The organism is Saccharopolyspora hirsuta (assembly GCF_008630535.1).
GTDB classification, from domain to species: Bacteria; Actinomycetota; Actinomycetes; order Mycobacteriales; family Pseudonocardiaceae; genus Saccharopolyspora; species Saccharopolyspora hirsuta.
Genome location: NZ_VWPH01000020.1, coordinates 57,493 through 114,515 on the forward strand (window position 1 = coordinate 57,493; position 57,023 = coordinate 114,515).

A 57,023-nucleotide genomic window follows, 5' to 3' on the forward strand; every position below is an offset into this window, starting at 1 on the left:
AACACGATCAGGCTGTCCCGGGGCAGATCGAGGTCGATCCCGCGCAGGTTGTGCTCACGGGCGCCGCGGACGACGAGGCGGTCAGCCACAGTGATCCCTTCGGAAGTTCTGGCGTTGGGGCCGACGCGCGCCGCTGCGGGCCGGGTGCGAGAACCCGGTCATCGGCAGGTCGCGACGTCGCGTCGTCCATGCTATTCGGGGCCACCGACAGTCCCGGATCGCCTGCGCCCCGCACCCGGCGCGACCCCCGAACCACACCCGATCGTGTGACATCCGAAGCGGTGGGCCGCCGCCACCCACGACGATACGCAAATTCCCCCGGAATGGGCACTGTTGCCCTTGTGGCCTGCGCAATTAGGCTCGGTGTCTCACATCGCGCACCGCGCACCCCTCCCGTTCCCCCGCGAGGTGGACCATGGCTGACACCACCCTCGGCACCGGCGCGCAGCTCGCGCGCGAGGTCACCACCCAGCTGGCCGCGGTGGACCGCGCCACCGAACGGCTGCTGCGCACGGTCGGCGACCTGGACGAGGTCTCGGTGCGACAGCCCAGCCTGCTGCCCGGCTGGAGCCGCGCGCACGTCATCTCCCACCTGGCGCGCAACGCCGACGGGTTCGCCAACCTGCTGATCTGGGCGCGCACCGGGATCGAGCACGCGATGTACGCCAGCGGCGACGACCGGGACGAGGCCATCGCCGAGGGCGCCCAGCACAGCCACCGGCTGCTGCTGGAGGACCTGACCGCCTCCTGCGACCGCTTCGCGCACTCCGCGCGGGAGCTGCCGGAGAACGCGTGGACCGCCGAGATCGCGGACGCCGTCGGGGACCCGATGCCCGCCCACCACATGCTGCGGCTGCGCCTGCTGGAGGTGTGGGTGCACCTGGTCGACCTGGACCACGACGTGGACTTCGCCGACATCCCGCCGCGCGACGCCGAGCAGCTGCTGGAGGACGTCGTCCAGCAGTTCGGCGGCCGCCCGGACGTCCCGGCGCTGGCGGTGGAGGTCGACTTCGGCGACCACCGCCGCACCTGGGACCTGCGCGGCACGACGGCCCCGCCGAGCCGCGTGCACGGCGAACCGGGCCCGATGCTCGGCTGGCTCCTCGGCCGCACCGACGCCCAGGACCTCCGCGGCACCGCCCCGGACCTCCCCGACTGGCTCTGACCCCCGAAGTCGGTCTCATCCCGCGCGCCGGGACGCACCGTCCTGCCCGGGCGTCCAGGCTCCGGCGAAGCCGCATGCGCTCTGCTCGCGCCGATGTGGACTCTCAGCCGCGCCCATGATGTCCGCATAGCGGACAACTACCCGGCGCGAGGACAAGGGCGTCCGGACCGCGCAATCCGCGAGGAGATCGGCGAACAACTCTTCCACCTGGGCTTATAAGTGCTGCGTCGGCACTGAGACAGAACCCGTATGAGCTTCTGGATCGTTCCCCCGGGTGTTCTTGTTGACAGCCCCCGTGCGCCGGGTCACAGTACCGGTCAACCGCATAGCGGCAAGTATGTACGCATAGCGGACGGGAGAGAGTTCGTGGACATCGACCCGCGAGAACTGCGGAACTGCCTGGGGCACTTCACGACCGGGGTCACCGTCGTGACCTGCGACGTCGACGGATCCCCGCACGGCGCGACGGTCAACGCCTTCAGCGCGGTCTCCCTCGACCCGCCGCTGGTCCTCGTCTCGCTGGACCGGCGGTCCAAGGCGGCCCGGTACCTGGACGGGCGGCCGTTCACCGTGAACGTGCTGCGGTCCCAGCAGGACGCGCTCGCCCTGCACTTCGCCGGGCGGCCGATGCCCGACGCCGTGCCGTGGGCGGAACCGGCGCACGGCTCGCCCCGGCTCGCGGACTGCCTCGCACACCTCTCGTGCCGACCGTGGGCGTCCTACGACGGCGGCGACCACGTCCTGCACCTCGGCCACGTCGAAGAGCTCACCTACGGCGGAGGCGCACCGCTGGTGTTCTTCCGCGGCCAGTTCCGCCACCTCGGCCCGGCGTTCGAGGCCGCCCCGTGGCTGGAGTCGGGCGACTGCCCGGGGAGCCTCAGCCGCCTCATCGGCGGCCTCACCGAAGCCGCGCACTGATCGGAAAGCAGAGGAGAAGTCGCAGTGACAGCACAGGACCAGCAGGCGAACCCGGTGATCGCACCGGGCGCCGAGCAGCGACCGATGACCGGCGACGAGTACGTCGAGAGCCTCCGCGACGGGCGGGAGCTGTGGCTCTACGGCGACAAGGTCGACGACGTCACCACGCACCCGGCGTTCCGGAACTCGGTGCGGATGACCGCGCGGCTCTACGACGCGCTGCACGACCCGGACAAGCAGGGCGTGCTGACCGTGCCGACCGACACCGGCAGCGGCGGGTTCACGCACCCGTTCTTCCGGACCCCGCGGTCGCGCGAGGACCTGGTCGCCGACCGGGACGCGATCGCCGAGTGGGCGCGCATGACCTACGGGTGGATGGGCCGCAGCCCCGACTACAAGGCCTCGTTCCTGTCCACGCTCGGCGCCAACCCGGACTTCTACGAACCGTTCGGGGACAACGCGCGCCGCTGGTACGCCGAGTCGCAGGAGAAGGTCCTGTACTGGAACCACGCGATCATCAACCCGCCGGTGGACCGCGACCGCCAGCCCGACGAGGTCAAGGACATCTTCATCCACGTCGACGAGGAGCGCGACGACGGCCTGATCGTCTCCGGCGCCAAGGTGGTGGCCACCGGGTCGGCGATCACCCACTACAACTTCATCGCGCACTACGGCCTGCCCATCAAGAAGCGGGAGTTCGCGCTGGTGTGCACGGTGCCGATGGGCGCTCCGGGGATGAAGCTGATCTGCCGGCACTCCTACTCGATGCAGGCCGACGTGATGGGCAGCCCGTTCGACTACCCGCTGTCGAGCCGGTTCGACGAGAACGACACGATCTTCATCCTGGACCGGGTGAAGATCCCGTGGGAGAACGTCTTCATCTACGGCGACGCGGACAAGGCCAGCACCTTCTTCCCCAAGACCGGCTTCCTGAACAGGTTCACCTTCCACGGCTGCACCCGGCTGGCGGTCAAGCTCGACTTCCTGGCCGGTCTGCTGATGAAGGGCGTGGAGGCCACCGGCACCAAGGACTTCCGCGGCATCCAGACCCGGGTCGGCGAGGTCCTGGCCTGGCGCAACCTGTTCTGGGGCCTGACCGACGCGATGGCCGCCAACCCCGACGCGTGGGAGGGCGACGCGCTGCTGCCCAAGCTCGACTACGGCCTGGCCTACCGCTGGTTCATGACCCAGGGCTACCCGAAGATCAAGGAGATCTTCGAGAAGGACCTCGGCGCGGCGCTGATCTACCTCAACTCCAACGCCAAGGACTTCAAGACCCCGGAGATCCGGCCCTACCTGGACCAGTACGTGCGCGGCTCCAACGGCTACGACGCCGTCGAGCGGGTCAAGCTGATGAAGCTGATCTGGGACTCCCTCGGCTCCGAGTTCGGCGGTCGCCACGAGCTCTACGAGCGCAACTACTCCGGCAACCACGAGAACGTGCGCGCCGAGATGCTCTTCGCCGCGCAGAACTCCGGCACCGCCGACGCGATGAAGGGCTTCGCGGAGCAGTGCATGGCCGAGTACGACCTCGACGGCTGGACCGCACCCGACCTGATCAACCCCGACGACGTCAGCCTGCACCGCTGACGACCGGTGCGGCCGGGCCCGCCCGGCCGCACCCCTTCGGGCAGGAGGCCCGCATGACCGAGCAGCACGCAGCGCCGCCCAGCTGGTGCGCGCTGCCCGACCTCCCGATCCAGCTGTCCCGGCACGGCTTGCACGCGGTCGTGGTCGTGTGCCGCGCGCCGGACGTGCCCGGGCTGGGACCGCTGCTCGGGCTCCTCGGCGGGAGGGCGGTCGCGGTCTTCGACGAGGTGCGCGGAATCCCCACGCCCGCAGCCGTTTTCGCGCTGGCCGACGTCGTGGGCAGCAGCGGCGCCGACGGCGTGCTGTCCGTCGGCGCCGCTGCGCACGAGATGGCCAAGGCGCTCGTCAGGGTGCTCCCAGTGCCAACGGCGGTGGTGGCGCCGGAACGGTCCTATTTGGACGACAGGTGGTCGCTCTTCGAGCACGGTCGGCTGACCACCGGTACCGACGCGAGGGCCCGGCCCGCGGTGCTCTGCTGCTCACCGCGGATGCCGCACCGGGAACCAGCTCACCTCGGGGCGTGAAAGAAGCCCGCGTGGGCCTGCAGGAACCGGTCGTCCTCGGCACGGCCCCGGCCCCTGCGGCGCTGCTCCTCGTCGGCGGCGATCTGCGCACCCAGCTGCTCGCTGATCCGGGCCGCCGCCCGCACCAGCACCGGCAGGTGCTCGGCGTGGATGGTGTCGAGGTCCACGTCGCGGGCCGAGCACGACATGCTCAGCGAGGCGATGACGTGCCCGGTCGCGTCCTTGACCGGCGCGGAGAAGGACCGGACGCCGACCTCGAACTCCTGGTCCACCACGGCCCACCCGCGCTCCCGGGCGCGTTCGACGGCCTCCCGCAGGCGTTCGCGATCGGTGATCGTGTGCGCGGTCAGGGGGTGCAGTTCCACCGCGTTCAGGAACGCCTCCAGCTCCGACTCCGGGAGACCGGAGAGCAGCACCCGCCCCATCGAGGTCGCGTAGGCGGGCAGCCGGGTGCCCGTGGTGAGCGTGATGCTCATGACCTTCCGCGCCGGAACCCGCGCGAGGTACACCGCGTCCTCGCCGTCGAGCGCGGCCAGCGAGCAGGTCTGCCCGGTCTCCCGGGTGACCTCCTCCATGAACGGCTGCGCCACCTCGGTCAGGTTCAACGACGACAGGTAGGCGTTGCCGAGCGCGAGCACGTGGGGTGTCAGCGAGAACAGCCGCCCCTCGGAGCGGACGTAGCCGAGCTCCTCCAGCGTGAGCACGATCCGGCGCACGGTCGGCCGGCTCAGCCCGGTGGCGGCGCTCAGGTCCGCCAGGCTGAGCCGCGGGCTGTTGTGCGAGAACGCGAGGATCACCGACAAGCCGCGTTCCAGCGACTGCAGGTAGTCCCGCCGCTCGGGGGGCTTGACCACGCCACCTCCTCCTGCCGCATTGCGACCAGATCTGCCGCATATCGTACACCCGTTCGGTACCTCGCCCGCAGACCGGACACCCACCCGCCCCCTGCCGACACCACCCGTCCGGGTGACGTTGATCAGCGGCGGCGGGTGGGGCGGCTTAGGTTGCCGGGCGGCCCAGGTGGTTGACCCGGTGGAGGACCGATGCCGCAGACGACGCTGTCGAGCTTCGCCGTCGTCGTGGCCGCCACCGCGGTCGCCCCGCTGATCACCGACCGCGTCAAGCACTGGGTCGCGATTCCCTCGGTGGTGCTGGAGATCCTGCTCGGCATCCTGATCGGCCCGCAGGTGCTCGGCTGGGCCGGTGAGGACGACGTGATGGGCTTCATCGCCGACTTCGGCCTGGCGATGCTGATGTTCCTGGCCGGGTACGAGCTCAAGATCGACGAGGTGCGCGGCAAGCCGATGCGGCTGGCCGTCGTCGGCTGGCTGATCTCGCTGGCGCTGGGCCTGGGCTTCGGCGCGCTGGTGCACGGGTGGGCGTTCTCGTCGCTGATCATCGGCCTGGCGCTGACCACCACCGCGCTGGGCACCACGCTGCCGATGGTCCGCGACGCCGGGCTGCTGCCGACGCCGCTGGGCGCCCGGGTGCTGGCCGTGGGCGCGGCCGGTGAGTTCGGCCCGATCATCGCGGTCGCGCTGGTGGTCAACGACCAGAACCCGGCGCGCACGGTGCTGTTCCTGCTGGCGTTCGCCGTGGTGGCGGCGCGGCTGCTGTGGGCGGCGGCGAACCGCCGGTCGGGGCGGATCAGCCGGTTGGTGCGCACCACGCTGGGCACCAGCGTCCAGTTCGCGGTGCGGCTGTGCATGGTCGTCGTGGTGTTCATGCTGTGGCTCGCCGGGAGCTTGGGGCTGGACCTGCTGCTCGGCGCGTTCGTGGCGGGCCTGGTGGTGCGCCTGTTCCTGGACGCCGGTGATCCGGAGGAGGGCGCGGTGGTGGAGAGCAAGATCGAGGCGATCGGCTTCGGCCTGCTCATCCCGTTCTTCTTCGTGGTCAGCGGGATGCGCTACGACCTGGACGCGCTGCTGGCCACGCCGAGCGCGATCGCCCTGCTGCCGCTGTTCCTGGTGCTGTTCCTGGTGATCCGCGGGCTGCCGGTGCTCGGCCTGCACCACCGCGACCTGCCGGTCCGGCCGCGCTGGACGCTGGCGCTGCTGGCCTCGGCGGCGCTGCCGCTGGTCGTGGTGATCACCACCATCGGCACCGAGGCCGGGCTGCTGCCGACCAGCACGGCCTCGGCGATGGTCGGCGCGGGCATGCTCAGCGTGCTGATCTTCCCGCTGATCGCGCTGCGCCTGGTCCGCACCGAGGCGCCGGACCCCCGCGCTCCCGAACTCCCCTGAACCCGCGCTTCCGGCATGCGGAACCGCACCGGTCCGGGCTGCGCCGTTCGCCCGATCGCGCGACGCTGGCAGCGGAAGTCGTCGAGTTCGCAGGGGGGCGCACGATGTCCAGTCCGCAGACCGGCCCCGGATCCGAGCAGCAGCGGGGCGAGACCCAGCAGGCCGAGCAGCAGGCGCAGGCACCGGAGCAGCAGAAGCAGTGGGCCATGACGTCCGCTCCGGAGACCGCCGCGCTGTCCGGGTGGACGGCGTTCGCCGGTTCGCTGATCCTGCTGGTCGGGATCTTCAACGTCATCGACGGGCTGACCGCGATGTTCCGCGCCGACTACTACATCGTCGGCGCTGGTCAGCTGCTCGTCTTCAACTTCGCCGCGTGGGGCGTGATCTGGCTGGTGCTGGGCGTGCTGCAGGTGGCCACCGGGGTGGGGTGCATGTACGACAAGACGTGGGCCCGCACCACCGGCATCGTGCTGGCCGCGCTGGGCGCGATCGGGCACCTGGCCTTCCTGGCCGCGTTCCCGCTGTGGTCGCTGCTGGTGATCGCGCTGTCGGTGCTGGTGATCTACGGGCTGGTGGTCCCGTCCAGGCCCACCGCGGCCTGACCGCCGCGCGGAACGCTCTAAGCTCGGTGCGTGGAGTTCGAAGCTGAGTACACGGGACACGTCGAGCCCGGTGGGAACCCGGCTCGCCGGGAGCTGGCCGCGCTGACCATCACGAAGATCTCCGTCGGCCCGATGGACAACAACGCGTACCTGCTGGTGTGCCGCAACACCGGGGACGCGCTGCTGATCGACGCCGCCAACGACTCCGAGCGGCTGGCCGACCTGCTCGGCCACGACGACCAGCGCCCCCGGCTGCGCACCATCGTCACCACCCACCAGCACGCCGACCACTGGCAGGCGCTGGGCCCGGTGGCGGGCCAGACGGGGTGCTTCACGCTGGCGCACCCGGCCGACGCCGAGGCGCTGCCGGTGCCGCCGGACCGCCTGGTCGAGCACGGCGACACCATCGCCGTCGGCGACTCCGAGCTGTCGGTGATCCACCTGCGCGGCCACACGCCCGGCTCGATCGCCCTGCTGTACCGCGACCCGGCGGGCCACCCGCACCTGTTCACCGGCGACTCGCTGTTCCCGGGCGGGGTGGGCAAGACGACCTCCCCGGAGAACTTCCGGTCGCTGATCGACGACGTGGAGAACCGCATCTTCGCCGAGCTCCCGGACGACACCTGGTTCTACCCGGGCCACGGCGACGACTCGACGCTCGGCGAGCAGCGCCCGCACCTCGCCGAGTGGCGCGAGCGCGGCTGGTGACCGACGTCCACACCGAGGTCCGGCGGCTGCACCGGCTGCTGGCGCACTGGCTCGGCCAGCACTGCGACCCCGCGGTCCTGGCCGAGCTCCGGGCCGCGCACGCGGACGACTTCGCGCTGATCACCACCGACGGCGCGGTGCTGACCGCGGACCAGCTCTTCGACGCCCTGTCCGGTGCGAACGACTCCGCGCCGGGCCTGGCGATCGAGGTGGACGAGGTCACGACGGTCGCGGAGACCACCGACCTCGCGGTGGTCCGCTTCCGCGAGACCCACCACCACGGCGGAGCCACCACAGCCCGCCGCACCACCGCGGTCCTCCGCCGCACCCCCGACGGCTTCCGCTGGCAGCACGTCCACGAAACCGCGGCCTGAGCCGTCCGCAGAGCATCCCCGTCGAGCTCGCTGCGTGCGGGCCTGTCGGGTTCTAGGCTGGCTCGTGGAGCTGCGGGTGGAGGTCGGTCGTGGGCGAATCGGTGGTGCTGGAGCTCGACGGGACCGAGGTTCCGGTCTCGCACCCGGACAAGGTGTTCTTCAGCCGGCGCGGGGAGACCAAGCTCGACCTGATCCGGTACTACCAGGCCGTGGCCGGGCCGCTGCTGAGCACCTTGCAGGGGCGGCCGCTGCTGCTGGAGCGGTATCCGGACGGGGCCGGTGGGAAGTCGTTCTTCCAGAAGCGGGTGCCCAAGTCCGCTCCGGCCTGGTTGCGGACCACCGTGGTGTCCACGCCCAACGGGACCACCAGCGATGCGCTGGTCGCCGCCGACCTGGCGCACATCGCCTGGGCGGTCAACCTCGGGTGCCTGGGCTTCCACGTCTGGCCGTACCACGCCGACACCCCGGAGGTCGCCGACGAGCTTCGCATCGACCTCGACCCCTCCCCCGGCGTGACGTTCGCGCAGGTCGTCGAGGCAGCCCGGCTGACCGGGCAGCTGCTCGGCGAGCACGGCATCGAGGCGCAGGTGAAGACGTCCGGCTCGCGGGGCCTGCACATCTACGCCGCGCTGCTGCCGCGGTGGAACAGCTACGAGGTGCGGGCCGCCGCGGTGGCGCTGGCCCGCGAGCTGGAGCGCCGCCACCCCGACCTGATCACCGCCAAGTGGTGGAAGGAGGAGCGGGGTTCGCGGGTGTTCGTCGACTACAACCAGAACGCGCCGCACAAGACCGTTTTCGGCGCGTGGTGCGTGCGGCCGCGGGTGGGCGCTCAGGTGTCCGCGCCGATCTCGTGGGACGAGCTGGCCGCCGTCGATCCGGATTCGCTGACCATCGCCACGGTTCCCGGTCGGCTGGCCGAGCTCGGCGACCCGTGGGCCGACCGGCGGCCGCAGTCGATCGAGCCGCTGCTGGAGCGGTCCGCGCGGGACATGGCGGCCGGGCTGCAGGACGCGCCGTGGCCGCCGGTCTACCCGAAGCAGCCCAACGAACCACCGCGCGTCGCACCCAGCCGGGCCAAGCGGGACTAGCCCACCTCGGCCCGCTGCCCGGGCAGCACCTTGCGCAGCGCGAGGAACAGGTGCACCAGGCCGAGGGTGATCAGGATGTGGCCGAGCCCGGCGATGCCCGAGATCGCCGCCGAGCTCTCCGCGCCGAACACCGTCATCGTGCCGTGCACCAGCATCATCGCCGCGGTGAGCGCCAGACCTGCGTTGTAGAACCAGAAGAACAGCGTGAACAGCCGGTTGCCGGACAGCCCGAACGCCTTGTCCAGCGCCAGCACCACCAGGAAGAACAGCATGCCCAGCGCGAGCAGGTGGGTGTGCGCCACCGCCAGCTGGGTGTCGCCGGTGAACTCGTGGGCCTTGGTCAGCTCGCGGTAGTACAACCCGGCCGCCAGCCCGAGGACCATGTAGCTCAACGCCGCCCAGTAGAGCTTCTTCATCGCCGATGCGCTTCCTTCCCTGCGGTCACCGTCTCCGGTTTCCACTGTCGTCAGTGCCGCAGCCGCGCACATCGCACCGGGGATCGGTTGCCGCGCGCCGAAAGCCGCACCGCGGAATCAACCGTTCGATCGATGCGCGTCAGCCCACGAGCTTGGCCAGCTGGACCCGGGAGCGGACGCCGAGCTTGGTGAAGATGTTGCGCAGGTGGTGGTCGACGGTGCGGTGGCTGATGAAGAGGCGCTCCGCGATCTCCCGGTTCGTCGCGCCTTCCGCGACCAGTCGGCAGATCTCCGCCTGCTGCGGGGTCAGGTCCTCGCCGGGGGCGAGTGCGCGCCGGGGCGTGCTGACCCCGGCCGCGCGCAGTTCTGCGCCCGCCTGCTCCGCCCAGCTGTTCGCGCCGAACTGCTCGAAGATCGCGTGCGCCTCGCTGAGCAGTTCGCGGGCCAACCGGGGTTTGCGCTGGCGGCGCAGCCGTCTTGCGTAGAGCAGCTCGGTCCGGGCCAGTTCCACCGCTGCGCCGCTGCTGCGGTGCAGCTCGATCGCGGTGCGGAAGCGCTCGTCCGCGTCCGCCCCGGTTTCCGCGATCAGCGCGTGGCAGCGGTGCGACAGCGCCAGCCGGGTCCGGCTGCCGGTCGTGCTGGCCCAGTCGTCGAAAGCGTCCAAGGTGCGGCGGACCCGGGCCCCTTCGCCGCAGTCGACCGCGGATTCCACCAGGTGCGGCGCGGCCATGACGCGCACGACCGGGTTGATCCGCCCCGATCCCGGTGCGGCCGAGCACAGCCTGCGCACCGCGTCGGCCGACCGGCCCGACGCCAGCTCCGCGCAGCCCAGCGCCCACATGCCGAACGCCCCCGGTCGCCCCAGCCCGCGGCTGGCGACGCCGTCGCCGAATGCCGCGTCCAGGCGGCCGCGCGCCGTCTCGTGGTCGCCGCGCAGCGCTGCTGCCAGCGCCAGCAGGGCGAGGTGGTCGATGGCGATGTTGCGCTGATCGGTGGCGCGTGCCAGCCGCAGCCCTTCGAGCGCGCCGGTCTCGGCGTCGTCGTACCGGTCGAGCAGCAGCGCGGAAAGCACCCGGTACACCAGCGCCCACGGCAGGTGGGCCGTCTCGCCGCGATCCTTGGCCGCAGCCGCGGCGCGGTGCGCCAGGTGGTGCGCGCGCGCCGGGTCGCCGAGCGCGAAAGCCGCTTGGCTGGCCAGGATGCGGCCGACCACGGCCTCGTGCTCGTCGACCAGCGCCAGCACCCGCCGCAGCGCCGGGACGGCCGCCGCGTGCTGGCCCCGGAACGTCGCGGCCATGCCGCGCACGTGCTCGAAGATCAGCGTTTCGGCCGGGCCGTCGTCCGGGCTCCGCAGTCGCTCGGCCCGCGCTGCGAGGGCGAAGAGGCGCTCGTGGTCACCGGAGACGCAGTTCGCCTCCGCAGCCAGGGCCAGCGCGGTCACCGCCAGACTGCGGTCGGTGCCGATCAGCCGGTCCGCGGCGCGGAGCAGGTCGTGGTGCGCCGCGTCGGGCATGCCGTCGCGCAGCGCCACCTCGCCGAACACGAAATCGGCCACCCCGCGCCACCGGTCCGAGGCCGTCAGCGGGCGTGCTCGGTCGATCAGCGCCAGCGCGCGCCGCGGCTGACCGGCCAGCTGCGCGTCGCGGCCCGCCGACACCAGGTGCTGCGCCTGCTGCTGCGGGTCCACCGCCAGCTCGGCCGCCTTCGCCGCAGCGTCCGCGGCGACGGCGTGGTGGCCCGCGCGGCGCGCGGACCGCGCAGCCCGGGCGAGGTGCGCGGGCAGATCGCCGATGTCGCGATCACCCGCCCCGTGCTCGTGCCAGGCGATCTGCAGCGGGTCGGTGGTCGTCCGGGCGAGGTGGCGGTGCGCTTCGCGCAGCACCTCCGGCGGGAGGTCCGCGCGCAGGCAGGACTTCGCGAACTCGTTGGGGATCCGCACGCGGTCACCCACCACCACGACCAGGCCGGAGCGCTCCGCCTCCGCCAACCCGTCCGCGGGGAACCCGGCCGCCGCCAGGTCGTGCTCGGCCGCTGCGGCTCGGGCGACCACAGCCAGGGCGGGATCCGGTAGATCACGGGCGGCGCGGCGCAACCCAGCGCGCAAAGCGCTGCTGTGCGGTAGCAGCTGCGGAACGGGTGCCAGTCCTGCGCGCTGCTCCGGCGAAAGCGCGGTTGCCGCCTCGACCAGTGCTCGCGGGTTGCCGCCCGCGCGCCGCGCGATCTCGGCCACCACCACCGGATCCAGCGCGGAACCGAACCGGTCGGCGAGCAGTTGGCGGCTGGTTCCGACGTCGAGTTCGGCGAGCCGCAGCTGAGGAATGCCGCTCAATTCGCCATCGGCGGTCGCCGGATCGGCGGCGAACACCAGCAGGACCCCGTCCGCGCCCGCCCGCCGCCCGGCGAAGGCCAGCGCCCGCAGCGACGCGGAGTCCAATTCGGACACATCGTCCACGCAGCAGAGCAGCGGCGCGCGGACGAACAGGGCTTCCTCGGCCCGCTCGTGCGCGGCGAGCCGGTGGCCCGCGCTGCGCAGCAAGCGGTCCAGGGCCGCCAGCGGGATCTCGCGCTCGGGCCGAACCCCGTCGACGTGCGCGGTCCGGAACCCGGACGCGGTGCGGCGAACGTGATCCAGCAACGCCGACTTGCCGGTCCCCGGGGTTCCGGTGATCACGAGCGCACCCCCGCGCTGCGCCACGAAGTCGCGCAGGACGGCCGATTCCCGCTCCCTGCCCCGCAGCACGGGGTCGACTGCGCTGTCCGACATGGGGTCAGTGTGCGGGTGCGATCGCCGCCGGAAAACACGCCCAACGTCGTAACCGCGGTCCCCCGGTGCGCGCGGACTGGTGATTTCGCCGATGCCCGGAGCCCGCTGCGGGCGCGAAGCTCTCCGCCATCCGCTTCCGCTCAACGAGGAGGGCCGCATGCGTCGGCTGATCGGTGTTCTCCTGGCGTGCCTGGCGTTCGTCGCCGTTGCGCCAGCTGCCTCTGCCAGTGCGGCGGGTCCGCACCCCGTCGTCCTCGTCCACGGCTACACCGGCAGCGCGTCCAACTGGACCGCTGCCGAAGCGTACTTCCGCGCCAACGGTTACGACCGGTCGGACCTGCACGCGTTCGAGTACGACTGGGCCCAGTCCAACGAGCGCAGCGCCGCCGAGCTGGGCGCGTTCGTCGACCGGGTGCTGGCCGAGACCGGGGCCGAGCAGGTCGACATCGTCAACCACTCGATGGGCGGGCTCGTCAGCCGCTGGTACCTGAAGGAGCTCGGCGGCCACGCCAAGGTGGCGCACTGGGCGTCGCTGGCGGGCGCCAACCACGGCACCACGGCCGCGAGCGCGTGCCTGGTCAACGCCTCGTGCCGGGAGATGGTGCCCGGGTCCGCTTTCGAGCAGCAGCTCAACTCCGGTGACGAGACGCCCGGCGACACCGCGTACGCGACCTGGTACTCGCCGTGCGACGGTGTGATCCTCCCGTACGAGAGCACGGCCGTGGACGGTGCCGACAACAACGTGGTCGCCTGCCAGACGCACCTCGGGTTCCTCACCGATACCAGCGTGTTCGGCGAGGTGGTCGGCTTCTTCAAGTCCTGAGCCGAAGGTGCAGCGCGAAACCGCGGATGCCCGTCGGGCATCCGCGGTCTCCGCGGTCAGGCCAGGTGCGCGGCGACCGCGCGGGCGGTGTCGGCGAGCAGCGCGTCGCGGCGCTCGTCGTCCTGCTTCGGCCTGCTGGTCAGGATCGCGATGACGATCGGGGTGCCGTCCTCGGTCCAGGTGACGCCGACGTCGTTGCGCGTGCCGTAGTCACCCGAGCCGGTCTTCTCCCCGGTGCGCCAGGTCGGCGGCAGCCCGGCGCGGATGGTCTTGTCGCCGGTGGTGTTGGCGATGAGCCAGTTGGTCAGCTGGTCGCGCTCCGGGGCCGCGAGCGCGTCGCCGAGCACCAGCGCCCGGTAGCCCGCGGCGATCCCGGCCGGGGTCGAGGTGTCCCGCTCGTCGCCGGGGATCGCGGTGCCCAGGTCGGTTTCCCACCGGTCCAGCCGGGTGGTCGCATCGCCGATCGAGCGGGCGAACGGGGCGATCGACCCCGGCCCGCCGCGTTCGCGCAGCAGCAGGTTGGCCGCGGTGTTGTCGCTGACCGTCATGGTCGCCTCGCAGAGCTCGCGGACCGTCATGCCGGTGTCCACGTGCTTCTCGGTGACGGGCGAGTGGCTCACCAGGTCGTCCCGCGTGTAGCGGATGACCTTGTCGAAGTAGCCGCTGGACAGGCCGTGGTCGCGCAGCAGGGCCGCGACCGCGTAGGTCTTGAAGGTGGAGCACAGCGCGAACCGCTCGTCGGGGCGGTTCACCAGCATCCGGCCGGTGCGGACGTTGGTCGCGTGCAGCCCCAGGCGGGCGTCGTAGCGGCGCTCCAGCTCGGCCAGGTCGGGGCCGGGCGGGGCGGGAGCGGGCGGCGGAGCCCCCTTGTCGGTGCCGCACGCCACCAACGCGGGAACGGCCAGCAGCGCCCCCAGGACAGCGCGTCGCCCGAGTCGAATTTCGTTGTGCCGCAAGTACTTCTCCGTTCAGTCCGACGACCGGAGGTCCGGTCGGGACCAATCAAGCAGCCCTCGTGCGATCGCGCCAATCCGCGGTCGGCGGCACGGCGATAGCGGTTCGCTATGGTCGCAGCGCCCGGCCGGTCGCAACTGTCCGGTTCGGGCCGGAAAAAAAATTCCTCACAGCCGTCCGGAGCGCAGGTCGTTGACGGCGAGCCAGGCGCACTCCCCGATCGCCGAGTCGACGCGCGGCAGCGCGGAATCGGCTCGCGCGGCGAGGGTGAACACCGCCACCGCGACCGGCTCCTCGCCCTCGAACTGCACCACCGACACCTCGTTGCGCACCGCACCGACGGTGCCGGTCTTGCCCGCCACCTGCACGCCCTGGAACGGGAACCCGGACCGCACCCGGTGCATCCAGATCTGGTTGCCCATCAGCCGCCGGATGAACGCGCACTGCTGCGGCGAGGCGACGGCGTCGGTCCAGATCAGCTCCAGCAGCCGGGTCATCTCGCGCGGGGTGGTGGCGCTCGCGTACGCCGGGTCGTAGGCGCTGACGGTGCGCGCGGCGTCGTTGTTGCCGAGCAGCTCGAAGGCTTCCGCCGCCGTGGTGGTGCCCAGGTCGCGGACCAGCGAGGCGTGCTGGTCGGCGGTGCCCCCGACGATCCGGGTGCGGGAGAGCCCCAGGTCGTCGAGCACCTCGGCGACGGCGTCCAGGCCGACGGCGCCGAGGATGACGTCCGCGGCGGAGTTGTCCGACACCGCCATCATCGAGGCGGCCAGATCGCGCCAGGACACCGTCACCGGGTCGAGGAACGTCGAGAAACCGCTCGGCCCCGGGGTGCAGGACGTCGGGTCGATCCGCACCGCGGCGCGCGGGTCGAGCCGACCGGCGTCGAACGCCCGGCACAGCGCCACCAGCAGCGGCAGCTTGTAGACCGAGGCGGTGACCACCAGCTCGTCCGCACCGGCGCAGATCTCCCGCCCGCCGCCGAACTGCGTCGCGTGCACCCAGCCCTCCGCACCGGCGTCGGCGAGCACCTCGCGGATCCGCCGCTCCACCGGGCTCATCGGGTTCCCCGCAGGGACGCCTCGAACGCGCCCACCACGTCGTCGGCCGCCGATTCCTGCCAGACCAGCCGGACCCGCAGCGCGAGGTCGTCCCCGGCCGGGGCCCGGACCGCGCCCGGGCCGTCCAGCTCCGGGTCGGTGGTCAGGGCGAACGCCCGCCCGGCGGCGACCGCGGTGATGGCGTCGCGGTCCCCGGGCGCGGGCAGGAAGTCGGGGTCCAGGCCCTTGGCCCGCAAGGTGTCCACGAGCAGGTCGAACGCGGCCGTGCCGTGGCTGCGGGGAGCCGTCGCGCAGGCCAGGCCGCGCAGCGCCCGGAGCGACGGCCTGCGGTCGGCCGCCGGGTGCTCGGCCGGGATCAGCAGCCAGCGCGGGATCTTCAGGACCGGGCCGGGCGTCAGCGCGCCGATGAGCGCGGGGTGGTGCACCGCCGCGCAGTCGAGCCGACCGGCGGCGACCGCCTCGACCAGGTCGGTGGTCGGCGCGGTCGTGGTGATCACGGTGCGGGCGGCCGGGTCCGGCGCCGCCGCGCGCACCGCGGCCGTGCACGCCGCGACCTGCCGGTCGCTGAGCGCCGGGATGACGCCGATGCGCACCGCGCCGCGGTTCTCCCGCTGCCGCCGGGCCTCCTCCTCGAACTGCTCGGCGCCGTCGAGCAGCGCCCGCGCCCGGGGCAGCAGCTCGGCCCCGGCGGTGGTCAGCTGCACCCCGCGCGAGCCCCGGGTGAGCAGGGTGATCCCGAGCCGGGTCTCCAGCCGCTGCACGCCCTGCGAGACCGGCGGCTGGGTCATGCCGAGCCGGTCGGCGGCGTGCCCGAAGTGCCCTTCCTCGGCGACCGCCACGAAGAACCGGAGATGGCGAAGCAAGTCCACGCGCCGATCCAACCACCGCCGGTGGGCGCCGACCTCGCCGACGCCCACCGGCCGGTTCACCGCGCGGGGACGACCGCGTCCGCCGTCCTGGTGGAGGTCCAGTGCAGGACACGCTCCAGCGGCCCGCGGCCGAGGAGCGGCCGCCACAACCCGCAGAGCACCAGCGAACCCAGCGCCAGGACGAGCAGCGGCAGCCACGGCTGCTCGCCGAGCCCCTGCATCAGCGGCTCCAGCAGCAGCCCCTGCACCGTGTACACGGTCAGGGCCAGTGCGCCGACCGCCGCCAGCGGGGCCAGCGGGGTGCGCAGGTGGTCACCGGCGAACAGGCAGAGCGCCAGGACCGCGAGGGCGGCACCGGTCGAGGCGACGATCTCGAACGGCGTCCCGGTGTGCGGGCCGTTGATCAGCAGGAACGCCGGGGTGGTCGTGGGCACGACGCCGAAGCCGAACATCTGCAGCAGTTCGAGCGGTTCCTTGCCGATCTCCGCGGCGATCGGCTGCAGGTTGTCCAGCGTCGGCTGCAGGGCCCGGACACCGCCGAAGACGTGCAGGGCGAGCCAGGAGCCGCCCGTGCCGACCACGGCCAGGACGACACCGCTGATCAGCAGCTTCAGCCGCACCGCGGTCGACCGCAGGTCCAACCGGCCGACGGCCAGCCCGGCGAGCACGAACGGCATCCAGGTCAGCACCGGGTAGGCACCGTCGAGCAGCAGCCGCTGGAAACCGGCGACGGCCGCGTCCCACGAGGTCAAGTCGCTGAACGCCAGCGCACCACCGGCCGTGTCGCCGCTGCCGATCGCGCCGCGGAGGAAGAAGGAGGCGACCGGCCCGGCGATCGCCCACACCGCGGCGAGCACCAGCAGCGCCGCGGGCCGCAGGCGCAGGAACGGCAGGGTCAGCAGGAAGTAGAGCGCGTAGAACGAAAGGATCACCATCATCGGGGTGCCCAGTTGCGTCAGCGCCATGCCGAGTGCGAAGAGGACGACCGCGCGCACCGCGATCCGCACCCGGTCCCGGCGCAGCGCCAGGCCCTCGTGCGGTCGGCTGCCCCCGGTCAGCAGCGCCAGCGACACCCCGGCCAGGGTGGCGAACAGGATCGAGGCGTGCCCGTTGCCGAGCGCCGCCAGGAACTCCGCCGCGCCCCCGGCTGCCGGGTTGAGCGCCGCCGGACCGGCGTGCGCGACGAACATCCCGAGGACCGCCAGTCCCCTGGCGATGTCGACGCCGTGGAGGCGGGTGCGGACGGGAACCCGCGTCGCAGGCGGACTTTCGTTCGTGAAAACCATGCCGCGACGGTATGGCGAGCGGCGCTGCGCGGTCGTCGCACTGCGGGCCCATTCGCCGATCATCCGCCAGGCGCACGGAGATCGCGCGCCGCGCGACCACGTCATACCCCAGGCGTACGACCCGGGGTCAATCCGGCGCGACGCCGGTTGCCATAGGCTCGCGGCGTGGCAACCGAGAAGCTGAGCGCGCCCTCGTCGAGCACTCCCGAACCGGAGGAAGAGCCCTTCGTCGGTACGCGGCCGTCCTGGCTCGCGGGCGTGCCGCGGTGGGTGCTGCTGGTGACCGTCAGCGCCGTCACCTTCGGGCTCTCGACCTGGAGCATCGTGCAGAACAACCCGGACTTCGGCGACGCGCTGCCGAAGCTGGTCGGAGCGCTGGCCGCCGCGCTCGCGCTGCTCGGCATGCGCCGGTTCCCGGTGACCGTGCTCCTCGCCACCACGGTCGTGCACGTGCTGGTCCCGCTGTCCATGGGCCAGCTCCCCGCGCTGTACTCGCTGGGCGCCTACGGGCGGAAGAGCTGGCAGGTCTGGAGCGTCGCGGCGCTGGTCGTCCTGGTGGAGGTCACCTGGACGTTCTGGCCGTTCGACGTGAACCCCGACGTGCTCGTCACCGGCCTCGTGATGCGGGCGCTCGTGCTGCTCTTCCCCGTCGTCGTCGGCCGCTACATGGCCGGTCGCCGCGCCAGGCTGGTGCACTGGGTGGAGCGGGCCGAACGCGCCGAGCGCGAGCGCGCCCTGATCGCCGAGCGCACGCGCAGCGAGGAGCGGGCCCGCATCGCCCGCGAGATGCACGACTCCGTCGCGCACCAGGTGAGCCTGGTCGTCGTGCACGCCGGTGCGCTGGAGATGGTGGCGAAGGCCGATCCGGAGAAGGCGGCCAGCGCGGCGGCGACCATCCAGCAGGTGGGGCGCGGCGCGCTGGACGAGCTGCGGCAGATGATCGGCGTGCTGCGCGCCAACCCCGGCGACGAGACCCCGGAACCGCCGCAGCCGAAGCTCAAGGACCTCGAAGCGCTCGTGTCGGCCTCCCGCGAGGCCGGGCTCGACGTCGAGCTGGAGATCACCGGCGACCGCCGCGACCTGTCCGACCAGGTGGAGCGCGCTGCCTACCGGGTCGTGCAGGAAGCCCTGACCAACGTCCACAAGCACGCCGGTGGCGCGCGGGCCACCGTCTCGCTGGACTACGGGCCGAAGCAGCTCGCGGTCTCGATCCGCAACGGCCGCCCGGCCGCGGGCTTCCAGCGCAGCCTGCCCAGCGGCGGTCAGGGCCTGATCGGGCTGGCCGAGCGGGTGCAGCTGGCCGGTGGCGAGATCCGCTCCGGCCAGCTGCCCGACGGTGGTTTCGAGATCGCGGCCGCGCTCCCGGCCCAGCCGCGCGACCTCAGCTGAGGACTTCGACCCGATCGACGGCGCGGGAGTCGGTCAGCCGCAACCCGGTCAGCACGTAGGACAGCCCGCGGTGCCCGGCCGTGGTGAACAGGGCGATGAGCGACGCGAGGCCGAGGATGAGCGAGAGCGTCGACAGCACGCCCAACCCGGGCAGCGCGCCCAGCTGTGTCAGGAGCACGTAGCCGCCGACGCCGAGGAGGCTGCGGAGCAGGCGCATGCCGGGTCCGGCCGGGCGCCCGTCACTACGCACGGCCTGCAGCCGCACGATGCGCTGCCCGAGGCTGGGCGCCTTGCCCGCCAGCGGGACGACTACCGCCAGCAGGAACCACGGGACCAACGGTGCCGCTGCGTTGACCTCGGCGTACCCGGCCAGCTCGGCAGGCGCGGTGGTACCCATGATCAGCTCGCCGTGCACCACGAGCAGGAGCACGTTGCCGAGGGTGACGAAGATCGCGCCCAGGAACTGGAACGCCATCAGGTCGCAGATCATCGCGAGCAGCCGCCGAGACCTGGTGACCGGCCGCGGCTCGCCGGGATCGGTGTCGAGGCGCTGGCCCGGCACGGCGCGCAGCACCGGTGCCGCGAGCGCGCCCAGCAGCGCACCCAAGCCGTTGGCGATCAGGTCGTCGACGTCGAACAGCCGGTACGCGCACGGGTACAGGAACCAGATGCCGGTGCCCTGCGTCACCTCGATCAGCAGCGACACACCCGCGCCGATCGCCGTGGTGGCCAGCACCCCGCGCCGGAACATGTACCGCACGAACATGCCCAGCGGCACGAACAGCGCGACGTTCAGCAGCACCTGGGTCAGCGCCGGGTTGCGCAGCGTGGCGGCGACCCCGGTGCCGATCGCCTCCTTCTGCATGTCGTCGAGGAAGCCGAACGGGGTCCACTGTGGACCGCTCGTGCCGTGGACAGCGCAGAAGTCCGGGCGCAGCTCGGGCATCGGGAGGAGCACGTAGGCGACCAGCGCGAGGCTGTAGACGAGCCCGGCGAGGGCCAGCGCGGCGTTGCCGATGCCGAGTTCGCCACGTCTGCGGTACTGCCTCGCGACGTACGGGACGAACAGGGCGATCGCCAGGAGGCCCCCGACGGCGACCGCCACCACAGCCGGAATCAACCGCGTGCTCAAAACTCCACTATCCCATCGAAGAAGGACGGATCAGCGCAGGAGGCGGCAGCTCCGCACACCCCCGCGAACGGACCCGGCGATCCTAACCGGCGCGGTGCGGACCCGCGCTCCGGCGCTGCCGCTCCCCCTTCAGAGGGTCACCGCCTCCGTGTTCTGGATGCCGCCGAGGATCAGCAGCAGGCAGATGACGCCGTTGATCACCTTGTGCGACAGGAAGATCGCCACGAACTCGCGGATCGTCGCGCTCGGCCAGTAGTACCGGGCGGTGGGCGAACCGATCACCTGGCCGTTGACCTTCTCCGCGCGGGCGGTGCGCGCGGCGCGCATCACGTGGAAGTTGTTGGTGACCACCAGGCAGCGGAAGTCCGGCTTCAGCTGCGCCATGATCGCCTTGCTGAACCGCAGGTTCTGCTCGGTGGTGCGGGACTGGTCCTCGACCAGGACCTGGTCGGCGGGCACGCCCTTCTCGATCAGGTAGTCGGCCATCGCCCGCGCCTCGGGCAGGTCCTCGCCCGGCCCCTGCCCGCCGGAGGTCACCAGCAGCGGCTGCCGCCCCTTCGCGCGCTCGGCCTCGAACACCTCGCGCCCCCGGTCGAGGCGGCTGGCCAGCAGCGGCGGAACGCGCGAGCCGATCAGCCCCGAACCGAGCACCACGATGAAGTCGACGTTGGTCCGGTGCGGGAACTTGCCGTAGACGAAGGAGTAGAGCAGGAAGCACACGAACAGGAACGACACGTAGAACAGCACGCTGTTCACCGCGCCGGTGAACATCAGGAGCGGCTTCCACCGGAAGTACCCGGCCACGCCGGTCAGCACGATCATCCCGATGATCCCGAGCCCGGCGGCCAGCGACAGCAGGTTGGCCACCCGCCTGCCCTCGCGGCGCAGCATGGTGATCCCGTTGGCGATCAGGAACCCGGCGAGCACCAGCACGGTGATCGGCACCAGGATCACCAGCACCACGAGGATCATCGAAGCGGCGAGCTCCGAGACCATCGCGAGCTGGAACAGCAGCCCGGCGACCAGGAACATCAGGCAGAAGAACAGGTAGACGCCGTTGCGCACCCGTCGGCGGTCGCGGAGGAAACCGATCGCGAAGACGACGAACAGCGCAGCGGCGATCACGAGGAAGAGCACGGCCAGAAGGCTAACCGACCGGTGATCACCCCGGCACCAGCACGCGCGGTCTACGCCTCCTCCGGAGGTCGCGGCGGCTTGCCCCGCAGCGCCTCGGCCTCCCAGTCGCCGAACACCGGCGGAGCGACCTTGGGGATCTCCAGGTCCTCCCACGCATCCCGGCCGCCCTTGACGAACTTGCGCCCGTGCTCCTTCTCCTCCTCCTTCTGCCGCCCACCACCAGCAGGACCACCGGCAACACCGGCGCCGGACGTCGAGCCGCGCGCGGGCGTGCTGGCGGGGTTGGTGGGGCTCTGAGCCGGGGCGCCCGAGCCTGTGCCGGTGCGCCCGCCACCGCCCGGAACGCCTGGGGTGCCGCGGCCGGTCCCGGAACCACCGCCACGCCCGGTCCCCGGCCCGCCGGGAGGCGTCGAACCCGAACGACCACCGGTCCCACCCGGCGGGGCAACCACCCCGCCGACGACCCCGCCGCCCGTGCCGCCAGACGTCGGAGCGGGCGCAGTTCCGCCTACTGCCGATGTCCCGCTCGCAGCAGGCGCCACCCACGCCGACCCGGACTCGGCCGGAGCCTCCGGCGCCACGTCCGTCGGAGATGACGTCGGCACCGCCGGAGAAGACGTCGGCACCGGATCGGCCGGGGTGTGCGGTGCCACGGGTCGTGGAACGTGGTCTGCGGTGCTGGTGCCCCGGGTACTCGTGCTGGTGATCGGCTCGACCTTGTTCACGGGAGTCGTCTCGGCCGGAGCGACGTCCGCGGTGAACTTCGGCGGCGGTGAGAACTGCTGGATGCTGTTCACCCGCTCGTTGGTGCTCCGGGTGTAAGCCTCGTACTGCTCCCGGGCCTGGGCTTCGACCTGATCGCGGATGTCCTCGTGCGCCGCCCGAACTCCGGACTTCAGGGCGAACGTGTAGGGGTTGACGTAGTCACCCCAACCGATGTTGTCCGGCGGAACCTCGTGCGGTCGCAGAAAAACGTTCTTGAAATCGGCCGACCCCTGCGCCTGCTGCTCCACCACGACCGCTGTCTGAGCAGCGACGTCGATCGCCTCCTGCGTCGCCTGCGAGAGCGGCCGCACCGCCTCCCGAGCCTGATCGGCGGCAGCACCCTCCATCAGAACCTCGGAATCCTTCAACACCCTGTTCAGCGCCTCATCAGCGTCCCGAAAGGCCTTGCTGACCTCAGCTGACCAGATCCCCGCAGCCTCCGACAGGCCGTGAACCCCCGGCCCCTGATCCACCTCTCCGTAGATCTTCGGGTGATCGAACGCAGCCTGCGCACGTCCGGGTACTTCCTGCTTTCCGAACAACCAGTCGAACGCCCCCATCACGTCCACCTCCGTTCAGCCCGAAAAGTCCTCACCCAGGCGGAAGATTCGCCAGCACCATGCTGGCGATCCTGTCCGCGACAGCGCACGGATCGGAGAACGCGGGATTGTGCCGCCCCTCGCTGCCCGCCGTGAACTGGACGTTGAACATCTCCGTTTCCGACACACCCACCGCCGTCGTGCACGCGAGGTCGTTGACCCCGGCGTGGACTGCGGGGTAGCCCTCGATCTCCGCAGTCGGGTTTCCCCGCTCGTCGCCGAAGATCTTGGCCGTGTACTTCAGCCCTTGGCGCTGAACGGTGTCCGGTGCGATGTTCAGCGAGAGCTGATCGTTGTTCCAACGGCAGGACTGCTGGCCCCAGGGAGTGCGTCCAGGCGCGGGAGAGGACGCTCCCAACTCGCTGAGCTGTTCGGGCGCCAGGAGTTGACACGGGTCGCTGATCGCGTTGAGCCGCTTGGGCTTGTCGATCCGGAAAGGATCGTCCTGCACCGAAGTCGTCTGCCCCACCGAGGAAGGCACGGGCTGCCCGGGTGTAGCGCTGACGCACCCGGCTAGCAGGAAGAGCAAGCCGGATGCTGCCACGAGAGCGGAGCGAGGGGTGTGCACACGATCACCCCGCCTTGTTCTCTTCGTCGATCCGCTGGTGATCGGCGATCGCCGCGCGAACGGCTTCCTTGAAGTTGTCCACCCAGTTCAGCAGGCCTTCGGCGGTGTCGTAGAGACTTCCCTCCCCGCCCCGAGCCCGTTCGCGGATCCGGCTGACCGCGTTCACCGTCACTTCATCCGCAAATGGCGGCACCACTTGCGCGAGCAGCGTTACCCGGTCCTGCGCGGCGACGTACGCCGCGCGAACTTCGTCCAGCCCAGCGAGAACCTTCGGCAGCTGGTCGGGCTGGATGTGGAAGGTCCGGTTGCCGAAGGACGTCCCGGCTTCGATAAGCGCAGCGCCGGTAACGGGATGAAAGGAGGAGCGCCCCACGTCTGGAGCAGCTGCAGCAACCGTTCGTTCCGGCGGTATCGGGTCGTTCACCTCTGATCGCCTCCCCGGACACGGGATTTCGCCAGCGCCCCGATGCTTCCACACGAAATGTCAGCTGCGGGCCGGTTTCGCCGACATCCGCCCGATGGGCTTATCAATTTCGCAGGACAACGCACCGACTGGGTTTCGCATTCACATTTAACCGTTAACGCGCAGCCAGATCCCCGGTAAGCTGCGCGCGAAATCCACGCAGAGCACCGAGAATTACTCCATCGGAGCCAGGCGCGACCAAGGTGGTCTCCCCGTTCGGCGGTTGCCGAACCTGAGCCACTCTGCCAGCAGGACTGTGGTGAACGGTGATCGACAAGGGCGACACCCGGTTCCACCCCGAGGAATCCCTGATCGCGACGTTGAACTGGCCGATCACGCGGTCCGCCAGCTTCGCGAGTCGACCCAGCTCTCGGGCGTCGTCCGGGTCGATGTCCGCCTGGCCCAGTTCGTAGGCGATCCAATCTCCTTGGTCCGCCTTGTGGTTCTCCGCTTCCAGGGCCGCCGCCGACAGGGTTTCCGTTGGTACCAGGACGCTTCGGCCGTTTGCCGGGTTGACGTCCGGGAGGCATTCCACCACCGAGCGCTCCGCCGCGCTCGCCGCTACTTCATCGATCCACACCTTCTCGCCTCGCAGGACGATGCGGAAGGCCAGGTTGCTCACCGCTGCCATGGCTCGGGTTTCCGGTTGGCCCGGCTCCGTCAGGTACAGGTACGTCAGGGAATGGCCGTGGGCCAGGGCGGAGACGATCTCGTACCACTCGTCGTTCAAGCGGCCGTGGTCGATCCAGCCCTTGGCCCGCACGCTGTCCTCGGCCGCTTCCAGCACCGCCCTCGGGTCCGCCGGTTGGGCGAGCCCGCTGTCGCGGGAGGTGAGGAACGCCGGGATGTCGAACCGGCGCCGGGCTTCCGCCGCCGTGGTCCCCCCTGCGTCGTGGCGGGCCTTCTCGTGCCGCACGATCGCGCCGAATTCCCAGAAGCTGCACTCCACCCCAGACCTCGCAATGCCGCACGCACGGAACTTTCGAGGACCTTCGAGATTAGCCGGGCAGCGCGGCCGGAACAGGCCGCGCGAGCGCAATCACCGGAACAGACCAGCTCGGTCCACACCGGACCAGATCAATTACCGGAAACGGCGGGGCACCAGGCGTTCCTACCCCGTTCGGCCGATGCGACGTGTTCTCGCGAATTCTCCCGGAATATTCCGAAAATTGCGACCAGCGACGTGAAAGCGCTGGTCACTCCTTCTTCTTGTCGTCCTCGTCCACGACCTCGGCGTCGACCACTTCCTCCTCCGCCGAGCCCGTCTCCTCCGGTCCGGCCTGCGACGGCGCCTCCCTGCTGTACATCGCTTGGCCGATGGCCTGCGACGCGGTCGCCAGGTGGTCGACCGCCGATCGGATGCGTTCCACGTCTTCGCCCTTGAGCGCCTCGTTGACGTCCTTGATCGCGTCCTGCACCTGGTTGCGCGTGTCGGCCGGGATCTTGTCCGCGTTGTCGGTGAGCACCTTCTCCGTCTGGTACACCAGGGTCTCGGCCTGGTTGCGGGTCTCGGCCTCCTCGCGGCGCTTGCGGTCCTCCTCGGCGTGCGCCTCGGCGTCCTTGACCATGCGGTCGATGTCGTCCTTCGGCAGCGCCGACCCGCCGCTGATCTTGATGGACTGGTGGCGGCCGGTGCCCAGGTCCTTGGCGGAGACGTGCACGATGCCGTTGGCGTCGATGTCGAAGGTGACCTCGATCTGCGGCAACCCGCGCGGCGCCGGCGGCAGGCCGGTCAGCTCGAACATGCCGAGCTTCTTGTTGTGCGCGGCGATCTCGCGCTCGCCCTGGAAGACCTGGATCATCACCGACGGCTGGTTGTCCTCGGCGGTGGTGAAGGTCTCGGAGCGCTTGGTCGGGATCGTGGTGTTGCGCTCGATCAGCTTGGTCATGATGCCGCCCTTGGTCTCGATGCCCAGGGACAGCGGGGTGACGTCGAGCAGCAGGACGTCCTTGACCTCACCGCGCAGCACACCGGCCTGCAGGCTCGCGCCGACCGCGACGACCTCGTCCGGGTTCACGCCCTTGTTCGGCTCCTTGCCGTCGGTCAGCTCGCGCACCAGGTCGGTCACCGCGGGCATCCGCGTCGCGCCGCCCACCAGCACGACGTGGTTGATGTCGCCCACCTTGATCCCGGCGTCCCGGATCGCGTTGCCGAACGGCTTGCGGCAGCGCTCCAGGAGGTCGGAGGTGATCCGCTGGAACTCGGCGCGGGACAGCGTCTCGTCCAGGAACAGCGGGTTCTTGTCCGCGTCGACCGTGATGTACGGCAGGTTGATGTTCGCGCTGGAGGAGCTGGACAGCTCGATCTTGGCCTTCTCCGCGGCTTCCTTGATCCGCTGCATGGCCATCCGGTCCTTGGTCAGGTCGATGCCCGACGAGGACCGGAACTTCTCCACCAGCCACTCGACGATGCGCTCGTCCCAGTCGTCACCGCCCAGGTGCGTGTCGCCCGAGGTTGCCTTGACCTCGACCAGCCCTTCGCCGACGTCGAGCAGGGACACGTCGAAGGTGCCGCCGCCCAGGTCGAAGACCAGGATGGTCTGCTCCTTCTCGCCCTTCTCCAGGCCGTAGGCCAGCGCCGCCGCGGTCGGCTCGTTGATGATCCGCAGCACGTTCAGACCGGCGATCTGGCCCGCTTCCTTCGTGGTCTGCCGCTGCGAGTCGTCGAAGTAGGCGGGCACCGTGATCACCGCGTCGGTGACCTCCTCGCCCAAGTACGACTCCGCGTCCCGCTTGAGCTTCATCAGCACGCGGGCGCTGATCTCCTGCGGGGTGTAGTCCTTGTCGTCGATGCGCACCGACCAGTCGGTGCCCATGTGCCGCTTCACCGACCGGATGGTGCGGTCCACGTTGGTGACCGCCTGGTTCTTCGCCGGTTGCCCGGTCAGCAGGTCGCCGTTCTTCGCGAAGGCCACCACCGAGGGCGTGGTCCGCGAGCCCTCGGAGTTGGCGATCACGGTGGGTTCGCCGCCCTCCAGCACGGCCACCACGGAGTTCGTCGTCCCCAGGTCGATACCTACCGCGCGCCCCATCACCCACTCCTCTCCGACTCGCCGCCGTCGAGTCCCGCGAGGTCGACACCCCCAGTATGGGAATGCCCCACCCGTCCAGCTGGGCAAACGGGTGCGGGAGTGGCAGGAGTGGGTGGTGCGCGCTCACGAGGAGCGCGGCTTGGCCCGGACGTGCATCCTCTCGCCCTGGGGGCCGAAGAGGCTGAGGACCTCCACCGGCGCCTCGCCGGTGCTGCCGAACCAGTGCGGGAGGCGGGTGTCGAACTCGGCGGCCTCCCCGACCTTGAGCACCACGTCGTGCTGGGCCAGCACCAGCCGCAGCTTCCCGCTCAGCACGTACAGCCACTCGTAGCCCTCGTGGGTGCGCGGGTCGGGTTCGCTGCGCTCCGGGCCGATGATCATCTTGAACGCCTGCAACCCGCCGGGCTGCTGGGTCAGCGGCACCACCGTGGTGGCGTCGCCGCGCTTGATCGGCTTCATCCGCACCCGCGGGTCGCCGACCGGCGGCGCGCCGACCAGCTCGTCCAGCGGCACCTGGTGCGCGTGGGCGATCGGCAGCAGCAGCTCCAGGCTCGGCTTGCGCTGCCCCGACTCCAGGCGCGACAGCGTGCTGACCGAGATCCCGGTCTTCTCCGACAGCGCCGCCAGGGTGCACTTGCGCTGCTGGCGGATGGATCTGAGGCGCGGTCCCACCGCGGCGAGCACTTCGTCCACCGGTTCATTGCAGGAACGGCAACAGGATTTGTCAAGCCGTCGGGCGCGGGCGCACGGTGGGGCCAGGACATCCCGGATTGGAGTGCAGATGACCGACCTCGACTGGGCCGCGATGGCCGACGTGCTCGAGCTCGAAGGGGAGGCGCACCAGCCCTACGTGCAGCAGGCGCTGGCCGAGCTGGCGCAGCTGGAGCCGCAGCGGATCATGGACGTCGGCAGCGGTCCCGGCGTGGCCGCCTGCCAGCTGGCGGCGGCGTTCCCGGAGGCCGAGGTGACCGCGGTCGACGGCTCCCCGGAGCTGCTGGCGCGCGCCGAGCAGCGGGCGGAGCGGCTCGGCGTCGAGCTGCGCACCCGGGTCGCCGAGTTCCCGGACGGGCTGGGCGAGCTGGGCACCGCGGACCTGATCTGGACGGCGCAGGCCGTGCACCACGTCGGCGACCAGCAGGACGCGCTGAACCGGCTGGCGCGGCTGCTGACGCCGGGCGGCGTGCTGGCGGTCGTCGAGGGCGGGCTGCCCGCCCGCTGGCTGCCGCACGACCTCGGCTTCGGCCGCCCCGGGCTGCAGACCCGCATCGACGCGGCGATGTCCGAGCGGTTCAACCAGATGCGCGCCGAGCTGCCCGGCTCGGTCGCAACCGTGGAGACCTGGGCGGACATGCTGCGCACCGCCGGTCTCGACGGAACCCGGAGCAGGACCTTCCTGGTCGACCGCCCGGCCCCGCTGGCCGACGGCGCCCGGCGGTGGCTGCGGGGAACGGTCGAGCGCTACCGCCACGGCCTCCAGGACCACCTCGACGCCGAGGACCTGGCGACGCTGGACCGGCTGCTGGACCCGGCCGACCCGCTGGGCCTCGACCAGCGCCCGGACGTGTTCCTGCTCACCGCCAAGACGGTCCACTTCGGACGCAAGCCCTCCTGATCGGTCCGCCCCGTGAGCGCTTTCCGGAGCTATGACGCCACGAAGTGCTCACGGGCCAACACCTCCCAGCCCCGGTGTCACGGGGTGGCGGAGCCGCCCGGGGAGACGTCGTTGCCGCCCCGGTTGACCACCTGCGGGTGGCCGGTGGCGTAGTGCACGGTGCCGCCGGTGCCGACCGCGATGATCTTCTGCGCGGAGCCCACCTCGACGGTGGAGTTGCTGCCCTGGACCTTCACCAGCGAGCAGGGGCCGTGCAGGGTCAGGTCGGCGTCGCTGGCCAGCACGATGACCTTCCGGGACCGGCAGTCCTCGGTGAGCGCGGCGCCGTTGTCCTTGACGATCAGCGGCGCCCCGCCGCCCTGGAAGCCGCCCTCGTCGGAGCCGCCGCCCTGCCCGCTGTCGTCGGCGGCCTGCCCGGCCTCGTCGACGGCCTCGTCGGCGGGCTCCACGACCGGCAGCGGCGCGGCCTGCGCATCGGCGGACGCCGGGGTCTCGCCGGACTCGGGAGCCGCCTGGCCACCCGAGCCGCACCCGGCGACCAGCAGCGCGGTCAGCCCGGCAACGGCCAGCAGCAGCGCGGCCCGCCGGGCACCACCCGTCGCGCGCACCCCGGATGAGCCGTTCACCAGTCGATCTACCTGCATGTTCAACAAATTATCAACTTGTCGCCGGGAGCGCCCCACCAGGTGCGCGCGATCACGGGTTGAACGGCGGCGGGGCGGGTACCGGGTCCGGGATCGGCTGGCGCGGGGCGTTCTGGGACCCGCGGACGCTGATCACGCTGCCCGGGGGCTCGGCGCAGTGCAGGTCCGGGTTGATCGGGCCGGGTGCCGTCTCGCTGCCCGGGCGGCGGGGCGTGCCCTCGTAGCCCCGGGTGCAGGCGATCGGGTTGAAGAAGTTCAGGACCAGGCCGAGGTGGCCGGTGCCGTCCGGGGACAGGCTGTGCGAGAACGCCGAGATCACCGGCAGGGCCACCAGCATCTGCTCCATGCCCTCGGTGCGCACCTCGGTGATCTTCATCGTGGTCAGCAGGTTCGCCGCGACCACCCCGAAGTCGGTGCCCGCGCTGTCCAGCAGCGCCTGGACCTCGTGCCCGGCGGCGGGCGCGTCGCGGATGATCCCGCGCAGGTCCGGGTCGGACTCCTTGAGCCGCCCGGAGATCTCGCGCAGCCCGCTGCTGAACGACTTGATCTCGTCGGCCTGCTCCTGCTGGGTGCGCAGCACGACGTCGCTGCTGGCCAGCAGGCCGGTGGTCTGCGGGAGGTGCTGGTCGGCCGCGGCGGTGACCGAGCTGGTCGCGTCCAGCAGCCGCTGCAGGTGCGCGCCGGAGCCCTCGAAGGCGGTGCCGACCTCGTCGACGACCGTGCGCAGGTCCTCGACCGGGACGCTGCCGACCAGCCGGTCCAGGTCGACCAGCAGCGACTCCGGCGGCAGCGGCACGTCGGTGCGGCCCTGCGCGATCACCGCCCCGCCCGCCAGGTGCGGGCCGCCGTCGCGCTCCGGCCGCAGGTCCAGGTACTGCTCGCCGACCGCCGACCGGTTGGCCACCACCGCGCGGGTGTCGGCGGGGATCGGCGGGGCGGAGTCGTCGATGTGCAGCTCGGCTTCCAGCCCGGACCCGGTCAGCCGCATCGCGGTGACCCGGCCCACCGCCACGCCCCGGTAGGTGACCTCGGAGTTGGTGAACAGCCCGCCGGAGTCGGCCAGCTGCACGGTCACCGAGTAGCCGTTGCCGCCGAAGAGCCGGTCCAGCCCGGCGTACCGGCCGCCGGTGTAGCCGATGCCGACGACGGCCAGGACCAGGAACAGCGCCAGGTGCACCTTGGTCTTGCGGCTGAACATCACTGGCCTCCCGGCAGCGGTGGGACGGGGAGCTGCGGCTCCGGCGAGGGCAGCGGCAGCGGTGGGAGCGGCGGGGCCGGAGGCGGCGGGCGCAGCCCCGACTGCCCGGCGTCGGTCAGGCCGGGGATCGGGATCAGCGGACCGGAGGAGCGCGTGAGGTTCTCCACGATGCTGCTCAGGTCCAGGTCGAAGCGGACGTCGGCGTTGACGAAGTCGCCCTTGAGCGGCTTCATCGCGTACTCCGGGAACGGGTAGGTCGCCAGGAAGCCGATCGCGTCCGGCAGCGCGTCGCCGGTGTCGGCGAGCTTCTGCAGGGTGGGGGCGAGCGCGTTCAGGTCGGCGAGCATGTCGTCCTTGCTGCGGTTGACGGTGTCGACCGCGACGCCGGAAAGCCGGTCCAGCGACTGCAGCATCGCCACCAGCTGGTCGCGCTGCTCGTTGAGCACCCGCAGGCCCGGGCCGATCTCGTCCAGCGCCTTCTCGACGGTGCCGGTCTGCTCGCGCAGCGTCGCCGACAACCGGCCGAGCCCGTCGATGGCCCGGGTGATGTCCTCCCGCTGACCGTCCAATCTGGACACAGTTTCGTCCAGGTTGGACAGCAACGATCGGATCTCCGCCTCGTTGCCGGTGAAGGCCTTGTTCAGCTCCCGCACGATGTCCCGCAGCTGCGTCACCCCGCCGCCGTTGAGCAGCATCGACAGCGCGCCGAGCACCTCCTCGATCTGCGGGTTGCGGTTGGTGCGCTCCAGCGGGATCACCGCGCCGTCGGCGAGCTCGGCGGGCGCGGGTTGCGCGGGCTCGGCGAGCTCGACGAACTTCTCCCCCAGCAGGCTGGACTGCCGCAGGCGGGCGTCGGCGTTGGCGGGCAGCCGGACGTCGCCGTTGACCGACATGGTCACCAGCGCCGTGGTGTTGTCCGGGCCGAGCTCGATGCGCTCCACCCGGCCGACGGGCACGTCGTTGACCTTCACGCTGGACTGCGGCACCAGGTCCAGCACGTCGGCGAACTGCGCGCTGACCCGGTACGGCCGGTCGCCCAGCTCGGCGCCGCCGGGCAGCGGCGCGTTGTAGAGGCCGGTGAACCCGCCCGCCGAGCAGCCGGACACCAGCAGCAGGACCGCGACCAGCGCGCACCGCTTCATTGCCCGCCTCCCCGTCGGCTGGCGTCGACCAGCGGCAGCGGCAGCGGCGGCAGCTCGCCCTGCTGGAGGTAGTGCATGGCCTCGCCGATCGACGGCAGGCCGAGCTTGCCGTCGAGCACCGGGGCCAGCTCGTCGCAGGCCTTCTTGAGGTCCTCGGGCACCGGTTCCGGGAGGCTGTGCTGGATCAGCTTGCACACCATCAGGATCGGCGGGTGGGTGAGCTCGTTGAGGTGCCCGCGCACGGTCACGGTGCCGGAGGCCGCGTCGTAGGCGTTGATGAAGTTCGTCGCGCCCAGCGGCGCCACGTCGAGCACCTCGCCCAGCGCCTCGCGCTGGTCCACCAGCGCCTGCGTCACCCCGGTCAGGTTGTCCACGTTGGACGCGATCTGCTCGCGGTTGTCCCGGATGAACGTGGAGACCTCGCCCAGCGCCGTCGACAGCGAGCCCAGCGCGGCGCCCATCTGGTCCTGCTCGCTGGCCAGGAACCCGGCGACGTCGGCGAGGCGGCCGTTGAACTCCCGGATCTGCCCGTCGCTGGCGGCCAGCGCGGCGGTGAACTCGTTCAGGTTGTCCACCGTGGCGAACAGGTCGTCCTGGTTGTCCTGCAGGGTTCCGGCGAGGTCGCCGAGCCGCTTGACGGTGGCGTTGAGGTCCGCGCCGTTGCCCTCCAGCGCCGCGGCCGAGGTGTTGAGCACGTCCGTCAGCGCGCCCGTGCTGTTCGCCCCGTCGGGCCCGAGCGCCTCGGCGAGGGTCTTGGCGCTGCGGTAGAGCTCGTCGAGCTCGGCCGGGGTCGCCGTGCGGTCCTTGTCCAGCACCGCTCCGGCGGCGAGCTCCGGGCCCCCGGAGTAGGCCGGGGTGAGCTGCACGTACCGGTCGCTGACCAGGCTCGGCGCCACCACCACGGCCTTGACGTCGGCCGGGACCTGCACGTCGTCGGCCACGTGCAGGTCCACCCGGACCACCTCGCCCTGCGGCACCACGGCGTCGATCTTGCCGACCTCGACGCCGAGCACCCGCACGCTCGACCCGGCGTAGACGCCGACGGCCTTGTCGAAGTAGGCGGTGAGCTGCTTGCCCGGGTCGTTGAACACCCACCACAGCCCCGCGCTGACCAGCAGCACCAGCGCGCACCCGAGGGTGATCAGCGATCTCGCGGGGAACCGCCGCTCCGGTTGAGGTGCGGACATCAGTCACCTCCGACGGGTCGGGTCGGCACCGGGAGCTCGCAGGAGGTCGTGTTCGTCTGCAGCGGCCCGGCGTTGATCGGGGGCGGGAACAGCCCGCAGATGTAGCCGTCGAACCAGCGCCCGTTGCCGACGGTGTTGTTGAACCCGCGCACGTACGGCGCCATCGCCTCGATGGTGCGGCCCAGGTTGTCCTGGTTGCGCTGCAGCATCTCGGTCAGCTGGGTGAGCTGGTCCAGCGTCGGCCGCAGCTGCGCCTGGTTGTCGGCGACCAGGCCGCGCAGCTCGTCGGCGAGCTTCTGGGTCCCGCTCAGCAGCGAGGAGATGGCGTTGCGGCGCTGCTGGAGCTCGGTCAGCAGGAGGTTTCCGTCGGCGATCAGCCGTTGCACCTGCTCGTCGCGGTTGGCGACGATCTCGCTGACGCCGCTGGTGTTGCGCAGCAGTTCGGCGAGCTGCTGGTCGCGCGAGGAGATGCTCTGCGACAGCGCGGAAAGCCCGTCCACCGCCTCGCCGAAGTGCTCCGGTGCCCCGCGGAAGGTGTCGGCCAGCACCCGGAAGCTCTGCGCGAGCTGCTGGCTGTCGACCTGGTCGGCGGTGCGGGTGAGCTGGTCCAGCGCGTCGGGGATGTCGAACGGCGCGGCGGTGCGCTGCACCGGGATCGGCTCGGACAGCTCCTGCTCGCCCTCCGGTTGCAGCGCCAGGAACTTCTCGCCGAGCAGCGTCTTGATCTCGATGCCGGCCCGGCTGCGGTCGCCGATCTCCGCGTCGTCGACGCGGAAGGACACCAGCACCCGGTTCCCCTCCAGCGACACGTCGGTGACCTCGCCGCTGCGGATGCCCGCGATCCGCACGTCGTTGCCCGCGGCCAGCCCGGCCGACTCGGTGAAGTAGGCCTGGTAGGTGCGCCCGCCGAGCACCGGCAGGTCCTTGGCGAAGAACGCACCCCCGGTGACCAGCACCAGCAGCACGACCGTCAGCAACCCGACGACCGCCTGGTTCCGCTCCCGCAACGGTTTCACGACTGGCACCTCTCCGGCATCTCCGACGGCGGCGCGGGCAGGATCGGGATCTTGACGTTGAGGTCGGAGATCCCGACGGTGCCCGACATCCGGCACAGGTAGAAGTTGAACCAGCTCCCGTAGCTCACCGTGCGGGTCAGCGCGTTCAGCCGCTCCGGCACGGTCTGCAGGTCGTGCTCCAACTTGGGCATGTCGGCGTTGAGCAGGGTGGTGAACCGCTGGAGCTCGGCGATGTTGCGCTGCAGCGGTTCCCTCCCCTCCGCGAGCAGGTCGCCGGTGGTCCCGGCCAGCTCGTCCAGCGCGGCGATGGCCTCGCCGACCGGTTTGCGCTGCTCGGCCAGCCCGCTGGTCAGCTGCTGCAGCGAGCCGATCAGCTCGCCCAGCTGCGGGCCGCGCGCGTTGACCGAGCCGACGGCGGTGTTGAGGTTGTCGATCACCTGGCCGATCACCTCGTCCTTGCGGGCGAGGGTCGTGGTCAGCGACGCGGTGTGCGCGAGCAGGCTGTCCACGGTGCCCGCTTCGCCCTGCAGCACCTGGACGATCTCGCCGGAGAGCTGGTTGACGTCCTCCGGCGAGAGCGCCTGGAACAGCGGCTTGAACCCGTTGAACAGGGCGGTGAGGTTCAGCGCCGGGTGGGTGCGCTCCAGCGGGATCTCACCGCCCGGCGGCAGGATGCCACCGCCCTCGCGCAGCGCCGCGTCCAGCGACAGGTACCGCTGCCCGGCGAGGTTGCGGTACTTCACCGTCGCCGAGGCGTCCCCGGGCAGCTGGCGGTTCGCGTCGACGTCGAAGCTCACCAGCGCGTGCTTGCCGTCGACCACCTCCAGCCCGGTGACCCGCCCTACCTTCACCCCGGCCATCCGCACGTCGTCGCCGAGGTTGAGCCCGGAGGCGTCGGCGAACCGCGCGGTGTAGGTGTTCGAGGAGCTGGACGTGGACGCCGCGATGGTCATCGCCAGCACCCCGGTGAGCACCACCGTGACCAGCGCGAACAGCAGCAGCTTGAGCAGCGGCGCGGTGATCGACCTCATCTGACCTCCACCTCGGCCCCGCGGTAGACCGGCCCGACCAGCAGCCCGCTCCACCCGGGCACGTCCTCCCGGGCGACGCCGAGCTGCGGGGCGAGCAGCGTCGAGAGCAGTTCGCGCTCGGCGGGCGCGTTCACCACCGACTGCGGCGCGGTCGACGCCGGTTCGGCCCACGGGAACACCTCGTCGCGGTCGCGCGGCGGTTCCGGGAACGTCGACCCGTCCTGCACCGGACCGCCCGGCGGGTACTGCGGGAAGGTGTCCGGCGGTTCGACCCACGGGTAGCAGCGCGGTCCCCGCTGGTCCAGGTACTTCGGATCGTCCACCCCGGGCAGGTACTTGCCGCGGCTGCCGGTGATCTCGATGGTGAACTTGGCGATCTCCGGGTTCTCGGTGCCCTTGCCGAAGGACGCCTCGGCGGTCGGGATGGAGTCGGCGAACTGCTTGAGCATGCACGGGTACTGCGGCGAGTACTCGGCCAGCAGCTCCAAAGTGGACCGCGACGTGCTGGTCAGGTTGATCAGGTTGTTCTTGTTCAGCGCCAGGAAGCGGTCGAGGCTCTCCGCGCTGCTGGTGACACCGCCGATCATCTGCTGCAGCTGCGTGCGCTGCTCGGCGAGGGTACGGCTGGTGGTCGTCAGGTCGCCCAGCGCCTGCGCCAGGTCCGGGACCGCCTCGCTGTAGGTGTCGGCCACGTCGTCGATGCGCTTGATGACCGACTCCAGCTTCGGCAGCGACGGGTTGAGCCGCTCCAGGTAGCTGTCCAGCTGCACCAGCGTGTCGCCCAGCTGCTCGCCGCGGCCGTCGAGCGCCTGCGACACCGCGGTCAGCGTCGTGGACAGCTTCTCCGGCTGCACCGCCTGCAGCACCGGCATCAGGTCGTCGAGGACCTTCTCGACCTCGATGGCCGAGCTGCTGCGGTCCTGCGGGATCACGTCGCCCTCGGCCAGCACCCGCGACCCGGGGTTCTCGGGGATCTGCAAGGAGACGTAGCGCTCGCCGAACAGCGTCTTCGGCAGCAGCCGCGCCGAAGCACCGGCCGGGATGAGCTCGGCCTGGTCCGGCTTGAGCGCCAGCTCCAGCACCGCGTGGTCGCCGACCGCGCGCACGTCGCTGACCTCGCCGACCACCACCCCGCGGGCCTTCACGTCGGCGCCGACGCGCATCTGGTTGCCGATCCGGTCGGTCTCCAGGCTCACCGCCACCACCGGCGTGAACGCCTTGCGGTAGACCGCGATGGTGCCCGCGAAGAACATCCCGACCGCGATCAGGAACGCCACCCCGAGCGCCTGGTAGCGGCGCCGCTTCCCGTCGCCCCTCATCCGGAGATCCGCACGGTCGTGGTGGAGCCCCAGATGGCCAGGCTGAGGAAGAAGTCCAGCACCGAGATCAGCACGATCGAGGTGCGCACCGCCCGGCCCACGGCCATCCCGACCCCGGCGGGCCCGCCGCGCGCGGTGTAGCCGTAGTAGCAGTGCGTCAGGATCACCGCGATGCTGAACACGATCACCTTCCCGAAGGACCACAGCACGTCCTCCGGCGGCAGGAACAGGTGGAAGTAGTGGTCGTAGGTGCCCGCGGACTGGCCGTAGAACCACACGGTGATCTGCCGGGAGGCGAAGTAGGAGCCGAGCAGCCCCACCACGTACAGCGGGATCACCGCGGTCACCCCGGCCAGCACCCGGCTGGTCACCAGGTACGGCACGGTCCGCACGCCCATCACCTCCAGCGCGTCGATCTCGTCGGAGATCCGCATCGCCCCCAGCTGCGCGGTGAACCCGCAGCCCACGGTCGCCGACAGCGCCAGGCCCGCGGCCAGCGGCGCCACCTCGCGGGTGTCGAAGTAGGCGGCGATGAACCCGGTCAGCGCGGAGGTGCCCAGCTGGTCCAGCGAGGAGTAGCCCTGCAGGCCCACCACCGCGCCGGTGGCCACGGTCATGCCGATCATCACGCCGAGGGTGCCGCCGATGACGGCCAGCGCCCCGCTGCCGAACACCACCTCGGTCAGCAGCCGCGCGGTCTCCCGCGAGTAGCGGCGCAGCGTGACCGGGGCCAGCGCGAGGGCGCGCAGGTAGAACGACAGCTGCCAGCCCAGGCCCGCGAGCGCGTCACCGGGCCCGCGCAGGAAGCGGTTCCGCGCCGGGGAAGCGACCGGATCGAGGACGGCCATCGGCTCACAACCCCTTCGGTGGCACGAGTTGCAGGTAGATCCCGGTGAGCACCAGGTTGATCAGGAACAGCAGCAGGAAGGTGATCACCACCGCCTGGTTGACCGCGTCGCCCACGCCCTTGGGCCCGCCAGCGGGGTTGAGCCCCCGGTAGGCGGCGACCACACCGGCCACGAACCCGTACAGCAGCGCCTTGAACTCGCTGATCCACAGGTCCGGCAGCTGCGCGAGGGCGTTGAAGCTGGCCAGGTAGGCGCCGGGCGTGCCGCCCTGCAGGATCACGTTGAAGAAGTAGCCGCCCATCACCCCGACGACGCTGACCATCCCGTTGAGCAGCAGCGCGACCAGCATCGCGCCGACCACCCTGGGCACGATCAACCGGTGGATCGGCGAGACGCCCAGCACCTCCATGGCGTCGATCTCCTCGCGGATGGTGCGCGCCCCGATGTCCGCGCACACCGCGGACCCACCGGCCCCGGCCACCAGCAGCGCGGTGATCAGCGGGCTGGCCTGCTGCAGGATGGCCAGCGCGCTGGCGGCGCCGGTGAACGACTGGGCCCCGATCTGCTGGGTCAGCGACCCGAGCTGCATCGCGATGACCGCGCCGAACGGGATCGCGACCAGCGCGGTCGGCAGGATCGTCACGCTGGCGAAGAACCAGGCCTGCTGGATGCACTCGCGGACCTGGAAGGGCCGCCGCGGCATGGCCCGCAGCACCTCCCACGCCAACGTGGCCATCCGTCCGACCTGGACGAACGCACCAGCACCGGCGCTGCGCACCGCCATCTGGTCACCTCCCGATCCGCGTTGATCCGCAGGCCCTGCGCACCACCCCGAGGTGGTGGGGTTCGGGCGATTTCAAGGGAAATCGGAGGTCCGATTTCCCTTGAAATCGCGCCGTCCTCGCTCAGGCGAGCGAGTGCGTCGCCGTGGCACCGCCGTCGGCGACGAACTCCGCGCCGGTGCAGTAGGAGCTCTCGTCGCTGGCCAGGAACACCACCAGGTCCGCGATCTCCGAGGGTTGCCCGACCCGGCCGAGCGCGACCCGCTTGCCGACGTGCTCCATCGGCACCTCGCCGCCCACCGCGTCGGGGATCATCCGGGTGTCGATGGCCCCGGGGTGCACCGAGTTGACCCGGATGCCGTGCTTGCCGAGCTCCATCGCGGCCACCTTGGTCATGCCGCGGATGGCGAACTTGCTCGCCGAGTACGCCACCAGCAGCGGCATCCCGCCCAGACCCTCCACGGAGGACACGTTGATGATCGAGCCGCCGCCGTCGGACATCGCCGGGATCACCTCCCGCATGCCCAGGAAGGTGCCGATCTGGTTGACCCGGATCACCCGCTCGTAGTCGGCCAGGCTGGTGTCGGCCAGCTCCGAGAAGTGCAGCACCCCGGCGTTGTTCACCAGCACGTCGATCCGGCCCAGCTCGCCCGCCGCGCGCACCGCGTCCACCCAGTCGTCCTCGGACGAGACGTCCAGGTGCTGGTAGACGGCGTCCGGGCCGAGCTCGTCGGCCAGCGCCTTGCCCGCCTCGTCGGCCACGTCGCCGATCAGCACCCGAGCGCCCTCGGCGACGAACCGCCGCGCGGCCGCCGCACCCTGCCCGCGCGCCGCGCCGGTGATGATCGCGACCTTGCCCGCCAACCGCACGTCACATCAACTCCTCGGTCAGCGGCAGCAGGACGGTCTTGAGCTCGGTGTAGGCCTCGAAGGACGAACGCCCGCCCTCCCGTCCGAGCCCGGACTGCTTGTACCCGCCGAAGGGCAGGTGCGGCTCCACCTGGAACCCGTTGATGCCGACCGTTCCGGCGCGCAGCCGCTTGGCCACCCGGAACGCCCGCTGCACGTCCTTGGTGTACACCCCGGCGCCCAGGCCGTACTCGGTGTCGTTGGCCAGCCGCACCGCCTCGTCCTCGTCGTCGAAGGGCACCACGGTCAGGACCGGGCCGAAGATCTCCTGCTGGGCGACGGTCATCGAGTTGGCCGCGTCGGCGAAGATGGTCGGCTGCACGAAGTTCCCGGCGGCCAGGTCGCCGTCGGCGCGCGCACCGCCGGTGACCAGCCGGGCGCCCTCCTGCTGGCCCTGCTCGATGAAGCCGAGCACCCGGTCCAGCTGCCGCTGGTTGATCAGCGGGCTGGACAGCACGCCGGGGTCGAACGGATCGCCGTAGGTCACCGAACCGGCGATCATCTCGGCGGCGCCGACGAACTCGTCGTAGGCGTCGCGGTGCACCAGCGCCCGGGTGGTCGCCACGCACGCCTGCCCGGACAGCCCGAGGGTCACCATGCCCATCGCGGTCATCCCGGCCAGCCCCACGTCGGCGTCCGGGAACACGATCGCCGGGCTCTTGCCGCCGAGCTCCAGCGACACCCGCTTCATGGTGCCCGCCGAGGCCTGGACGACCCGGCGGCCGACCTCGCGGCTGCCGGTGAAGCTGACCTTGTCCACCAGCGGGTGGGTGATCAGCGCTTCGCCGGTCGGATCGCCGGGCCCGGTGACGACGTTGACCACGCCGTCCGGAATCCCGGCCTCCTGCAGCAGTTCCACCATGCGCAGCACGCTGAACGTCGCGTATTCGGAGGGCTTGACCACCACCGTGCACCCGGCGGCCAGCGCGGGCGCGACCTTCTGCGCGAACAGCAGGAACGGCGCGTTCCACGGCAGCACCGCGGCCACCACGCCGACCGGTTCGCGCAGGGTCATCGCCAGGTGGTCGCCGCCCTGGTACGGCGGGAACGTCTCGCCACCGGCCTTGTCGATCCACCCGGCGTGGTGGTCGAAGACGTCGGCGGCCACGTCGACCGAGCCCGCGTAGACGGTGGCGAACGACAGCGGCACGCTGTTGTCCAGCGCCTGCCGCGCCCGCAGGTCGTCGGCGTTCTCCCGGAGCAGGTCGGAGCACCGGCGCAGCAGCCGGGAGCGCTCCCCCACCCGCAGCGTCGGCCACGGGCCCTCGTCGAAGGCGCGCCGCGCGGCCCGCACCGCTTCGTCGACGTCCTCGGCGTCGGCGACGGCGATGTCCCCGACGACTTCGCCGGTGGCCGGGTGGTAGTGGGTCCAGGTCCGGCCCGCGCGGGCCTGCCGCCACTGGCCGTCGACCAGCAGCAATCCGTCCTTGAGCCCAGCAGCGTCGCGGTGCTGCTGCACGGTGAGCACCATCGGAAGTCCTTCCTGCACGGCGGTTCTGGCGAGTTGCGCTGCGTTCGGGAGCCGTCGGGCTCCCGCGGTCCTGCTAGGGGAGGGAGATCAGTTCTGCGGCGGCGAAGTTCCGCTCCGGGTCGCGGTCGGCGAAGTAGGCCCCGACGGTGTCGGCCAGCTCGTCCTCCGTCCACAGCGGACCGCTGGTGTCGAACCGCTGCTCGACCGCGGGTGCGGCCATGAGCGCGATCATGCCGCTGTGCACGACGAAGACCTGCCCGCTGATCCGCTCCGCGGCGGGCGAGGCCAGGTAGGCGACCAGCGGCGCGACGTGGTCGGTGGACAGCGGGTCGACGCCTTCCTCCGGTGCCGGGCCGAACACCTCCTCGGTCATCGCGGTGCGGGCCCGCGGGCAGATCGCGTTGGCGCGCACGCCCATGCGCGCGAGAGCACGTGCGGTCGAGACGGTGAGCGCGGCGATCCCGGCCTTGGCCGCGGCGTAGTTCGGTTGCGCCGCTGCACCGAGCAGGAACGCTTCCGAAGCCGTGTTGATCACGCTGCCGTAGGTCGACCCGGTCTGCTTGTACTGGTCGCGCCAGTGCGCGGCGGCGTTGCGGGACAGCAGGAAGTGGCCGCGCAGGTGGACGCGGATCACGTCGTCCCACTCCTGGTCGGTCATCTTGAACAGCATCCGGTCCCGCAGCACCCCGGCGTTGTTGACCACCACGTGCAGCCCGCCGAACCGCTGCACCGCGGTGGACACCAGCTCCTCCGCCGTCGCGCTGGACGAGACGTCGCCGAGCACCGCGACCGCCTTGCCGCCGAGCTCCTCGATCTCGGCCACCACGTCCGCTGCGCGCTCGCTGACGTCGTTGACCACCACCTCGGCCCCGGCTCGGGCCAGCGCGAGCGCTTCCGCCCGCCCCAACCCGGCGCCCGCCCCGGTGACGACTGCGACCTTGCCCTCCAGGCTCCGCACCACCGCTCCTCCGTCGTGTGTCCCAGTGCTCGTTCTGCCGGTGGCCGACCGAGAACCGGTCGGCCACCGGGCAGAACCGCCGCTGACCCGCAGCGTCCTCGGCCGGAGATCACGAGCGCCGCCCGGCTCGTGCGGCACGGCCAGACCGTCGTTGATCTCCTGCAGCTGTGGCCGCCCCGGCCCTGGTGCGCACTGCCGCCTCCACCGGTTGGTCACCTCACCGAGCTGGCCGGGGACTGTAACTCGCAACACAGTAGAACGTGTTCTTTCACAGAGGCAAGACTCCCGGGAAAAACCCGAAGAAAATCGGATCAACGCACGTCGCGAGCAGTGAAACTCGTTCTAATCGATCCAGTTCGGACCCGGCACTCAGCTGCTCAACGAGCCATTCGAGCGAATGTCACTGCTCCGTTCGGTGCGATTTCGCTCCTCCACCCCTCCGTAGAACCCGTTCCGGATTTGAACCGGGACGACTTCTCCCCACCCGACAAGCGACTTGTCGACCTGGGCGCCCGGTCGGGATTATGGTTGTTGAAACATGTTTCACACGCTTCCGATCGCAGGAGGGGTGCATGCGCATCGCCTACACGTCCGAGCAGGAGGAGCTGCGGGAGGAGCTGCGGCGCTACTTCGACAAGCTCATGACACCCGAGATCCGCGAGGAGCTGGCCGCGCACGGCGACTACGGCGACGGCGAGGCCTACCGGCAGGTGGTGCGGCAGATGGGCGCCGACGGGTGGCTCGCGCTGGGCTGGCCCACCGAGTACGGCGGGCAGAACCGAAGCATGCTCGACCAGCTGATCTTCACCGACGAAGCGGCCATCGCCGGTGCGCCGGTGCCCTTCCTGACGCTCAACAGCATCGCCCCGACCATCATGCGCTTCGGCACCCCGGAGCAGAAGGCGCACTACCTGCCGAAGATCGCCGCCGGGGAGATCCACTTCGCAATCGGCTACTCCGAGCCGGAGGCCGGTACCGACCTGGCGTCGCTGCGCACCACCGCCGACCGCGATGGCGACGAGTACGTGGTCAACGGGCAGAAGATGTGGACCAGCCTGATCCAGTACGCCGACTACGTGTGGCTGGCCTGCCGCACCGACCGCGAGGCCAAGAAGCACCGCGGGCTGAGCATCCTGATCGTGCCCACCGACTCCCCCGGCTTCTCCTGGACGCCGGTGCGCACGGTGGCCGGGCCGACCACCAGCGCGACCTACTACCAGGACGTGCGGGTGCCCGCGTCGTCGCTGGTGGGCGGGGAGAACGAGGGCTGGCCGCTGATCACCAACCAGCTCAACCACGAGCGCGTGGCGCTCACCTCCGCCGCCCCGCTGCGCTCCGCGCTGGACGAGGTCGTGGCGTGGGCGCGGGCAACCCGGCTCACCGACGGGCGGCGCGTGATCGACCAGGAGTGGGTGCGCCACCACCTGGCCCGCGTGCACGCCGGTGCCGAGTTCCTCAAGCTGGTCAACTGGAAGATCGCCACCACCGTCGAGCAGCAGCCCGCCCCGGCCACCGCGTCGGCGACGAAGGTCTTCGGCACCGAGTTCGCCACCGAGGCCTACCGCCTGCTGATGGAGGTGCTCGGCAGCGCGGCCCACATCCGCCGGGGCTCGCCCGGTGCGGCCCTGCGCGGCCGGATCGAGCGCATGCACCGCTCCTCGCTGATCCTCACCTTCGGCGGCGGGACCAACGAGGTCCAGCGCGACATCATCGCCGCCGTCGGCCTGGGCCTGCCCCCGGCCAAGCGCTGACCGCAGGACGACCGGACTTCGAAGGAGAGCCCGTGGACTTCACCTTGACCGAGGCGCAGGACGACCTGGCCGAGCTCACCCGCAAGATCCTCGACGACCGCGTGACCAACGAGCGGCTGCGCGAGGTGGAGCGCGGCGAGGACCGGTTCGACCGTGCACTGTGGACGCAGCTGGCGGCGGCCGACGTGCTGTCCGCCGCACTCCCGGAATCCGTCGGAGGTGGCGGTTTCGGGCTGCTGGAGCAGTGCAGCGTGCTGGTCGAGCTCGGCCGCGCCGTCGCGCCGGTGCCCTACCTGAGCTCGATCACCGCAGCCGCCGCCGCGATCGCCCGCTTCGGCACCGACCAGCAGCGGCGCCGCTGGGCCGCCCCCGCCGCGCGCGGCGAGCTGGTGCTCACCGCCGCGCTGACCGAGGAGCACAACCCGACCCCGCGCGTCCCGTCCTGCCGCGCCGAGCACCGGGACGGCGAGTGGGTGCTCACCGGCAGCAAGACGGGCGTCCCGGCCGGTGCGATGGCCGACCTGGTCCTGGTTCCGGCGTCCACATCGGACGGACCTCGGGTGTTCGCGGTGGAACCGGACCGGATGTCGGTGCAGCGCCAGCGCGTCGTCGACTCCGACAGCGAGGCCTGGCTGGATCTGGACGGCGTCCGGGTCGGCGACGACCGGGTGCTCGGCGGCGACCCGGTGCTGGACTGGCTGCTGACCCGCGCCACCGTCGGGACGTGCGCGCACCAGGTCGGCGTCGTCTCGCGCGCCCTGGAGCTGACCAGCGAGTACGCCCGGGAGCGGGTGCAGTTCGGGCGGCCCATCGGCAGCTTCCAGGCGGTCGCCCAGCGGCTCGCCGACGCGTTCATCGACGTCGAAGCGGCGCGGCTGACGCTGTGGCAGGCCGCGTGGCGGCTGGCGGAGGGCCTGCCGTGCGAGGCCGAGGTCGCCACCGCGAAGTTCTGGGCCGCCGACGCCGGGCACCGCGTCGCGCACACCGCGGTCCACGTGCACGGCGGGGTCGGCATCGACCTGGACCACCCGCTGCACCGCTACTTCGTGGCGGCCAAGCGCAACGAGTTCGCGCTCGGCGGCGCGGAGGTGCAGCTCGGTCGGCTCGGCGACGCCCTGGCGGGCTGACATGACGCCGACCGTGACCGAGTTCCTGCTGGCGCGCGCCGACGACGAGCGCTGCGGCCTGCGCTTCGAAGACCGCTCGTGGTCGTGGCGCGAGGTGGTGCGCACCTGCGCGCAGTACGCATCGCTGCTGCGCTCGCTTCGCCGCCCCGGCCCGTTCCACGTCGGGGTGCTGCTCGGCAACGTCCCGGAGTTCACCTTCCTGCTCGGCGGTGCGGCCTTCTCCGGTGCGGTGCTGGTCGGGTTGAACCCGACGCGGCGGGGCGAGGCGCTGGCCCGCGACGTGCGGTTGACCGACTGCCAGCTGATCGTCACCGACATCGCGCACGCCGACCTGCTCGCGGGCCTGGACCTGGGTGTTCCGGTGCTGCTGGTGGACACCCCGCCGTGGTCGGCGCTGCTGGCCGAGCACGCCGGGGCCGAACTCGCCCCCGTCGCGGCCGGTCCCGACGACCTGCTGGTGCTGGTGTTCACCTCCGGCACCGGCGGCGATCCCAAAGCGGTCCGCTGCACGCACGGCAAGATCGCCTTCCCCGGCCGGATGCTGGCCGAGCGCTTCGGGCTCACCGGCGAGGACGTCACCTACGTGGCGATGCCGCTGTTCCACTCCAACGCCCTGATGGCGGGGTGGGCGGTCGGCGCCGCCGCCGGTGCGACCATCGCGCTGCGCCGCCGCTTCTCCGCGTCCGGATTCCTCCCGGACGTGCGGCGGTTCGGCGTCACCTACGCCAACTACGTGGGCAAACCCCTCGCGCACGTGCTGGCCACCCCGCCGCGGCCGGACGACGCGGACAACCCGCTGCGCCTGGTGTACGGCAACGAGGCCAACGAGCAGGACGTGCGGCGGTTCGCCGAGCGGTTCGGCTGCCGGGTGGTGGACGGGTTCGGCTCCACCGAGGGCGGCATCGCGATCGCCCGCACCCCGGACACCCCGCCGGGCGCGCTCGGCCGCCTGCCCGACGGCGTGGCCGTGCTGGACCCGGACACCGGGAAGCCCTGCGCCACCGCGCGGTTCTCGCCCGACGGGCAGCTGCTCAACCCCGACGAGGCCATCGGCGAGCTGGTCAACACCACCGGCTCGGGCTGGTTCGCCGGGTACTACAACGCCCCGGACGCCGACGCGGAGCGGATGCGCGACGGCATGTACTGGAGCGGTGACCTCGCCTACCTGGACGCCGACGGCTTCTGCCACTTCGCCGGGCGCACCGCCGACTGGCTGCGGGTGGACGGCGAGAACCTGGCGACCGCGCCGATCGAGCGGATCCTGCTGCGCCACCCGGAGATCCGCGAGGCGGCGGTCTACGCGGTCCCGGACCCGGCGGTGGGCGACCAGGTGATGGCCGCGCTGGTCACCACGGCCGACTTCCGCCCCGAGACCGTCGCGGACTTCCTGGCCGCCCAGCCGGATCTGGGCCCGAAGCAGTGGCCGCGCTACCTCCGGCTGGCCGCCGACCTGCCCCGCACGGCGACCCACAAGATCCTCAAGCGCCATCTGATGACCGAAGCCCTGGACACCACCGATCCCGTCTACCACCGCGAAGGCTCCAACTACGCGCGCCACCCGGGGTGATCAGAGGTTCTCGGCGAAGAAGCCCAGCACGTGGTGGCGGATCGCGCGGACCGAGTCCGCCGGATCGATCGCGCCGACCAGCCGGATGCGGTCCTCCTCGCTCATCAGGCCCGCTGCCTGGAGCTGCGGTGCCACGACTCCGTGGTCGGTGAACACCCAGTGGTTCGCGTCGGTGAGCTGCTCCCAGCTGGCGCTGCCGCGGTCGAGGACTGCGCGCCAGGTGCGCTCGAACCGCTCGTCGCGGAAGCCGTCGGTCCCGAGCAGCAGCAGCGGGCGGTCCACCCCGTGCTCGGCGACCGGCAGCAGCGCACCGTCCTCGCCGGGCCGCTCCGGGAGGAGGTCCAAGTAGCCCTCCAGGTTGATCGCCGCCTTGAGCCTCGAGTCCTCGTACAGCGCTTCGGCCGCGGTCGCCCCGCCCGCCGAGTGCCCGTACATCCCGATCCGGGTCACGTCCAGCGCGCGGGCGAGATCTTCGGGCACGGCGTCCGAGCCGGGCAGCTCGGTCACCGCGTCCAGCACGAACCGGGTGTCGGCAACTCGGGTGGCGAGCATCCTGCGGAACAGCTGCGGGTCCGCGCGCGGATCGCCCGGCATGGAGATCGTGCGCAGCCGACCGCCGGGGAACTCCACCTCGGTGGTCTCCCCCGGGTGGTCGAAGGACAGCACCACGTGACCGCGGCTGGCCAGCTCCTCGGCGAGCCCGGTGCCGAACGTCCGCGGATCGGCACCGCCCGGGCTGTGCAGCAGCACCGGCCACCTGCCCGGCAGCACCGGCGCACCGACGTGCGAGTGGGACCTGGTGGCCGCCCAGTCCACCCCCTCGGTCGGCAGCTCCGGGTGGGCCACCGGATCGATCACCGCGAACGCCTCCGCGGCCGCCGGGGTGAGGTGCGGCGCCACCGGGCAACCGCGGACGTCCCCGGCCGGGTAGAACGCCGAGACCATCAGCTCGCGGCCCTCGATCCCGCTGTCCCACGGGTCGTTCCGGGACGGGTCGACCAGGTGCAGCGCGATGACCCCGACGGCGTGCGGACCGCTGGGCTCGGGCAGCCGCAGCGTCACCCCTCCAGCACGGTGCGCCGGACCTGAGCAGTCGTGCGCCGGAAACGGCGCGGGAACCACGATTCCGCTGAACATGTGCACTTCCGTTCCGAGCCCCGCGACGGGGATCGCTGAGTTCCTGCGTCCCGCTCAGCAGCAGCGGCAGCTCGCGTCGCCGCGCAGGACGAGATCGGCCGACCTCACTGCGCGGACAGCAGTTCGCGCGCCTTGTCCACGTAGTCCATCAATTCGGTGCCAGCGACGTCCGCGTACTCAGCGCCGAAGCCGCGCTCGCGGATGAGCCCGACCATCGCCTCCGACAGCCCGGGGTCCCGCGCCGTGAACACCTCCACCAGCCCGAAGAACCACCGCGCCGCGGCGAGCACTTCGGGCGCGTCCACCGGATCCCCGGCCAGGCAGTGCCGCGCCAGCCTCGCCGTGACCAGCGGCCATTCGGTGTTCAGCAGCTCCCGACCGCGCGAGCCCAGCTCGTCGGCCCGTGCTTCCAGCGCGGCCCGCTGCTCCGCCGGGATGTGGTTGCCGAAGACGTTCACCGACCCGAAGAGGCCGAGCAGAGCACCGGTGTCCGGTCCGCTGGCGCCGTTGAGCTGGTCGAGCAGGAACTGGGTCCGGTCGCGCAGCGCGGTCAGCCGGGCGATCTGCTCGTCCAGCCCGTCGAGGTGGTCGGCCAGCTCCTCGCGCAGCGCACCGGATTCGACCAGCAGTCCCCCGATCTCCTCCAACGACATCCCCAGCTCGCGCAGCAGCCGGATCTGGCACAGCCGCTGCAGGTCGCCGTCGGTGTACCTGCGGTGCCCGGACCCGGTCCGGGCGCTCGGCCGCAGCAGGCCGAGCTCGTCGTAGTGGTGCAGCGCGCGCACGGTGGTGCCAGTGGCCTTGGCCAGCGCGCCGATGCTCCACCGCGGCTCGTCCGCGCAGTCGGTTCCGCTCATGGCACCGACACTAGGACCTCCCGCGACGTGAGGTTCAAGCCGAGCAGCCGCTCTCCGCCGCCCGGTCCGCAGGCTGCCGGGCGCTCAGCGGAGACCGTCGAGGCGGTTGATCGTCGCGTCCAGCTCGGCGAGCAGGTCGGCCATCACGTCGGCGACCGGGCGGACCTGGTTCATCCGGCCCACGATCTGGCCCACCGGCATCGACACCACGGACGGGTCCGCGGCGCGCATGATCCGCTGGTGCGCCTCGCTGACCAGGATGTTCTGCAGCGGCATCGGCAGCGGGTCCGGCGCGCCGGGCTCCGCCCAGGCGTCGGTCCACCGGGTTTTGAGCAGCCGCGCGGGTTTCCCGGTGTAGATCCGGGAGCGCACCGTGTCGCTGGAGCCCGCCGCCAGCAGCGCCTGCTGCGTCACCGCGTTGCCCGGGAGCTGCTGGTACTCGGTGGTGGCCAGCCAGTACGAGCCCATCCACGCACCGCTGGCCCCGAGCGCGAGCGCCGCCGCGACCTGCCGACCGGAGCCGATCCCACCGGCCGCCAGCACCGGTGCCCGGTCGCCGACCGCGTCGACGACCTCCGGCACCAGCACCATGCTGGCGATCTCCCCGGTGTGCCCACCGGCCTCGTGGCCCTGCGCCACGACGATGTCCACCCCGTTGTCGACGTGCCGCACCGCGTGCTCCGCCTTGCCCGCCAGCGCCGCCACCAGCACGTCGTGCCCGTGCGCCTGCTCGATGACGTCCACCGGCGGCGAGCCCAGCGCGTTGGCGATCAGCCGCACCGGGTGGCGCAGCGCGACGTCCACGTGCGACCGGGCCACCGAGTGCAGCCAGCCCAGCACCCCCTCCCGCTGCTGCTCGTCGGCGGGCAGCTCCGGCACGCCCAGCGCGTCGAGCGTGCGGTGGACGAACTCCCGGTGCTCGGGCGGGATGAGCTCCGCCAGGTCGACCGCGGCGCCCTCGGTGGGGATCTTCGCGGGCATCACCACGTCCACCCCGTAGGGCTTGCCGCCGGTGTTGGCGTCCATCCAGTCCAGCACCGCGTCCAGGTCGTCGGCGTCGTTGAACCGCACGCAGCCCAGCACCCCGAGCCCGCCGGCCCTGCTGATCGCCGCCGCGACGTGCTCGGACGGGGTGAACCCGACGATCGGGTGCTCGATGCCCAAGGTGTCGCACAGTGGTGTTCGCATTGGTTCCTCATCTGTCCTTTCCGGATGCGGCGCGAGCCGAGCTGCGGAGTTCCGCCCCGCGGGACCGCAGTTTCAGCTGAAACTGCGCGCCAGGACCTCCGGTCGCACGTCAGCCCGGTTCCGGCGCGGTCGCGCGCTTGGCGGGTTCGCGCACCTCGGTCGGCGGGTGCGCCCCGGTGTGCCGCTTGGCCCAGGTGTAGTCGGGTTTTCCGCTGGGCGAGCGGGTGATCTGGTCCACCAGCCACAGGCTGCGCGGCACCTTGTACCCGGCGATCCACTCCCGGACGTGCGCGTCGAGGTCGGCCAGCCGCGGCTCCGCGCCGGGTCTCGGCTGCACCACCGCCGCGACGCGCTGGCCCAGGCGCTCGTCCGGCACGCCGACCACCAGCACGTCGAAGACGTCCGGGTGGGACTTCAGCGCGGCCTCCACCTCCTCCGGGAAGACCTTCTCCCCGCCGGTGTTGATGGACACCGAACCGCGGCCCAGCATCGTCACGGTGCCGTCGTCCTCGATCCGCGCGTAGTCGCCGGGCACCACGTAGCGGGTGCCGCCGATCTCGACGAACACCTTCCGGGACTTCTCCTCGTCCTTGTAGTAGCCCAGCGGCACGTGCCCGCTGCGCGCCAGCCACCCGACCTCGCCGGGTTCGGCGAAGGTCCCGTCGTCGCGGATGACCGTGGTGGAGGCGTCGGCGTTGACCCGCGGGCCGCCGGACTGCTCGGTGTCCCGGGAGACCACGCCGATGCCGCTGAAGCCGGTCTCGGACGAGCCGATGGAGTCGGTGATCACCACGTTCGGCAGCGCGTCCAGGTACTGGCGCTGCACCGACGGGGAGAACAGCGCCGCGCTGCTGGAGATCGCCAGCAGCGAGGAGGCGTCGTAGTTCCCGTCGCGGTAGGCCTCGATGAGCGGCCGGGCCATCGCGTCGCCGACGATCGCCAGCACGTTGACCTTCTCCCGCTCGATCGCCCGCCACACCTCGTGCGCGTCGAACTGCGGCACGAAGACCACCGCGCTGCAGGCGAAGAGGTTGCCGAAGCTGGCCCACTGCGCGGCGCCGTGGATGAACGGGGCCGCCGGGAGCCGGACCAGGCCGCCGCTCTCGGCACCGGCCCGCGCCTGCTGCCACTCGTCGCGCATCGCCTCACCGGTCATGAAGTCGATGCCGCCGCCGAGCACCCGCCAGACGTCCTCGTGGCGCCACATCACGCCCTTCGGCATGCCGGTGGTGCCGCCGGTGTAGAGCAGGTAGAGGTCGTCGGCGCTGCGCTCCGGGAAGTCCCGCTCGCCGGAGTGGCCGGACAGCGCGGATTCGTACTCGGTCCCGCCGTGCTCGAGGTCCGTTCCGTCCTCGATCACCAGAACCTCGCGCAGTCCCGGGAACTCCGGGCGGATCTGCGCGACGGTGTCGCTGTAGCGGCGCTCGTGCACCAGCGCCGCCAGGTCGGCGTTGTCGAAGATGTAGCGGAGTTCCGCTGCCACGTAGCGGAAGTTGATGTTGATCGGGACGGCGCGGATCTTGTAGGCGGCCAGCATGGCCTCCAGCGCCTCGATCCCGTTGCGGGAGTAGATGCCGATGTGCGAGCCGCGCCCGAGTCCGCGCGCGGTGTAGTGGCGCGCCAGCTGGTTGGCCCGCCGGTCCAGCTGCCCGAAGGTGAGCCGTCGCTCGCCGCAGACCACGGCGACGCGATCTGGCGTCAGATCGACGGCGTGCTCGAAGAGATCTGCGATGTTGTACGCCACCCTGAAGAAAGTAGAACGTGTTATCGTTCGGGGCAAGAACCCGATGAGCCCAACCGGAATTCGCGGCTCCTTGGACGATCCAGATCGATTTTCCCCTTGACACAAGGAAATCCGTCGAAGTGGAAGGTTCCCCATGACGTCGAGCGCTGAGGTCGTCGAACAACCCCACTGCCTGGTCGAGCGCCGCGGGCCGGTGCTCGTGGTGACGATGAACCGCCCGGAGGCGCGCAACGCGCTGTCCGGTCCGATGTTGCAGATCATGCGGGAGGCGTGGGACGAGGTGGATCGCGACGACGAGATCCGCGCCTGCATCCTCACCGGGGCGGGCGGCGCGTTCTGCGCCGGTGCGGACCTCAAGGCGATGACGCAGTCCCACCCCGGCGACACCACCCGCGGGATGGACATGTCCGTGATCGAACCGCTGCTGAAGGGACGTCGGCTGAGCAAGCCGCTGATCGCTGCGGTGGAGGGCCCGGCGATCGCGGGCGGCACCGAGATCCTGCAGGCCACCGACATCCGCGTGGCGGGCGAGAGCGCCCGGTTCGGCGTCTCCGAGGCCCGCTGGGGCCTGTTCCCGCTCGGCGGCTCGGCGGTCCGCCTCCCCCGCCAGATCCCCTACACCGTGGCGGCGGACATCCTGCTGACCGGCAGGCACATCCGCGCCGCCGAGGCCAAGGAGATCGGGCTGGTCGGCCACGTCGTCCCGGACGGCCAAGCCCTCGCCAAAGCCCTGGAGCTGGCCGATCTCATCGCCGCCAACGGCCCGCTGGCCGTCCAGGCGATCCTGCGCACCATGCGCGAGACCGAAGGCATGCCGGAGAACGACGCGTTCAAAGTGGACGCTCGCCTGGGGATGCAGGTCTTCACCAGCGAGGACGCGAAGGAGGGCCCGCGCGCCTTCGCCGAGAAGCGCAAGCCGAACTTCCGCGCGCGCTGAACGATGAAGGGCACCTCCGGCGCGAGGTGCCCTTCATCGCGGGTTCAGATCGCCCGCTCCCGGTCGGCCCAGTACGGGTCGCGGAGCTTCCTCTTGTAGAGCTTGCCGTTCGGGTCCCGCGGGAGCTCCTCGACGAAGTCGACGCTGCGGGGCGTCTTGAACTTCGCCAGGCGTTCGCGGGCGTAGCCGAGCAGCTCCTCGGCCAGATCGTCGCCGGGCAGCACACCTTCGGCGGGCTGCACCACGGCCTTGACCTCCTCGCCCCAGTCCTCGTTCGGGACGCCGAACACCGCCACGTCGGCGACCTTCGGGTGCACCGACAGGGCGTTCTCGATCTCCGCCGGGTAGATGTTCACCCCGCCCGAGATGATCATGTCGCTCTTGCGGTCGCACAGGAACAGGTAGCCGTCCGCGTCCAGGTAGCCGACGTCGCCGAGGGTGAACAGGTCCCCGACGCGCGCCTGCTCGGTCTTGCGGGAGTCCCGGTGGTACTCGAAGGTCGAGCCGCCCATCCGCATGTACACCGTGCCGATCTCGCCCGGCGGCAGCTCCGCGCCGTCGTCGCCGAGCACCTTGACCGTCGAGCCCGGCCAGGGCCGCCCGACCGATCCCGGCTTGTCCAGCCACTCCGCCGCGCCGATCGCGGTGCCGCCGCCCTCGGTCGCCGCGTAGTACTCGATCACGACCGGCCCCCACCACTCCAGCATCGCCCGCTTGACCTCCGGCGGGCACGGCGCGGCACCGTGGATCGCCGCGCGCAGCGACGACACGTCGTAGCGCTCCCGGACCTCCGGCGGCAGCGCCAGGAGCCGGTGGAACTGGGTGGGCACCATGTGCGTGTGCGTCACCCGGTGCCGCTCGATCAGCCGGAGCATCTCGGCCGGGTCCCAGCGGTCCATCAGCACCGCGGTGTGCCCCAGCTGGATGGAGTGCGTGACGAAGTTGAGCACGGCGGTGTGGTACAGCGGCGAGCCGCACAGGTGCACGTGCCCGTCGAAGGGTTCGAGCCCGAAGATGCCGAAGAACCACGTCGCGGCGGCGGGCACCACGTCGGGATCGGCCCCGGTCAGCGGACGCCGGACCCCCTTGGGGCGACCGGTGGTCCCCGAGGTGTAGAGCATCGGCGAGCCCATCGTGCGCACGTCCGGCCGCTTCGCCGGTTCGTTCGCGCCGAGCTGCGACAGCTGCTGGAACCCCGGGATCTCCCCCACCGCGAAGCGCGCCGAGGCCGGGAGCCCGGAGCGCGCGGCGGCGTCGGAGGCGGCCTCCCCGAAGCGCTCGTGCGCGATGAACGCCTTCGCCCCGCTGTCCTCGATCAGGTAGGCGACCTCGGGGCCGACCAGGTGCCAGTTCACGGTCACCGCGTACAGGCCGCACTGCAGCGCGGCGAAGTAGGCGGCCAGCAGGTCCGGGCCGTTGGGCAGCATCAGCACCACGCTGTCGCCCACGTCGAGCCCCATGCCCTGCAGGCCGCGGCCGTAGCGGTCCGCCGCGGCGGCGAGCTCGGCGTAGCCGATCGAGCTCCCGTCGGGCGCGACCACGGCGACCCGGTTCGGTTCTTGCTCGGCGATCTTCCACAACCCGATGTCGGACACGGCGGACTCCTGTCAACGGCGACGCGGGAAATCGGAACGAGCACCAAATCTAGAACCTGTTCCACTTCACCGGCAAGGCCCGGCCGCGAGCCGATCGGAGTCCACTGAGGACCCGGAGCGCGACGCGACCGGCCGTGTCGGCGTTCAGCCCCCGAGACCGAGAGCGGCCGAAACGCTCCGGATGTGGCCGGTTTCGCGGCACCCCACCAGCAGGGTGTCCACCCCGGCCTTCTCCCACTCGGCCACCCGGGTGCGCACCACCTCGGCGTCGCCGATGATCGCCACGTCGTCGACCACCTCGTCCGGCACCGCGGCCACCGCCTCCTCGCGCCGCCCCTCGCCGAACAGCCGGACGACGTCGTCGACGACCTCGCCGTAGTCCATCCGCCGGAACAGCTCGGCGTGGAAGTTCATGCCCGGCGCGCCCATCCCGCCGATGTAGAGCGCCAGCGACGGCTTCAGCTTCGCCCGCTCCGCGGCCGGATCGTCGGTGACCACCACCTGGCAGGTCGCGGCGACCTCGAACTCCGCGCGGCTGCGGCGCGCCCCCGGCCGGGCGAAGCCCTCGGCCAGCCAGTCCTCGTACATCCCGGCGACGCGCGGCGAGTAGTACACCGCGATCCACCCGTCCGCGATCTCGGCCGTCTGCGCCACGTTGCGCGGACCTTCCGCGCCCAGCCAGATCGGCAGGTCGGCGCGCAGCGGGTGGGTGATCGGGCGCAGCGGCTTGCCCAGCCCGATCGAGCCCGGCCCGTCGTAGGGCAGCCGGTAGTGCGCGCCGTCGTTGCGCACCGGCGCCTCGCGGGCCAGCACCTGGCGCACGATCGAGACGTACTCCCTCGTCCGGGCGAGGGGTTTCGCGAACGGGGCGCCGTACCAGCCCTCCACCACCTGCGGCCCGGACACCCCGAGCCCGAGCACGCAGCGACCGCCCGAGAGGTGGTCCAGGGTCAGCGCGTGCATCGCGCACGACGCCGGGGTGCGCGCGGCGACCTGCGCCACCGAGGTGCCCAGCCGCACGCGCCTGGTCCGCGACCCCCACCAGGCCAGCGGGGTGAACGCGTCCGAACCCCAGGACTCCGCGGCGAAGACCGAGTCGAACCCGGCACCTTCCGCCTCGAGAACGAGTTCCTCCGCGTTGGGCGGCGGCGCAGCGCCCCAGTAGCCGAGCTGAAGTCCGATCCTCATCAGCGATCCTCCTCGTCCCGACGGATCCACCAGCGCCCATCCTGCCCGGATGTTGCCCCAAAATCGAGAACATGTTTCACTTCAGATCGTGACTGGGCTCTCCGAACCACTCAGCGCACCGCTCGAAGTCGGCTTCGACTACACCCGCTCCCTCGGACCGGTCCACCGCCGGTTCGCCACCGAACTGCGCGGCCGCCGCATCGTCGGCGTGCGCGGCAGCGACGGCCGGGTGCACGTGCCCCCCGTCGAGTACGACCCGGACACCGCCGCCGCGCTCGACGAGTTCGTCCCGGTCGGCACCGAGGGGACCGTGCTCAGCTGGTCGTGGATGCCGCAACCGCTGGAAGGCCAGCCGCTGCAGCACCCGTTCGCCTGGGCGCTCGTGCGGCTCGACGGCGCGGACACCCCGATGCTGCACGCCGTGGACGTCGGTTCGCCCGACGACATCCGCACCGGCATGCGGGTGCAGGTCCGGTGGTCGGCGGAGCTGGGCAACGGGATCCGCGACATCGCCTGCTTCGAACCGGTCGGCGACTCCCCCGCCGCCCCCGCGGCGGACCCCGAGCCGGTCACCATGATCACCTCGCCGGTGCACCTGCACTACCAGCACTCGGCGTCCCCCGAGGAGAGCCGCTACCTGCGCGGTCTCGCCGAGGGGCGGCTGCTCGGCCAGCGCTGCCCGGCGTGCGGGAAGGTCTACATCCCGCCGCGCGGCGCCTGCCCCACCGACGGCGTGCCCACCGAGGAGGAGGTGGAGCTGCCCGACACCGGGATCGTGACCACCTTCTGCATCGTCAACGTGCCGTTCCTCGGCCAGCGCATCAAGCCCCCGTACGTGTCGGCCTACGTCCTGCTCGACGGCGCCGACATCGCCTTCCTGCACCTGGTGCTGGGCTGCGACGCGGCGGAGGTGCGGATGGGGATGCGGGTGCGCGCGGAGTGGAAGCCCCGCGAGGAGTGGGGGTACTCGCTGCAGAACATCGACCACTTCCGGCCCACCGGCGAGCCCGATGCGCCGTTCGAGTCCTACGCCCACCACCTCTAGCGAGGGCCCGGGCGGCCCTCTCCCGAACTGCCGAGGAGTGCACCGTGGCAGACGTAGCCGTCGTCGGGTTCGCGCAAGCACCGAACGTGCGCGCCACCCACGGCACCACCAACGGGGTCGAGATGCTGGTCCCGATCTTCCGGGAAGTGCTCGACAGCACCGGGCTGGCCACCGAGGACATCGGGTTCTGGTGCTCCGGCTCGTCGGACTACCTGGCGGGGCGGGCGTTCTCGTTCATCGCGGCGATCGACGCCATCGGCGCCTTCCCCCCGATCAACGAGTCCCACGTGGAGATGGACGCGGCGTGGGCGCTGTACGAGGCGTGGGTGAAGATCCGCACCGGCGAGGTCGACACCGCGCTGGTCTACGGCTTCGGCAAGTCCTCGGCCGGGGACCTGCGCCGGACCCTCGCCCTGCAGCTCGACCCGTACACCGCGGCGCCGCTGTGGCCCGACTCGGTGAGCATCGCCGGGCTGCAGGCGCGGCTCGGCCTGGACTCCGGCGCGTGGACCGAGCGGGACATGGCCGAGGTCGCCGCCCGCAGCCGCGCGTCCGCAGGCCCCGGCGCGCAGGTCTCGGGGCAGGTCGACGTGGCCGACCTGCTCGCCGAGCCCTACATCGCCGACCCGCTGCGCGAGCACGACTGCGCACCGATCACCGACGGAGCCGCGGTGGTCGTGCTCGCCAGCGCGGAACGAGCACGTGAGCTGCACGAACGTCCGGCGTGGATCACCGGGTTCGAGCACCGCGTGGAATCCGGCAGCATCGGCTCCCGCGACCTGCTCCGGTCGCCGTCGACCACCGCGGCGGCGCAGGCCGCCGGCACCGACGGCGTCGAGCTGGCCGAGCTGCACGCGCCGTTCACCCACCAGGAGATCGTGCTGCGCGGGGCGATCGGCCTCGGCGACGACGTGACGATCAACCCCTCGGGCGGACCGCTGTGCGGCAACCCGATGTTCGCCGCGGGGCTGGCGCGCATCGGCGAAGCCGCTTCCCGCGTGCTGTCCGGTGCGGCGCAGCGGGTGCTGGCGCACGCCACCAGCGGTCCGGCGCTGCAGCAGAACCTGGTCTGCGTGATGGAGGGAAGGTCCTGATGGGCAAGCGGTTGGCGGCGGTCGTCGGGACCGGCCAGACGCACCACACCAGCAAGCGCCTCGACGTCTCGATCGCCGGGCTGTGCCGGGAGGCCGCCGAGCGCGCGCTGGCCGACGCCGGGCTGGACTGGCCGGACGTCGACGCCGTGGTGGTCGGCAAGGCACCCGACCTGTTCGAGGGCGTGATGATGCCCGAGCTGTACCTGGCGGATGCCCTCGGTGCGACGGGGAAACCGCTCCTGCGGGTGCACACGGCCGGGTCCGTCGGCGGGTCGACGGCCAACGTGGCGGCGAGCCTGGTGCAGGGCGGTGTGCACCGACGGGTGCTGGCGGTGGCATTCGAGAAGCAGTCCGAGTCCAACGCGATGTGGGCGCTGTCCATCCTGCCGCCGTTCAACATGCCGGTCGGCGCGGGCGCGGGCGGCTACTTCGCGCCGCACGTGCGCTCCTACATCCGCCGGTCCGGCGCGCCCGAGCACATCGGTGCGATGGTGGCGGTGAAGGACCGGCGCAACGGCGCGCTGAACCCGTACGCGCACCTCAAGCAGAGCGAGATCACCCTGGAATCGGTGCTGGCCTCGCAGATGCTGTGGGACCCGATCCGCTACGACGAGACCTGCCCGTCCTCCGACGGGGCGTGCGCGGTGGTCATCGCCGACGAGAGCGCGGCCGGTCGGTCCGCGGCCTGGATCCACGCGACCGCGATGCGCACCGAACCGACCACCTTCGCCGGGCGCGACCAGGTGAACCCGCAGGCCGGGCGGGACGCCGCGGCAGCGCTGTGGCGGGAGGCGGGCATCACCGACCCGCTGTCCGAAGTGGACGCCGCCGAGATCTACGTGCCGTTCTCCTGGTTCGAGCCGATGTGGCTGGAGAACCTCGGCTTCGCCGCCGAGGGCGAGGGCTGGAAGCTCACCGAGGCCGGGGAGACCGCGCTGGGCGGGCGGCTGCCGGTGAACCCCTCGGGCGGGGTGCTCTCGTCCAACCCGATCGGCGCCTCCGGCATGCTGCGCTTCGCCGAAGCCGCCATGCAGGTCACCGGCAAGGCGGGCGAGCACCAGGTGGACGGCGCCCGCACCGCGCTCGGCCACGCCTACGGCGGTGGCTCCCAGTACTTCTCGATGTGGGTGGTCGGCACCCGGAAACCGGGGGAACGATGAAGTTCACGCTGTCCGTGGCGATGAGCCCGCTGGACCAGCTCACCGGGCT

Annotated in this window: 54 protein-coding genes (2 of these 54 only partly in view); 20 read left to right on the forward strand and 34 right to left on the reverse strand. The window is 71.6% G+C overall.

Features of this window, described 5'->3' with window-relative positions; genetic code table 11:
• Positions 1-89, reverse strand: partial view of an excinuclease ABC subunit UvrA gene (uvrA, locus tag F1721_RS32395; protein WP_150070655.1) — the beginning only. The gene continues 2,773 nt to the left of window position 1, outside the view; the window shows 89 of its 2,862 coding nt (coding positions 1-89); it begins with the start codon at positions 87-89; its stop codon lies off the left edge, out of view.
• 326 nt (positions 90-415) lie between these two features.
• Between uvrA and F1721_RS32400 the strand changes: the two genes are divergently transcribed.
• From F1721_RS32400 to F1721_RS32415, 4 genes are all read left to right on the forward strand, one after another.
• Positions 416-1,165: a maleylpyruvate isomerase N-terminal domain-containing protein gene (locus F1721_RS32400; RefSeq protein ID WP_150070656.1), complete on the forward strand. Its 750-nt coding sequence runs from the start codon at positions 416-418 to the stop codon at positions 1,163-1,165.
• 366 nt (positions 1,166-1,531) lie between these two features.
• The gene (locus F1721_RS32405; RefSeq protein ID WP_211840720.1) at positions 1,532-2,083 is read left to right on the forward strand and encodes a flavin reductase family protein; all 552 of its coding nucleotides are present in this window, start codon (positions 1,532-1,534) and stop codon (positions 2,081-2,083) included.
• An 84-nt stretch (positions 2,084-2,167) separates the two neighbouring features.
• On the forward strand, positions 2,168-3,673 hold the full coding sequence (locus tag F1721_RS32410; protein WP_150070729.1) for a 4-hydroxyphenylacetate 3-hydroxylase family protein: 1,506 nt from the start codon (positions 2,168-2,170) through the stop codon (positions 3,671-3,673).
• A 53-nt stretch (positions 3,674-3,726) separates the two neighbouring features.
• Positions 3,727-4,197 (forward strand): dehydroquinate synthase/iron-containing alcohol dehydrogenase family protein, encoded by a 471-nt coding sequence (locus F1721_RS32415; RefSeq protein WP_150070658.1) that lies wholly within the window; start codon positions 3,727-3,729, stop codon positions 4,195-4,197.
• Here F1721_RS32415 and F1721_RS32420 read toward each other — a convergent pair.
• Positions 4,182-5,051, reverse strand: coding sequence for an IclR family transcriptional regulator domain-containing protein (locus tag F1721_RS32420; RefSeq protein WP_150070659.1), 870 nt, complete (start codon positions 5,049-5,051; stop codon positions 4,182-4,184). The two genes, F1721_RS32415 and F1721_RS32420, sit on opposite strands and share 16 nt — an antisense overlap.
• A gap of 189 nt (positions 5,052-5,240) precedes the next feature.
• On the opposite strand from F1721_RS32420, the gene F1721_RS32425 reads away from it, so the two are divergent.
• The 5 genes from F1721_RS32425 to ligD all read left to right on the forward strand — a co-directional run bounded on the left by F1721_RS32425 (position 5,241) and on the right by ligD (position 9,212).
• Positions 5,241-6,440 carry a cation:proton antiporter gene (locus tag F1721_RS32425; protein ID WP_150070660.1) on the forward strand — a complete coding sequence of 400 codons (1,200 nt, stop codon included), beginning with the start codon at positions 5,241-5,243 and terminating at the stop codon, positions 6,438-6,440.
• A 104-nt stretch (positions 6,441-6,544) separates the two neighbouring features.
• Positions 6,545-7,042 carry a DUF7144 family membrane protein gene (locus F1721_RS32430; RefSeq protein ID WP_150070661.1) on the forward strand — a complete coding sequence of 166 codons (498 nt, stop codon included), beginning with the start codon at positions 6,545-6,547 and terminating at the stop codon, positions 7,040-7,042.
• A gap of 30 nt (positions 7,043-7,072) precedes the next feature.
• Positions 7,073-7,750: an MBL fold metallo-hydrolase gene (locus tag F1721_RS32435; protein WP_150070662.1), complete on the forward strand. Its 678-nt coding sequence runs from the start codon at positions 7,073-7,075 to the stop codon at positions 7,748-7,750.
• On the forward strand, positions 7,747-8,124 hold the full coding sequence (locus F1721_RS32440) for a DUF4440 domain-containing protein (RefSeq protein ID WP_246155439.1): 378 nt from the start codon (positions 7,747-7,749) through the stop codon (positions 8,122-8,124). Before F1721_RS32435 ends, F1721_RS32440 begins: the two co-directional genes overlap by 4 nt.
• Positions 8,125-8,213: 89 nt before the next feature.
• A complete protein-coding gene (ligD, locus tag F1721_RS32445; protein WP_150070664.1) occupies positions 8,214-9,212 on the forward strand; it encodes a non-homologous end-joining DNA ligase in 999 nt (332 codons plus the stop codon).
• On the opposite strand, the gene F1721_RS32450 is transcribed toward ligD, so the two are convergent.
• On the reverse strand, positions 9,209-9,628 hold the full coding sequence (locus F1721_RS32450; protein ID WP_150070665.1) for a DUF2871 domain-containing protein: 420 nt from the start codon (positions 9,626-9,628) through the stop codon (positions 9,209-9,211). The two genes, ligD and F1721_RS32450, sit on opposite strands and share 4 nt — an antisense overlap.
• A gap of 139 nt (positions 9,629-9,767) precedes the next feature.
• Positions 9,768-12,392, reverse strand: a complete 2,625-nt coding sequence (locus F1721_RS32455) for a helix-turn-helix transcriptional regulator (protein ID WP_150070666.1) — start codon at positions 12,390-12,392, stop codon at positions 9,768-9,770.
• Between the two features lie 157 nt (positions 12,393-12,549).
• On the opposite strand from F1721_RS32455, the gene F1721_RS32460 reads away from it, so the two are divergent.
• Entirely contained in the window at positions 12,550-13,215 is a 666-nt protein-coding gene (locus F1721_RS32460) for an esterase/lipase family protein (RefSeq protein ID WP_150070667.1), read from the forward strand.
• Positions 13,216-13,271: 56 nt separating this feature from the next.
• On the opposite strand, the gene bla is transcribed toward F1721_RS32460, so the two are convergent.
• From bla to F1721_RS32480, 4 genes are all read right to left on the reverse strand, one after another.
• Entirely contained in the window at positions 13,272-14,156 is an 885-nt protein-coding gene (gene bla, locus F1721_RS32465) for a class A beta-lactamase (protein ID WP_387512435.1), read from the reverse strand.
• 180 nt (positions 14,157-14,336) lie between these two features.
• Positions 14,337-15,227: a serine hydrolase gene (locus F1721_RS32470; RefSeq protein ID WP_150070669.1), complete on the reverse strand. Its 891-nt coding sequence runs from the start codon at positions 15,225-15,227 to the stop codon at positions 14,337-14,339.
• Positions 15,224-16,096: a LysR family transcriptional regulator gene (locus tag F1721_RS32475; protein ID WP_150070670.1), complete on the reverse strand. Its 873-nt coding sequence runs from the start codon at positions 16,094-16,096 to the stop codon at positions 15,224-15,226. Before F1721_RS32475 ends, F1721_RS32470 begins: the two co-directional genes overlap by 4 nt.
• A gap of 56 nt (positions 16,097-16,152) precedes the next feature.
• Complete coding sequence (locus tag F1721_RS32480) at positions 16,153-17,382, reverse strand: heparan-alpha-glucosaminide N-acetyltransferase domain-containing protein (protein ID WP_150070671.1); 1,230 nt, start codon at positions 17,380-17,382, stop codon at positions 16,153-16,155.
• Positions 17,383-17,547: 165 nt separating this feature from the next.
• Between F1721_RS32480 and F1721_RS32485 the strand changes: the two genes are divergently transcribed.
• Positions 17,548-18,771 carry a sensor histidine kinase gene (locus tag F1721_RS32485; protein ID WP_150070672.1) on the forward strand — a complete coding sequence of 408 codons (1,224 nt, stop codon included), beginning with the start codon at positions 17,548-17,550 and terminating at the stop codon, positions 18,769-18,771.
• Here the strand turns inward: F1721_RS32485 and F1721_RS32490 are convergent.
• From F1721_RS32490 to F1721_RS32525, 8 genes are all read right to left on the reverse strand, one after another.
• A complete protein-coding gene (locus F1721_RS32490; RefSeq protein WP_246155441.1) occupies positions 18,764-19,903 on the reverse strand; it encodes a VanZ family protein in 1,140 nt (379 codons plus the stop codon). The two genes, F1721_RS32485 and F1721_RS32490, sit on opposite strands and share 8 nt — an antisense overlap.
• 129 nt (positions 19,904-20,032) lie before the next feature.
• Positions 20,033-21,040, reverse strand: a complete 1,008-nt coding sequence (locus F1721_RS32495; RefSeq protein WP_246155445.1) for a YdcF family protein — start codon at positions 21,038-21,040, stop codon at positions 20,033-20,035.
• A gap of 50 nt (positions 21,041-21,090) precedes the next feature.
• Positions 21,091-22,152, reverse strand: a complete 1,062-nt coding sequence (locus F1721_RS32500) for a hypothetical protein (protein WP_150070673.1) — start codon at positions 22,150-22,152, stop codon at positions 21,091-21,093.
• Between the two features lie 244 nt (positions 22,153-22,396).
• On the reverse strand, positions 22,397-22,933 hold the full coding sequence (locus tag F1721_RS32505) for a DUF3558 domain-containing protein (RefSeq protein ID WP_170301679.1): 537 nt from the start codon (positions 22,931-22,933) through the stop codon (positions 22,397-22,399).
• A gap of 43 nt (positions 22,934-22,976) precedes the next feature.
• On the reverse strand, positions 22,977-23,396 hold the full coding sequence (locus F1721_RS32510) for a hypothetical protein (RefSeq protein WP_150070675.1): 420 nt from the start codon (positions 23,394-23,396) through the stop codon (positions 22,977-22,979).
• A 154-nt stretch (positions 23,397-23,550) separates the two neighbouring features.
• On the reverse strand, positions 23,551-24,384 hold the full coding sequence (locus tag F1721_RS32515; protein WP_150070676.1) for an ESX secretion-associated protein EspG: 834 nt from the start codon (positions 24,382-24,384) through the stop codon (positions 23,551-23,553).
• Between the two features lie 247 nt (positions 24,385-24,631).
• Positions 24,632-26,467, reverse strand: coding sequence for a molecular chaperone DnaK (gene dnaK, locus F1721_RS32520; RefSeq protein WP_150070677.1), 1,836 nt, complete (start codon positions 26,465-26,467; stop codon positions 24,632-24,634).
• A gap of 123 nt (positions 26,468-26,590) precedes the next feature.
• A complete protein-coding gene (locus F1721_RS32525; RefSeq protein WP_150070678.1) occupies positions 26,591-27,160 on the reverse strand; it encodes a helix-turn-helix domain-containing protein in 570 nt (189 codons plus the stop codon).
• Positions 27,161-27,248: 88 nt separating this feature from the next.
• On the opposite strand from F1721_RS32525, the gene F1721_RS32530 reads away from it, so the two are divergent.
• The gene (locus F1721_RS32530; protein WP_150070679.1) at positions 27,249-28,079 is read left to right on the forward strand and encodes a class I SAM-dependent methyltransferase; all 831 of its coding nucleotides are present in this window, start codon (positions 27,249-27,251) and stop codon (positions 28,077-28,079) included.
• 77 nt (positions 28,080-28,156) lie between these two features.
• Here F1721_RS32530 and F1721_RS32535 read toward each other — a convergent pair whose 3' ends face one another.
• The 12 genes from F1721_RS32535 to F1721_RS32590 all read right to left on the reverse strand — a co-directional run bounded on the left by F1721_RS32535 (position 28,157) and on the right by F1721_RS32590 (position 40,587).
• Entirely contained in the window at positions 28,157-28,723 is a 567-nt protein-coding gene (locus F1721_RS32535; RefSeq protein WP_150070680.1) for a DUF3060 domain-containing protein, read from the reverse strand.
• Between the two features lie 52 nt (positions 28,724-28,775).
• Positions 28,776-29,921, reverse strand: a complete 1,146-nt coding sequence (locus F1721_RS32540; protein ID WP_150070681.1) for an MCE family protein — start codon at positions 29,919-29,921, stop codon at positions 28,776-28,778.
• Positions 29,921-31,063: an MCE family protein gene (locus F1721_RS32545; protein WP_150070682.1), complete on the reverse strand. Its 1,143-nt coding sequence runs from the start codon at positions 31,061-31,063 to the stop codon at positions 29,921-29,923. Before F1721_RS32545 ends, F1721_RS32540 begins: the two co-directional genes overlap by 1 nt.
• Entirely contained in the window at positions 31,060-32,250 is a 1,191-nt protein-coding gene (locus F1721_RS32550; RefSeq protein ID WP_150070683.1) for an MCE family protein, read from the reverse strand. The genes F1721_RS32545 and F1721_RS32550 overlap by 4 nt, the downstream gene beginning before the upstream one ends.
• A complete protein-coding gene (locus tag F1721_RS32555; protein WP_170301680.1) occupies positions 32,250-33,266 on the reverse strand; it encodes an MCE family protein in 1,017 nt (338 codons plus the stop codon). Before F1721_RS32555 ends, F1721_RS32550 begins: the two co-directional genes overlap by 1 nt.
• The gene (locus tag F1721_RS32560) at positions 33,263-34,297 is read right to left on the reverse strand and encodes an MCE family protein (RefSeq protein WP_150070684.1); all 1,035 of its coding nucleotides are present in this window, start codon (positions 34,295-34,297) and stop codon (positions 33,263-33,265) included. Before F1721_RS32560 ends, F1721_RS32555 begins: the two co-directional genes overlap by 4 nt.
• Positions 34,294-35,616: an MCE family protein gene (locus tag F1721_RS32565; RefSeq protein WP_150070685.1), complete on the reverse strand. Its 1,323-nt coding sequence runs from the start codon at positions 35,614-35,616 to the stop codon at positions 34,294-34,296. The genes F1721_RS32560 and F1721_RS32565 overlap by 4 nt, the downstream gene beginning before the upstream one ends.
• Positions 35,613-36,464: an MlaE family ABC transporter permease gene (locus tag F1721_RS32570; protein ID WP_150070686.1), complete on the reverse strand. Its 852-nt coding sequence runs from the start codon at positions 36,462-36,464 to the stop codon at positions 35,613-35,615. Before F1721_RS32570 ends, F1721_RS32565 begins: the two co-directional genes overlap by 4 nt.
• 4 nt (positions 36,465-36,468) lie before the next feature.
• Positions 36,469-37,248 (reverse strand): MlaE family ABC transporter permease, encoded by a 780-nt coding sequence (locus F1721_RS32575; protein WP_150070687.1) that lies wholly within the window; start codon positions 37,246-37,248, stop codon positions 36,469-36,471.
• 121 nt (positions 37,249-37,369) lie between these two features.
• Positions 37,370-38,116 (reverse strand): glucose 1-dehydrogenase, encoded by a 747-nt coding sequence (locus tag F1721_RS32580; RefSeq protein ID WP_150070688.1) that lies wholly within the window; start codon positions 38,114-38,116, stop codon positions 37,370-37,372.
• A 1-nt stretch (position 38,117) separates the two neighbouring features.
• Positions 38,118-39,626 (reverse strand): aldehyde dehydrogenase family protein, encoded by a 1,509-nt coding sequence (locus F1721_RS32585; protein ID WP_150070689.1) that lies wholly within the window; start codon positions 39,624-39,626, stop codon positions 38,118-38,120.
• A gap of 73 nt (positions 39,627-39,699) precedes the next feature.
• Entirely contained in the window at positions 39,700-40,587 is an 888-nt protein-coding gene (locus F1721_RS32590) for a 3-oxoacyl-ACP reductase (RefSeq protein ID WP_211840722.1), read from the reverse strand.
• 569 nt (positions 40,588-41,156) lie between these two features.
• On the opposite strand from F1721_RS32590, the gene F1721_RS32595 reads away from it, so the two are divergent.
• The 3 genes from F1721_RS32595 to F1721_RS32605 are packed head-to-tail and all read left to right on the forward strand — an operon-like array spanning position 41,157 to position 45,029.
• Complete coding sequence (locus F1721_RS32595; RefSeq protein ID WP_150070691.1) at positions 41,157-42,335, forward strand: acyl-CoA dehydrogenase family protein; 1,179 nt, start codon at positions 41,157-41,159, stop codon at positions 42,333-42,335.
• Positions 42,336-42,367: 32 nt separating this feature from the next.
• Positions 42,368-43,462, forward strand: a complete 1,095-nt coding sequence (locus tag F1721_RS32600; RefSeq protein ID WP_150070692.1) for an acyl-CoA dehydrogenase family protein — start codon at positions 42,368-42,370, stop codon at positions 43,460-43,462.
• A gap of 1 nt (position 43,463) precedes the next feature.
• Complete coding sequence (locus tag F1721_RS32605; protein WP_150070693.1) at positions 43,464-45,029, forward strand: long-chain-fatty-acid--CoA ligase; 1,566 nt, start codon at positions 43,464-43,466, stop codon at positions 45,027-45,029.
• Here the strand turns inward: F1721_RS32605 and F1721_RS32610 are convergent, their stop codons facing one another.
• From F1721_RS32610 to F1721_RS32625, 4 genes are all read right to left on the reverse strand, one after another.
• Positions 45,030-46,091, reverse strand: a complete 1,062-nt coding sequence (locus tag F1721_RS32610; RefSeq protein ID WP_246155448.1) for an alpha/beta hydrolase family protein — start codon at positions 46,089-46,091, stop codon at positions 45,030-45,032.
• 179 nt (positions 46,092-46,270) lie between these two features.
• Positions 46,271-47,023 carry a MerR family transcriptional regulator gene (locus F1721_RS34870; protein WP_150070695.1) on the reverse strand — a complete coding sequence of 251 codons (753 nt, stop codon included), beginning with the start codon at positions 47,021-47,023 and terminating at the stop codon, positions 46,271-46,273.
• An 84-nt stretch (positions 47,024-47,107) separates the two neighbouring features.
• Positions 47,108-48,211 (reverse strand): NAD(P)H-dependent flavin oxidoreductase, encoded by a 1,104-nt coding sequence (locus tag F1721_RS32620; RefSeq protein ID WP_150070696.1) that lies wholly within the window; start codon positions 48,209-48,211, stop codon positions 47,108-47,110.
• 109 nt (positions 48,212-48,320) lie between these two features.
• The gene (locus F1721_RS32625) at positions 48,321-49,955 is read right to left on the reverse strand and encodes an acyl-CoA synthetase (protein ID WP_150070697.1); all 1,635 of its coding nucleotides are present in this window, start codon (positions 49,953-49,955) and stop codon (positions 48,321-48,323) included.
• A gap of 133 nt (positions 49,956-50,088) precedes the next feature.
• On the opposite strand from F1721_RS32625, the gene F1721_RS32630 reads away from it, so the two are divergent.
• Positions 50,089-50,892: a crotonase/enoyl-CoA hydratase family protein gene (locus F1721_RS32630; RefSeq protein WP_150070698.1), complete on the forward strand. Its 804-nt coding sequence runs from the start codon at positions 50,089-50,091 to the stop codon at positions 50,890-50,892.
• A gap of 44 nt (positions 50,893-50,936) precedes the next feature.
• Here F1721_RS32630 and F1721_RS32635 read toward each other — a convergent pair whose 3' ends face one another.
• Entirely contained in the window at positions 50,937-52,487 is a 1,551-nt protein-coding gene (locus F1721_RS32635; protein WP_150070699.1) for an acyl-CoA synthetase, read from the reverse strand.
• Positions 52,488-52,631: 144 nt separating this feature from the next.
• The gene (locus tag F1721_RS32640) at positions 52,632-53,675 is read right to left on the reverse strand and encodes an LLM class F420-dependent oxidoreductase (protein ID WP_150070700.1); all 1,044 of its coding nucleotides are present in this window, start codon (positions 53,673-53,675) and stop codon (positions 52,632-52,634) included.
• An 88-nt stretch (positions 53,676-53,763) separates the two neighbouring features.
• Here F1721_RS32640 and F1721_RS32645 point away from each other — a divergent pair, with 88 nt between their 5' ends.
• The 4 genes in view from F1721_RS32645 to F1721_RS32660 are tightly spaced (at most 44 nt apart) and all read left to right on the forward strand, a layout consistent with a single transcriptional unit that may run on beyond the window.
• Positions 53,764-54,720, forward strand: a complete 957-nt coding sequence (locus tag F1721_RS32645) for a Zn-ribbon domain-containing OB-fold protein (protein ID WP_246155462.1) — start codon at positions 53,764-53,766, stop codon at positions 54,718-54,720.
• 44 nt (positions 54,721-54,764) lie between these two features.
• The gene (locus tag F1721_RS32650) at positions 54,765-55,814 is read left to right on the forward strand and encodes a thiolase domain-containing protein (RefSeq protein ID WP_150070702.1); all 1,050 of its coding nucleotides are present in this window, start codon (positions 54,765-54,767) and stop codon (positions 55,812-55,814) included.
• Positions 55,814-56,974, forward strand: coding sequence for a thiolase domain-containing protein (locus F1721_RS32655; RefSeq protein WP_150070703.1), 1,161 nt, complete (start codon positions 55,814-55,816; stop codon positions 56,972-56,974). The genes F1721_RS32650 and F1721_RS32655 overlap by 1 nt, the downstream gene beginning before the upstream one ends.
• A protein-coding gene (locus F1721_RS32660; protein ID WP_150070704.1) for a TIGR03619 family F420-dependent LLM class oxidoreductase crosses the window boundary here: on the forward strand, positions 56,971-57,023 show its start. Its footprint extends 817 nt past the window's final position; 53 of the gene's 870 nt are visible here — the first part of the coding sequence; the start codon lies at positions 56,971-56,973; its stop codon lies beyond the right edge, outside the window. Before F1721_RS32655 ends, F1721_RS32660 begins: the two co-directional genes overlap by 4 nt.

Coding starts and splice junctions, on each gene's coding strand:
- F1721_RS32400 (WP_150070656.1), top strand. CDS start 416: ATGGCTGACACCACCCTCGGCACCGGCGCGCAGCTCGCGCGCGAGGTC.
- F1721_RS32595 (WP_150070691.1), top strand. CDS start 41,157: ATGCGCATCGCCTACACGTCCGAGCAGGAGGAGCTGCGGGAGGAGCTG.
- F1721_RS32410 (WP_150070729.1), top strand. CDS start 2,168: ATGACCGGCGACGAGTACGTCGAGAGCCTCCGCGACGGGCGGGAGCTG.
- F1721_RS32535 (WP_150070680.1), bottom strand. CDS start 28,723: ATGCAGGTAGATCGACTGGTGAACGGCTCATCCGGGGTGCGCGCGACG.
- F1721_RS32430 (WP_150070661.1), top strand. CDS start 6,545: ATGTCCAGTCCGCAGACCGGCCCCGGATCCGAGCAGCAGCGGGGCGAG.
- F1721_RS32560 (WP_150070684.1), bottom strand. CDS start 34,297: ATGAGGTCGATCACCGCGCCGCTGCTCAAGCTGCTGCTGTTCGCGCTG.
- F1721_RS32500 (WP_150070673.1), bottom strand. CDS start 22,152: ATGGAGGGTGCTGCCGCCGATCAGGCTCGGGAGGCGGTGCGGCCGCTC.
- F1721_RS32630 (WP_150070698.1), top strand. CDS start 50,089: ATGACGTCGAGCGCTGAGGTCGTCGAACAACCCCACTGCCTGGTCGAG.
- F1721_RS32570 (WP_150070686.1), bottom strand. CDS start 36,464: ATGGCCGTCCTCGATCCGGTCGCTTCCCCGGCGCGGAACCGCTTCCTG.
- F1721_RS32550 (WP_150070683.1), bottom strand. CDS start 32,250: ATGTCCGCACCTCAACCGGAGCGGCGGTTCCCCGCGAGATCGCTGATC.
- F1721_RS32540 (WP_150070681.1), bottom strand. CDS start 29,921: ATGTTCAGCCGCAAGACCAAGGTGCACCTGGCGCTGTTCCTGGTCCTG.
- F1721_RS32480 (WP_150070671.1), bottom strand. CDS start 17,382: ATGGTTTTCACGAACGAAAGTCCGCCTGCGACGCGGGTTCCCGTCCGC.
- F1721_RS32450 (WP_150070665.1), bottom strand. CDS start 9,628: ATGAAGAAGCTCTACTGGGCGGCGTTGAGCTACATGGTCCTCGGGCTG.
- F1721_RS34870 (WP_150070695.1), bottom strand. CDS start 47,023: ATGAGCGGAACCGACTGCGCGGACGAGCCGCGGTGGAGCATCGGCGCG.
- F1721_RS32415 (WP_150070658.1), top strand. CDS start 3,727: ATGACCGAGCAGCACGCAGCGCCGCCCAGCTGGTGCGCGCTGCCCGAC.
- F1721_RS32575 (WP_150070687.1), bottom strand. CDS start 37,248: ATGGCGGTGCGCAGCGCCGGTGCTGGTGCGTTCGTCCAGGTCGGACGG.
- F1721_RS32605 (WP_150070693.1), top strand. CDS start 43,464: ATGACGCCGACCGTGACCGAGTTCCTGCTGGCGCGCGCCGACGACGAG.
- F1721_RS32585 (WP_150070689.1), bottom strand. CDS start 39,626: ATGGTGCTCACCGTGCAGCAGCACCGCGACGCTGCTGGGCTCAAGGAC.
- F1721_RS32545 (WP_150070682.1), bottom strand. CDS start 31,063: ATGAAGCGGTGCGCGCTGGTCGCGGTCCTGCTGCTGGTGTCCGGCTGC.
- F1721_RS32530 (WP_150070679.1), top strand. CDS start 27,249: ATGACCGACCTCGACTGGGCCGCGATGGCCGACGTGCTCGAGCTCGAA.
- F1721_RS32425 (WP_150070660.1), top strand. CDS start 5,241: ATGCCGCAGACGACGCTGTCGAGCTTCGCCGTCGTCGTGGCCGCCACC.
- F1721_RS32455 (WP_150070666.1), bottom strand. CDS start 12,392: ATGTCGGACAGCGCAGTCGACCCCGTGCTGCGGGGCAGGGAGCGGGAA.
- F1721_RS32655 (WP_150070703.1), top strand. CDS start 55,814: ATGGGCAAGCGGTTGGCGGCGGTCGTCGGGACCGGCCAGACGCACCAC.
- F1721_RS32565 (WP_150070685.1), bottom strand. CDS start 35,616: ATGAGGGGCGACGGGAAGCGGCGCCGCTACCAGGCGCTCGGGGTGGCG.
- F1721_RS32470 (WP_150070669.1), bottom strand. CDS start 15,227: ATGAGCCCGGTGGAGCGGCGGATCCGCGAGGTGCTCGCCGACGCCGGT.
- F1721_RS32620 (WP_150070696.1), bottom strand. CDS start 48,211: ATGCGAACACCACTGTGCGACACCTTGGGCATCGAGCACCCGATCGTC.
- F1721_RS32640 (WP_150070700.1), bottom strand. CDS start 53,675: ATGAGGATCGGACTTCAGCTCGGCTACTGGGGCGCTGCGCCGCCGCCC.
- F1721_RS32460 (WP_150070667.1), top strand. CDS start 12,550: ATGCGTCGGCTGATCGGTGTTCTCCTGGCGTGCCTGGCGTTCGTCGCC.
- dnaK (WP_150070677.1), bottom strand. CDS start 26,467: ATGGGGCGCGCGGTAGGTATCGACCTGGGGACGACGAACTCCGTGGTG.